Source organism: Nostoc sp. S13, assembly GCF_029379315.1.
GTDB lineage: Bacteria > Cyanobacteriota > Cyanobacteriia > Cyanobacteriales > Nostocaceae > Nostoc.
On record NZ_JAQYWQ010000006.1, the window covers coordinates 71482 to 129152 of the forward strand.

Annotated in this window: 54 protein-coding genes and 2 pseudogenes (2 of these 56 only partly in view); 29 read left to right on the top strand and 27 right to left on the bottom strand. The window is 41.7% G+C overall.

The genetic code is table 11. The annotated features are described in order from the left end of the window. Positions 1-281: the start of a tetratricopeptide repeat protein gene (locus tag PUQ00_RS03540; RefSeq protein ID WP_300413239.1), read on the bottom strand. 400 nt of this gene lie to the left of the window's left edge; only the first 281 of its 681 coding nucleotides appear in the window; it begins with the start codon at positions 279-281; its stop codon lies beyond the left edge, outside the window. Positions 282-871: 590 nt separating this feature from the next. Here PUQ00_RS03540 and PUQ00_RS03545 point away from each other — a divergent pair. Together PUQ00_RS03545 and PUQ00_RS03550 are read left to right on the top strand one after the other, a co-directional pair. Beyond that, positions 872-1198 carry a YbjQ family protein gene (locus tag PUQ00_RS03545; protein WP_300413241.1) on the top strand — a complete coding sequence of 109 codons (327 nt, stop codon included), beginning with the start codon at positions 872-874 and terminating at the stop codon, positions 1196-1198. A 324-nt stretch (positions 1199-1522) separates the two neighbouring features. Further along, a complete protein-coding gene (locus PUQ00_RS03550) occupies positions 1523-2152 on the top strand; it encodes a hypothetical protein (protein ID WP_300413243.1) in 630 nt (209 codons plus the stop codon). 713 nt (positions 2153-2865) lie between these two features. On the opposite strand, the gene PUQ00_RS03555 is transcribed toward PUQ00_RS03550, so the two are convergent. Together PUQ00_RS03555 and sufR are read right to left on the bottom strand one after the other, a co-directional pair. Next, positions 2866-3126: a hypothetical protein gene (locus PUQ00_RS03555; protein ID WP_300413245.1), complete on the bottom strand. Its 261-nt coding sequence runs from the start codon at positions 3124-3126 to the stop codon at positions 2866-2868. A gap of 88 nt (positions 3127-3214) precedes the next feature. Beyond that, positions 3215-3910 carry an iron-sulfur cluster biosynthesis transcriptional regulator SufR gene (gene sufR / locus PUQ00_RS03560; RefSeq protein WP_300413247.1) on the bottom strand — a complete coding sequence of 232 codons (696 nt, stop codon included), beginning with the start codon at positions 3908-3910 and terminating at the stop codon, positions 3215-3217. A gap of 246 nt (positions 3911-4156) precedes the next feature. On the opposite strand from sufR, the gene sufB reads away from it, so the two are divergent. The 7 genes from sufB (at position 4157) to PUQ00_RS03595 (ending at position 11205) form a co-directional block, all read left to right on the top strand. Then, positions 4157-5596 carry a Fe-S cluster assembly protein SufB gene (sufB, locus tag PUQ00_RS03565; protein WP_300413249.1) on the top strand — a complete coding sequence of 480 codons (1440 nt, stop codon included), beginning with the start codon at positions 4157-4159 and terminating at the stop codon, positions 5594-5596. Between the two features lie 131 nt (positions 5597-5727). Then, positions 5728-6519, top strand: a complete 792-nt coding sequence (gene sufC / locus PUQ00_RS03570) for a Fe-S cluster assembly ATPase SufC (protein WP_300413251.1) — start codon at positions 5728-5730, stop codon at positions 6517-6519. Beyond that, positions 6519-7886, top strand: coding sequence for a Fe-S cluster assembly protein SufD (gene sufD / locus PUQ00_RS03575; RefSeq protein WP_300413253.1), 1368 nt, complete (start codon positions 6519-6521; stop codon positions 7884-7886). Before sufC ends, sufD begins: the two co-directional genes overlap by 1 nt. 15 nt (positions 7887-7901) lie before the next feature. Next, positions 7902-9164, top strand: coding sequence for a SufS family cysteine desulfurase (locus PUQ00_RS03580; protein WP_300413255.1), 1263 nt, complete (start codon positions 7902-7904; stop codon positions 9162-9164). 103 nt (positions 9165-9267) lie between these two features. Next, positions 9268-9876, top strand: coding sequence for a hypothetical protein (locus tag PUQ00_RS03585; RefSeq protein WP_300413257.1), 609 nt, complete (start codon positions 9268-9270; stop codon positions 9874-9876). A gap of 1 nt (position 9877) precedes the next feature. Further along, the gene (locus tag PUQ00_RS03590) at positions 9878-10510 is read left to right on the top strand and encodes a Uma2 family endonuclease (RefSeq protein ID WP_300413258.1); all 633 of its coding nucleotides are present in this window, start codon (positions 9878-9880) and stop codon (positions 10508-10510) included. A 62-nt stretch (positions 10511-10572) separates the two neighbouring features. Next, positions 10573-11205 carry a Uma2 family endonuclease gene (locus PUQ00_RS03595; protein WP_300413260.1) on the top strand — a complete coding sequence of 211 codons (633 nt, stop codon included), beginning with the start codon at positions 10573-10575 and terminating at the stop codon, positions 11203-11205. A gap of 112 nt (positions 11206-11317) precedes the next feature. Here the strand turns inward: PUQ00_RS03595 and PUQ00_RS03600 are convergent, their stop codons facing one another. Then, complete coding sequence (locus tag PUQ00_RS03600; RefSeq protein WP_300413262.1) at positions 11318-11926, bottom strand: hypothetical protein; 609 nt, start codon at positions 11924-11926, stop codon at positions 11318-11320. A 158-nt stretch (positions 11927-12084) separates the two neighbouring features. Next, positions 12085-12762: a Uma2 family endonuclease gene (locus PUQ00_RS03605; protein WP_300413351.1), complete on the bottom strand. Its 678-nt coding sequence runs from the start codon at positions 12760-12762 to the stop codon at positions 12085-12087. Positions 12763-12907: 145 nt separating this feature from the next. Between PUQ00_RS03605 and PUQ00_RS03610 the strand changes: the two genes are divergently transcribed. The 5 genes from PUQ00_RS03610 to PUQ00_RS03630 all read left to right on the top strand — a co-directional run bounded on the left by PUQ00_RS03610 (position 12908) and on the right by PUQ00_RS03630 (position 19610). Beyond that, the gene (locus PUQ00_RS03610) at positions 12908-14485 is read left to right on the top strand and encodes a type II CAAX endopeptidase family protein (protein ID WP_300413264.1); all 1578 of its coding nucleotides are present in this window, start codon (positions 12908-12910) and stop codon (positions 14483-14485) included. Positions 14486-15165: 680 nt separating this feature from the next. After that, positions 15166-15441, top strand: a complete 276-nt coding sequence (locus tag PUQ00_RS03615) for an NINE protein (RefSeq protein WP_300413266.1) — start codon at positions 15166-15168, stop codon at positions 15439-15441. A 572-nt stretch (positions 15442-16013) separates the two neighbouring features. Next, on the top strand, positions 16014-16208 hold the full coding sequence (locus PUQ00_RS03620; RefSeq protein WP_300413268.1) for a hypothetical protein: 195 nt from the start codon (positions 16014-16016) through the stop codon (positions 16206-16208). A gap of 135 nt (positions 16209-16343) precedes the next feature. Next, on the top strand, positions 16344-18887 hold the full coding sequence (locus PUQ00_RS03625; protein WP_300413270.1) for a heavy metal translocating P-type ATPase: 2544 nt from the start codon (positions 16344-16346) through the stop codon (positions 18885-18887). Between the two features lie 225 nt (positions 18888-19112). Continuing rightward, positions 19113-19610, top strand: a complete 498-nt coding sequence (locus tag PUQ00_RS03630) for an FHA domain-containing protein (protein WP_300413272.1) — start codon at positions 19113-19115, stop codon at positions 19608-19610. 75 nt (positions 19611-19685) lie between these two features. On the opposite strand, the gene PUQ00_RS03635 is transcribed toward PUQ00_RS03630, so the two are convergent. Further along, on the bottom strand, positions 19686-20033 hold the full coding sequence (locus PUQ00_RS03635; protein ID WP_300413274.1) for a hypothetical protein: 348 nt from the start codon (positions 20031-20033) through the stop codon (positions 19686-19688). Between the two features lie 204 nt (positions 20034-20237). Here PUQ00_RS03635 and PUQ00_RS03640 point away from each other — a divergent pair, with 204 nt between their 5' ends. Continuing rightward, entirely contained in the window at positions 20238-21158 is a 921-nt protein-coding gene (locus PUQ00_RS03640) for a TIGR01777 family oxidoreductase (protein ID WP_300413276.1), read from the top strand. Between the two features lie 125 nt (positions 21159-21283). Here the strand turns inward: PUQ00_RS03640 and PUQ00_RS03645 are convergent, their stop codons facing one another. From PUQ00_RS03645 to PUQ00_RS03655, 3 genes are all read right to left on the bottom strand, one after another. Further along, positions 21284-21529 (bottom strand): hypothetical protein, encoded by a 246-nt coding sequence (locus PUQ00_RS03645; protein WP_300413278.1) that lies wholly within the window; start codon positions 21527-21529, stop codon positions 21284-21286. Positions 21530-21657: 128 nt separating this feature from the next. Further along, positions 21658-22080 carry a hypothetical protein gene (locus PUQ00_RS03650; protein WP_300413280.1) on the bottom strand — a complete coding sequence of 141 codons (423 nt, stop codon included), beginning with the start codon at positions 22078-22080 and terminating at the stop codon, positions 21658-21660. Positions 22081-22210: 130 nt separating this feature from the next. Next, on the bottom strand, positions 22211-22567 hold the full coding sequence (locus PUQ00_RS03655) for an iron-sulfur cluster assembly accessory protein (RefSeq protein ID WP_300413282.1): 357 nt from the start codon (positions 22565-22567) through the stop codon (positions 22211-22213). 329 nt (positions 22568-22896) lie between these two features. Between PUQ00_RS03655 and PUQ00_RS03660 the strand changes: the two genes are divergently transcribed. The 5 genes from PUQ00_RS03660 (at position 22897) to cbiE (ending at position 29717) form a co-directional block, all read left to right on the top strand. After that, positions 22897-24525, top strand: coding sequence for a hypothetical protein (locus PUQ00_RS03660; protein WP_300413284.1), 1629 nt, complete (start codon positions 22897-22899; stop codon positions 24523-24525). Positions 24526-26024: 1499 nt separating this feature from the next. Continuing rightward, positions 26025-26201, top strand: a complete 177-nt coding sequence (locus PUQ00_RS03665) for a CopG family transcriptional regulator (RefSeq protein WP_300413286.1) — start codon at positions 26025-26027, stop codon at positions 26199-26201. 276 nt (positions 26202-26477) lie between these two features. After that, on the top strand, positions 26478-27917 hold the full coding sequence (zds, locus tag PUQ00_RS03670) for a 9,9'-di-cis-zeta-carotene desaturase (RefSeq protein WP_300413288.1): 1440 nt from the start codon (positions 26478-26480) through the stop codon (positions 27915-27917). A 68-nt stretch (positions 27918-27985) separates the two neighbouring features. Then, a complete protein-coding gene (locus PUQ00_RS03675) occupies positions 27986-28429 on the top strand; it encodes an SRPBCC family protein (protein ID WP_300413290.1) in 444 nt (147 codons plus the stop codon). 58 nt (positions 28430-28487) lie between these two features. Then, positions 28488-29717 carry a precorrin-6y C5,15-methyltransferase (decarboxylating) subunit CbiE gene (gene cbiE / locus PUQ00_RS03680; RefSeq protein ID WP_300413292.1) on the top strand — a complete coding sequence of 410 codons (1230 nt, stop codon included), beginning with the start codon at positions 28488-28490 and terminating at the stop codon, positions 29715-29717. Between the two features lie 140 nt (positions 29718-29857). Here cbiE and PUQ00_RS03685 read toward each other — a convergent pair whose 3' ends face one another. Further along, the gene (locus tag PUQ00_RS03685; protein WP_300413294.1) at positions 29858-31507 is read right to left on the bottom strand and encodes a DUF4091 domain-containing protein; all 1650 of its coding nucleotides are present in this window, start codon (positions 31505-31507) and stop codon (positions 29858-29860) included. Positions 31508-32079: 572 nt separating this feature from the next. On the opposite strand from PUQ00_RS03685, the gene PUQ00_RS03690 reads away from it, so the two are divergent. Continuing rightward, a complete protein-coding gene (locus PUQ00_RS03690) occupies positions 32080-32892 on the top strand; it encodes an SDR family oxidoreductase (RefSeq protein ID WP_300413296.1) in 813 nt (270 codons plus the stop codon). Positions 32893-32980: 88 nt separating this feature from the next. On the opposite strand, the pseudogene PUQ00_RS03695 reads toward PUQ00_RS03690, so the two are convergent. The 7 genes and pseudogenes from PUQ00_RS03695 to PUQ00_RS03725 form a co-directional block, all read right to left on the bottom strand. After that, positions 32981-33114 (bottom strand): annotated as a pseudogene (locus PUQ00_RS03695) (pyridoxal-5'-phosphate-dependent protein); the annotation flags it as partial. A 52-nt stretch (positions 33115-33166) separates the two neighbouring features. After that, positions 33167-33502: a GNAT family N-acetyltransferase gene (locus tag PUQ00_RS03700; protein ID WP_335029689.1), complete on the bottom strand. Its 336-nt coding sequence runs from the start codon at positions 33500-33502 to the stop codon at positions 33167-33169. A 75-nt stretch (positions 33503-33577) separates the two neighbouring features. After that, positions 33578-34780, bottom strand: coding sequence for an AAA family ATPase (locus PUQ00_RS03705; RefSeq protein WP_300413298.1), 1203 nt, complete (start codon positions 34778-34780; stop codon positions 33578-33580). A 685-nt stretch (positions 34781-35465) separates the two neighbouring features. Then, positions 35466-36629: a bifunctional glutamate N-acetyltransferase/amino-acid acetyltransferase ArgJ gene (gene argJ, locus PUQ00_RS03710; protein WP_300413300.1), complete on the bottom strand. Its 1164-nt coding sequence runs from the start codon at positions 36627-36629 to the stop codon at positions 35466-35468. Positions 36630-36656: 27 nt separating this feature from the next. Beyond that, positions 36657-36834 (bottom strand): annotated as a pseudogene (locus PUQ00_RS03715) (ABC transporter); the annotation flags it as partial. A gap of 104 nt (positions 36835-36938) precedes the next feature. Beyond that, entirely contained in the window at positions 36939-37664 is a 726-nt protein-coding gene (gene cysH, locus PUQ00_RS03720) for a phosphoadenosine phosphosulfate reductase (RefSeq protein ID WP_300413302.1), read from the bottom strand. A gap of 603 nt (positions 37665-38267) precedes the next feature. Continuing rightward, positions 38268-39857 carry a DHA2 family efflux MFS transporter permease subunit gene (locus PUQ00_RS03725; protein ID WP_300413304.1) on the bottom strand — a complete coding sequence of 530 codons (1590 nt, stop codon included), beginning with the start codon at positions 39855-39857 and terminating at the stop codon, positions 38268-38270. 299 nt (positions 39858-40156) lie between these two features. Here PUQ00_RS03725 and PUQ00_RS03730 point away from each other — a divergent pair, with 299 nt between their 5' ends. Next, positions 40157-40753: a TetR/AcrR family transcriptional regulator gene (locus PUQ00_RS03730; protein WP_300413305.1), complete on the top strand. Its 597-nt coding sequence runs from the start codon at positions 40157-40159 to the stop codon at positions 40751-40753. Positions 40754-40963: 210 nt separating this feature from the next. On the opposite strand, the gene patD is transcribed toward PUQ00_RS03730, so the two are convergent. Together patD and PUQ00_RS03740 are read right to left on the bottom strand one after the other, a co-directional pair. After that, on the bottom strand, positions 40964-41317 hold the full coding sequence (gene patD, locus PUQ00_RS03735; protein ID WP_300413306.1) for a heterocyst frequency control protein PatD: 354 nt from the start codon (positions 41315-41317) through the stop codon (positions 40964-40966). Between the two features lie 148 nt (positions 41318-41465). Beyond that, positions 41466-41618, bottom strand: coding sequence for a hypothetical protein (locus tag PUQ00_RS03740; RefSeq protein ID WP_300413307.1), 153 nt, complete (start codon positions 41616-41618; stop codon positions 41466-41468). 35 nt (positions 41619-41653) lie between these two features. Here PUQ00_RS03740 and PUQ00_RS03745 point away from each other — a divergent pair, with 35 nt between their 5' ends. Then, a complete protein-coding gene (locus PUQ00_RS03745) occupies positions 41654-43924 on the top strand; it encodes a bifunctional (p)ppGpp synthetase/guanosine-3',5'-bis(diphosphate) 3'-pyrophosphohydrolase (RefSeq protein WP_300413309.1) in 2271 nt (756 codons plus the stop codon). Positions 43925-44061: 137 nt separating this feature from the next. Here the strand turns inward: PUQ00_RS03745 and PUQ00_RS03750 are convergent, their stop codons facing one another. After that, on the bottom strand, positions 44062-44292 hold the full coding sequence (locus PUQ00_RS03750; RefSeq protein WP_300413311.1) for a hypothetical protein: 231 nt from the start codon (positions 44290-44292) through the stop codon (positions 44062-44064). An 841-nt stretch (positions 44293-45133) separates the two neighbouring features. Next, a complete protein-coding gene (locus PUQ00_RS03755) occupies positions 45134-45268 on the bottom strand; it encodes a hypothetical protein (protein ID WP_300413313.1) in 135 nt (44 codons plus the stop codon). A 79-nt stretch (positions 45269-45347) separates the two neighbouring features. Between PUQ00_RS03755 and PUQ00_RS03760 the strand changes: the two genes are divergently transcribed. The 4 genes from PUQ00_RS03760 (at position 45348) to PUQ00_RS03775 (ending at position 49645) form a co-directional block, all read left to right on the top strand. Then, on the top strand, positions 45348-45593 hold the full coding sequence (locus PUQ00_RS03760) for a hypothetical protein (RefSeq protein WP_300413315.1): 246 nt from the start codon (positions 45348-45350) through the stop codon (positions 45591-45593). 124 nt (positions 45594-45717) lie between these two features. Then, a complete protein-coding gene (locus tag PUQ00_RS03765) occupies positions 45718-46047 on the top strand; it encodes a hypothetical protein (protein ID WP_300413317.1) in 330 nt (109 codons plus the stop codon). Positions 46048-46258: 211 nt separating this feature from the next. After that, positions 46259-46807: a GIY-YIG nuclease family protein gene (locus PUQ00_RS03770; protein ID WP_300413319.1), complete on the top strand. Its 549-nt coding sequence runs from the start codon at positions 46259-46261 to the stop codon at positions 46805-46807. Between the two features lie 1209 nt (positions 46808-48016). Continuing rightward, positions 48017-49645, top strand: a complete 1629-nt coding sequence (locus PUQ00_RS03775) for a PQQ-binding-like beta-propeller repeat protein (protein ID WP_300413321.1) — start codon at positions 48017-48019, stop codon at positions 49643-49645. 346 nt (positions 49646-49991) lie between these two features. Here PUQ00_RS03775 and PUQ00_RS03780 read toward each other — a convergent pair whose 3' ends face one another. The 4 genes from PUQ00_RS03780 to PUQ00_RS03795 all read right to left on the bottom strand — a co-directional run bounded on the left by PUQ00_RS03780 (position 49992) and on the right by PUQ00_RS03795 (position 54722). Then, complete coding sequence (locus PUQ00_RS03780) at positions 49992-50288, bottom strand: hypothetical protein (protein ID WP_300413323.1); 297 nt, start codon at positions 50286-50288, stop codon at positions 49992-49994. A gap of 394 nt (positions 50289-50682) precedes the next feature. Then, on the bottom strand, positions 50683-50937 hold the full coding sequence (locus PUQ00_RS03785) for a TIGR03643 family protein (protein ID WP_300413325.1): 255 nt from the start codon (positions 50935-50937) through the stop codon (positions 50683-50685). A 39-nt stretch (positions 50938-50976) separates the two neighbouring features. Continuing rightward, entirely contained in the window at positions 50977-52779 is a 1803-nt protein-coding gene (locus PUQ00_RS03790) for an ABC transporter ATP-binding protein (RefSeq protein ID WP_300413327.1), read from the bottom strand. A gap of 149 nt (positions 52780-52928) precedes the next feature. Next, the gene (locus PUQ00_RS03795) at positions 52929-54722 is read right to left on the bottom strand and encodes an ABC transporter ATP-binding protein (protein ID WP_300413329.1); all 1794 of its coding nucleotides are present in this window, start codon (positions 54720-54722) and stop codon (positions 52929-52931) included. A 315-nt stretch (positions 54723-55037) separates the two neighbouring features. Between PUQ00_RS03795 and PUQ00_RS03800 the strand changes: the two genes are divergently transcribed. Continuing rightward, positions 55038-56099: an L-histidine N(alpha)-methyltransferase gene (locus PUQ00_RS03800; RefSeq protein ID WP_300413331.1), complete on the top strand. Its 1062-nt coding sequence runs from the start codon at positions 55038-55040 to the stop codon at positions 56097-56099. Positions 56100-56527: 428 nt separating this feature from the next. On the opposite strand, the gene PUQ00_RS03805 is transcribed toward PUQ00_RS03800, so the two are convergent. Beyond that, the gene (locus PUQ00_RS03805) at positions 56528-56740 is read right to left on the bottom strand and encodes a type II toxin-antitoxin system HicB family antitoxin (protein ID WP_300413333.1); all 213 of its coding nucleotides are present in this window, start codon (positions 56738-56740) and stop codon (positions 56528-56530) included. Next, positions 56724-56990, bottom strand: coding sequence for a type II toxin-antitoxin system HicA family toxin (locus PUQ00_RS03810; RefSeq protein ID WP_300413335.1), 267 nt, complete (start codon positions 56988-56990; stop codon positions 56724-56726). Before PUQ00_RS03810 ends, PUQ00_RS03805 begins: the two co-directional genes overlap by 17 nt. Before the next feature lie 535 nt (positions 56991-57525). On the opposite strand from PUQ00_RS03810, the gene PUQ00_RS03815 reads away from it, so the two are divergent. Then, positions 57526-57671 carry the start of a pentapeptide repeat-containing protein gene (locus PUQ00_RS03815; RefSeq protein ID WP_300413337.1) on the top strand. Its footprint extends 625 nt past the window's final position, so only the first 146 of its 771 coding nucleotides appear in the window; the start codon lies at positions 57526-57528; the stop codon falls past the right edge of the window.

The following is a 57671-nucleotide window of genomic DNA, read 5'->3' on the forward strand; positions in this document are numbered from 1 at the left end:
GTTAATGCCGCTCGGTAATTTCCCTGTTGAGCGTATAAGTAGCCAATACCTGAATGAATTTTAGCATTTTTGGGATCTAGGCTAGCTGCTTGCTGATAAACTGCGATCGCACCACCATAATTACCGGTATCAACTAACCTCCGTCCTTCTTCTAGCAGTTGCTTTAACTGTGGGTTTTTAGTTTGTGCCACTAGTACCTGAGCCTGAGCCACTGAAGGTATGCTGAAGGCAAAACATCCTAATAACACTACACTAAACACAAATGATGTTGGCTTGTACACAGTAAATTTCCTGAAATTTTAGACGACTTTTTTCTTGTACATTAAAACAAAAATATGGACTTTTGAAAACTGTATTTCTTCGTATTCATTAAATGTTAATTGTTTATCTACTCTTTCCTTTACAATCAGTGGCATATCACAGAGTCTTTACTGAAAGATCAAGTGCCAGGTATAAATGATCAAATGAGCTTACTCTACATATAAATTCGGAGAATACCAAAATTACACTCTTTTTTTACAGTAGTTATACTTATAATTCCCCAAGAACCAAACCAATAGATGTCTCACTTAATTCTGGGAGCATCTCAATGAAAGCAAATATACCAGATGAGAAACAAGATTCTTGCTTCCTTTCGGAACCCACGGAGAGAATTAGGGTGAGATTTTACAAGCTTCCCTTAATTCTAAATAGGCGATCCGACAATGGCACTTCACGGCCCATGTGTGCGATCGCAATCTAAAATTGTGTCAGAATATGTTTATCAAACTTATCTCAACCCAGGCTAATTATAAATGTGTAAATAAATTTACATTTGTTAGAGTATTTTAATAATAAATATCAAGCTAGATGTTATTTGGGAGGCTAATTTATGATTATAAGTACTACTGATGTGATTCAAGGAGCGGTTATTGAGTCATATTTAGGTGTTGTGACAGCAGAAGTAGTCTACGGCAGCAATTTCTTACGAGACTTTTTGGCTGGTATTCGAGATATTATCGGTGGACGCACTGGTAGTTATGAGCGTCTATTTGAGCAGGGTCAACGCAAGGCACTAGAAGAATTAGAGCAACGAGCACAACGTTTAGGAGCAAATGCTGTGATCGGCATTGAAATTGATACTGGTACAATCAATCTTGACCAATCAGGAGTTCTTTTGCTGATTACTGCCACAGGCACTGCTGTAAAGATGCGTTAATTTTTTATTGTTTGTCTAATTACTTTGTGAAGATTTTTTAATAAAGGTTACAAAGTTTTGTATTAAGTCTAATTTTTTGCGGATGTATTATATATAGCAGTTAATAACTGTATTTTAACTTCTAAAGAATCATTAAATAAAAAAAATACTAAATTTGATTAAAAATTGTTAAAGGTGTTAGTTTTTTTATCACTGAAGATATATTCATTAAATATTTCTATTGATAGATATGAAAATAGATGATTTAGTTATTTAATCTTAAGTATAAAGATTTGAATATACCTGAAATATAGTTTGTTGAAACAGCACTGGAGAACATAAGCAATGTCATACGTAAATCGAACAGGTGATGACGTTATTTCTAATGAACCTGTGGTAGCAGGCCGAGTAACTGAATATCATGATCTTGTTCGCTGGGGGCCGATTATTTCTGGTTTGTTGGTTTCTTTAGCTACCCAATTAATTTTGAGCGCTATAATTGGCGCTTTTGCCGCAGGTGCAGTTGAAGGTTCAGGTGCACCCAGATCAATTGCCCCAAACGCTGCGGGTAATGCGGGGCTTTGGTCAACCATAGCTTTGTTGATTTCTCTATTTACGGGTGGTTGGGTTACAGCCCGTGCTTGTGGGCCAATGAAGCGCAATACAGCTCTTCTTAACGGCGCAATTCTTTGGGCTACGACTTTGGCAGTTAGCTCATGGCTTTTAGCAAGTGGAGTATCTGGTGCTTTTGGTGTTGCTGCTTCCAACGCTGGGGCAGTCATAAACCAGGTACAACAGCAAGGTGGTGTTAATGTACCACAAGCAAACATAAGTGCCGAACAAGCTCGTGAAGCGGCAGGTAATTTACGTTCGGGATTGTGGTGGTTTGTGTTTGGTTCTTTGTTGGGTTTAATAGCTTCAATGATTGGAGCCGTAACTGGAGCTCGTAGTCCCCGCACTAACTACAATCCTTGAAGAATTGTTTGACAAACAAAATGTTATCAACTTTAAAAGCACCTTTTTTGAAGGTGTTTTTTTTATGAAACAGAATAAAGGTGCCAGTCGCCAGAATTCACTTGGGTATTTTGTGCGACTGGTGGATGAATAAACGGCGTTTTTGCACCCCCGCCAAATTTTCTTGTTTTGTGGTCAACTTTCGTAGTGGGGGGTCTGAATCCCACACTGATTGCATTCTGACGAATGTATTCTGACTTCTGAATTCTTCTTCAATATTTAAAACTGGCGTTTGTAGCGATCAATTAATTCTGGCGTAGTCAAAATATGACTATCGATAGCTGTTAAAATTTGGCTTTTGTTAGCACCTGCAATCTAACTTTTTAGGTTCTTCAGTTCATTTTATGGAACAGAATAATAAATAAAACCTAAAAATACGCTAGATTTATTGCTGTGAGTGGGTTTTAAGTTTTTGAGCCTTTCTATAAAACTGCGATTTTAATGCTCTCCCATAAAACCAACGCAACAACCGGATTTATTTTGTTGTCTCTAATACTAGCTTAGTACGATCGCAAAAATATTTAAAATCTTTACTCCCATTTTCTAAATATTATTAATTTTTCGGATATCTATTAATATCACGCTTCTAAAAAATAGAAATGTTTTTTAGAAGCGCAATATTTTGGATGGTTATTTTTTCTAAATAAATTAAACGAAAACTTTACTACCGCAGATCACCATTTCAAATATGAAACTTCAATGCCCTGCTCACGCCGAATTTTGCCATCTTTTTCAAACCAACCAATTACTTGTTGCGCTGTCAAATCTTCAATCGCAACGCCGTAATCTTGGGCGATATGCTTCAAAAGTTTAAGTGATGAAATTGTCAATCTTGTTAAAAACTTTTCTGGGGAAGACAACAAAGCCGCGTCTACTTTTGCGGACTCTTCCAGAGTTAAAAATTGTGCTGATGGTTGCTGTGGTAGTACGTCCATAACGCTATCTCAAACTTAGTTGATTATTGATAATGGGTAGTTGCTATTCAGCTATTATCGATTACCGAAGCTAGATGTAAAACCGAGTTTATTTATGAGAATTTTGCTGGCAAGCTTGTACCAAATAGCCACAACGATGTTCGCCATCAATAATCCAGTGGGTGCGTTCTACGGTACAATCTGGTAAGACGGCTGCAAACATTTCTAATTCGTGACCACAAATGCTGGGGAAAGACTCGGCAACGTTGGAAATGGCGCAGTTATGCTCCATTAAGATAAAGCGATCGCTCTCAAAGCAGTCATTCGCATCAACAGGGTGATACTCCGCCATGAAGCCTTCCGCTTTTCTGAACTCTACTAAGTTGGCTACACGTTGCCGCAGTGAACCACTACCCACGCGATCGCGATATTCTAGTGCTTTGCGCTCCCACTGTTTCTGTAAAATCCATTTAAATTGGTCATCTCCCATCGTTTCGGCTAAGGTGTCTAGCAGCGAAACCGCAAAATTGCCGTGGCCATCACCGAAGCGATCGCTCATTGTTCGATGCAAGCGATCGCGTCCCTGACGACTCAATTGATAAAGATGCTGCGGACGCCCCATCCCCGCCTGCACTGATGTCGAATACAAAACTAGCTCCTCTGCCTCCAAATCTTTGAGATGGCGACGAATCGCTTGGGGGGTAACGTCTAAAACTTCAGCTAGCTCCAAAGCCGTTGCTTTTTCGTGTTTGTGCAGATACTCTAGGATATCTTGCTTGGTTGAGGACTGGTGGATAGTCGTCATCTTCGGGTGCGAGACGTTCAGCAAACGTCCCAAAAATTTCTTTGAAAATTTGACTTTGACAACATTGTTGTTGTTAATTTAGCGTAAAATGAAGATACATTAAACAACATAGCTGTTGTTTTACTCTCCACCACTATTCTAGCAGCCGTGTAACCATTCCGTAATGCGAGATGGGAATCGGCTAAACAAAAGCCCGTCTTCCATCCTTATAGAGATTCCAGTTCCGAACACGAGAGATTATTACTGATGAGTGCCACTGTCAAAACCTTAGTCAACCAACCCTACAAGTACGGCTTTGTCACAGACATTGAGTCCGACACGATTCCGCGTGGACTAGACGAGGACGTTATCCGCTTGATCTCCTCTAAGAAGAACGAGCCGCAGTTCATGCTGGATTTTCGCCTCAGAGCTTATCGCCAGTGGCAAAAAATGACGGAACCAACTTGGCCTAATGTCAAGTATCCGCCAATTAATTATCAGGATATCATTTACTACTCAGCGCCGAAGCGCAAGAAAGAAAAACTAAACAGCTTGGACGAAGTTGATCCAACCCTTTTAGAAACCTTCGAGAAGTTAGGCATTTCTTTATCTGAACAGAAGCGACTAGCAAATGTTGCTGTGGATGCGATTTTCGATAGCGTCTCTGTCGCCACTACATTTAAAGAAAAGCTAGCGGAAGATGGCGTTATTTTCTGTTCGTTTTCCGAAGCGTTGCAAGAACACCCAGAACTGATTAAAAAATATCTGGGTAGCGTTGTTCCCATTGCTGATAACTATTTTGCCGCCTTGAACGCCGCCGTATTTAGCGATGGTTCCTTTGTCTACATTCCTAAAGGCGTGAAATGCCCAATGGAACTTTCTACTTACTTCCGGATCAACTCTGGTGACACGGGACAATTTGAGCGGACTTTGATTGTCGCCGAAGAAGGTAGTTATGTTTCTTACCTCGAAGGTTGCACCGCACCGATGTATGACAGCAACCAGCTGCACGCCGCCGTTGTGGAACTTGTCGCCCTTGACAACGCCGAAATCAAATACTCCACTGTACAAAACTGGTACGCTGGAGATGCTAACGGTAAAGGTGGTATTTACAACTTTGTCACCAAGCGCGGTTTGTGTCAGGGTGTAAATTCCAAGATTTCGTGGACTCAAGTAGAAACAGGTTCGGCAATTACTTGGAAATATCCCAGCTGTGTGTTGGTGGGCGATAATTCTGTAGGTGAATTCTACTCGGTGGCGCTGACAAATCATATGCAGCAAGCCGATACTGGCAGTAAGATGATTCACGTAGGTAAGAATACCCGCAGTACAATTATTTCTAAAGGAATCTCCGCAGGTAAATCCAGCAATAGCTACCGGGGTTTGGTGAAAGTCAACCCGACAGCGAAAGGGGCGAGAAATTATTCTCAGTGTGACTCAATGCTAATTGGGGATAATGCCCATGCCAATACTTTCCCCTACATCCAGGTGCAAAATAATGCTGCGAAGGTGGAGCATGAAGCTTCTACTTCCAAGATTGGGGAAGATCAACTATTCTACTTCGCTCAACGGGGTATTTCTTCAGAAGATGCCATTTCGATGATGATTAGCGGCTTCTGTAAGGATGTTTTCAATCAGTTACCGATGGAGTTTGCTGTAGAAGCTGATAAGTTGTTGAGTTTGAAGTTGGAAGGCAGTGTTGGATAAATGGAACCAAAGATAAACACAGATACATCGGCGCTCTGTGTTTATCTTTGGAAGAATAACGTAGACGCTTCGGCTTGCCGCAGGCTACCGCAAAGGGCGCAAAGGGCGCAAAGAAAGAGAAGGGAGAGAAGATGATTATTGAAAATAGTGAAGTTGTGCTGTCAGTAAGGAATCTGACGGCTAATGTTGATGGGACACCGATTTTAAAGGGTGTAAATCTTGAGGTGCGATCGGGTGAAATTCATGCGATTATGGGGCCGAATGGTTCTGGTAAGAGTACCTTTTCTAAGGTGTTGGCTGGGCATCCAGCGTATGAGGTGACTGGCGGTGAGGTGATTTTTCAGGGGCAAAATCTGCTGGAATTGGAGCCAGAAGAACGGGCCAGAAGTGGTGTGTTTTTGGCGTTTCAGTATCCGCTAGAAATTCCGGGTGTGAGCAATTTGGATTTCTTGCGGGTGGCGTACAATTCTCGTCGGAAAGCACAGGGTTTAGAGGAAATAGACGCTTTTGATTTTGACGATTTGATTGAGGAAAAGCTGGATGTGGTGAAGATGAATCCCAGTTTTCTCAGTCGGAGTTTGAATGAAGGATTTTCTGGTGGTGAGAAAAAGCGGAATGAAATTCTGCAAATGGCGCTGCTGGAACCAAAGTTGGGAATTTTGGATGAGACAGATTCGGGTTTGGATATTGACGCGCTCCGTATTGTGGCTAATGGGGTAAATCAACTGGCAAGTCCAGAAAATGCCACAATTCTGATTACTCACTACCAACGGTTACTCGATTATATTGTGCCTGATTTTGTGCATGTGATGGCACAAGGGCAGATTATTACCAGTGATGGTAAGGAACTAGCGTTAGAATTAGAGTCTCGCGGTTATGACTGGGTGCTGGAAGAGTTTGCAGCTGCTGAGGTAGGTGTGTAATGAGTATTCAAGTATCTCCCAGTCCAATTCCTAACTCAAATGTAGTCAGTTTGACATCGATGTTAGATAGAGATGATTATCTAACTGGGTTATTAAATCAAGTAACTGCAACGAAAACAGAAGGTTGGTTGCAGGATTTACGTGAAGGTGCTGCTAGTTGGGTACGCCACTCGACTATTCCCACAACCCGCGAGGAAGAATGGCGATTTACTGATTTGTCGTCTCTGCGAAAGGTGCAATTTAATGTAGAGACGGGAAATTACGCATCTTTACAATTTGATATTTTGCCAGAAGCGGCTAATAGTCGTTTGGTATTTGTTAATGGCGTTTATGCGCCGGAGTTATCAGCAGTTAGAGATTTGCCATCTGGAATTGTGGTGAGTAATTTGGCTGGCTTACCTGTGGTTGAACAGGAGAATGTACAGCAGTATTTAGCTCAAGCTGAGGGAGCGCAGGAGGTTTTTACCGCTCTCAATACGGCTGGAATAACTGATGCAGCTGTGGTTTGGGTGAAGAAAAATGTGGTAGTTGACACACCAATTCATTTGGTGTTTATTGCCGTTGCTGGGGAGATGGCGACGATTTCGCAGCCGCGTTGTTTGGTGGTGGCGGAAAGTGGTTCGCAGGTGAGTTTGGTTGAAGAGTATGTGGCAGGCAAGATGCCTACCCCAGAAGATACTTACCTTACCAACGCGGTTACGGAAGTTTGGATTGCTGACAATGCCCAGGTGAGTCACACTAGGGTTGAGCGGGAAGGTACAGAGGCTTTTCATATTGGCAAGACTGCGATCGCACAGGCTCGTGATAGTCGATATACTTGTCATGCCATAACTTTAGGTGGGAAGCTGTCACGGCACAATTTAGAAATTTTGCAAACTGGTGAGCAGACTGAAACTACTCTCAATGGTTTGACGATGATTTCTGGTAAACAGTTGGCTGATACTCATAGTGCGATCGCACTCAATTATCCTCACAGTACGAGTAAGCAATTGCATAAGTGTATTGTAGGCGATCGCGCTCATGCAGTGTTCAATGGTAAAGTTTTGGTTCCCAAACGGGCGCAGTTGACAGATGCAGCCCAGTTGAATCGGAATTTGCTGCTATCATCTAAAGCCAGGGTTGATACTAAACCCCAATTGGAAATTACTGCCGATAATGTCAAATGCGCTCACGGTGCTACCGTTAGCCAATTGGAAGATGATGAAATATTCTATCTGCAAAGTCGGGGAATCGATGAAAACGATGCTCGGAAGTTGTTAATTAACGCCTTCGCTGCTGAAATCATCAACCAAATATCAGTTACTTCTCTGCGAGAAATCCTTTTAAACACAGTCAATAATCTTAAGTCCATATCGCTTGACTCTTAACTATTGAATCTACCAATGACTTTCACCTCTACCAAAACCCTTGCTGATAAAGTTCGCGCTGACTTCCCGATATTACATCAGGAAGTCAACGATAAACCCCTGGTTTATCTTGATAATGCTGCGACATCGCAAAAGCCTTTGTTTGTATTAAATACCCTACGGGATTATTACGAGCAATATAATGCCAATGTGCATCGCGGTGCTCATACTCTAAGTGCTAAAGCTACCGATGCTTATGAAGGTGCACGAGATAAAGTTGCCAAATTCATTAATGCTGCATCGCGTCAGGAAATCATCTACACCCGCAACGCAAGTGAGGCAATTAACCTAGTAGCTTACAGTTGGGGTATCAACAATTTGCAGCCTGGGGATGAGATTATTCTGTCGGTGATGGAACACCACAGTAATATTGTACCTTGGCAATTCGTGGCGCAAAAAACGGGTGCAGTACTGAAATTTGTGGAACTGACAGCAGAAGAAACTTTTGATTTGTCACAGTTTAAAAAGCTGATTTCTGACAAAACTAAGTTGGTATCAGTGGTGCATATTTCTAATGCTTTGGGTTGTATTAATCCAGTGGAAGAAATTGGTGCGATCGCACACAAATACGGTGCTAAATTTTTAGTTGATGCTTGCCAAAGTGTTCCTCACTACCCCATTGATGTACAAAAGATAGATTGTGATTGGTTGGTAGCATCTGGTCATAAAATGTGCGCTCCAACTGGGATAGGATTTTTGTATGGCAAATTAGAATTGTTAGAATCAATGCCACCATTTTTTGGCGGCGGTGAGATGATTGCAGAGGTGTATTTATACCATTCCACCTATGCAGAATTACCACATAAATTTGAAGCTGGTACACCTGCAATTGGAGAAGCGATCGCACTTGGTGCTGCGATCGATTATCTTAGCAGTATCGGCATGGATCAAATCCACGCCTACGAAGCGGAATTAACGGCTTATTTGTTCCAACAATTAGAGCAAATTCCCCAAATTAGAATTTACGGCCCTAAACCAAATGCTAAAGGGGAAGGTAGAGCCGCTCTAGCGTCATTCACCGCCGGGGAAGTCCACGCTAACGACTTATCTACATTATTAGATCAAGAAGGCATTGCCATTCGTTCTGGACACCACTGTACTCAACCATTACACCGTTACTTAGGTCTTGCTGCAACCGCACGAGCAAGTCTATCTTTCTACAACACCCGTGAGGAAATTGATATTTTCATCAAAGCACTCAAAGAAACTCTGGACTTTTTTGCGGGTTTCCTTGCTTAAAGTTACAAAATATTCAGACACTAATTGTGCCAAATATCAGCAACATATCTTGCTAATAGTTGGCACAATTTAATTATCTGGATTTTTTACAGGAGTAACTAAAGTGTCATACAGTGACTTTACTTTAGACAGAGTTAGAAAAACCTTTGGCTTAACTATTTCTGATAAAATTGATATCTTTGCATCTGTAGATCAAGTAGAGTGTCCACCATTACTTGCAGAAGTATTGCGGGAAAATGTACCTTTAGCTCTTGCCAGTAATACAGAAAAATCTCGTTCAGAGATGATTATTGCGCCTATTTTAATTGCAGTAAGGAAATATTTAAATAATCAAATAAGCTTATTTTCTGGTATCGATTTTACTGTAGATTCAGCACAAGGTTTAAATGGGAATTGCGATTTTATTATTAGCCGTTCACCAGAGTTACTAATTCTTAACGCACCAGTTGTCACAATTGTAGAAGCTAAAAAAGAGAATATCAATGCAGGATTAGGTCAGTGTGTAGCAGAGATGTTAGCAGCTAAATTGTTTAATGAACGTGAGGGCAATAACATTCAGACAATTTATGGAACTGTCACCACTGGAACTAGCTGGAAGTTTTTGAAACTTATTGAGCAAGTGATTGAAATTGACTTGAACGAGTATTATATTAATGACATAGGTAAAATTATCGGGATTTTATCTAACATCCTGACGGAAAAAGTATTGTAATATGCTTGTCAAGCCAACCCTTGCAGAACAAAGAACAGTCCTACATAACGTTAGCTGGCAAACCTTTGAAGCCTTGCTAAAAGATACAGGTGAGGATAGAGGTTGTCGGTTTGCTTATGACTGCGGTGTTTTAGAAATCATGACTCCACTTTTTGAACATGAAAACCCTAAAATTCAGTTTGACCGATTGATATTCGCTTTAGCAGTAGAATTAAAAATTAAAATTAGAAGTGCTGATTCTACAACATTAAAACGTCATCCAATAACAAAGGGAATAGAACCTGATACTTGCTATTATATTCAAAATGAGCCAGCAATTAGAGGTAAACAAGAATTAGATTTAAGAATAGACCTAGCACCAGATTTAGCAGTTGAAATTGATATTACTAGTAGTTCTGTTAATAAATTTAATATTTATGCGGCTTTAGGTGTAAGAGAATTATGGAGATATAATGGTGAAGTTTTAAAATTTTATCAACTAGTAGAAAGCGAGTATATTGAGATTAAGTTTAGTATAGCTTTTCCTCTAATTTATGTTAGTGATATGAATAGATTTATCCAGCAAAGTAAAACTATGGATGAAATTGATTTGGTGCAATCCTTCAGCGCTTGGGTGCAGGGGAAGATAGGGTAAAGTCTACCTCATTGATAAATTAAGAATTTTATCTACTATTGTGACGAAAGAAGTATTTTAATATGCTTATCAAGTCAACGCCTGCTGAACAAAGAACAGTGCTACATAACGTTAGCTGGGAAACCTTTGAAGCCTTGCTAAGAGATACAGGTGAGGATAGAGGTTCTCGCTTTGCTTATGACTGCGGTGTTTTAGAAATCATGAGTCCACTTTTTGAACACGAAAATCCTAAAATTCAGTTTGACCGATTTATTCTAGTCTTGGCTGAAGAGTTGGGAATTGAAATTATAAGTGCTGGTTCAACAACATTGAAACGAAGAATTACAAAGCGAGGAATAGAACCAGATACTTGTTATTATATCCAAAACGAACCCGCTATTAGAGGTAAGGTAAAGCTAAATTTAGAAACAGATCCGCCGCCTGACTTAGCAATTGAGATTGACATTACCAGTAGTTCAGTTAACAAATTGGGGATTTATTCAGCGTTGGGTATAACTGAACTTTGGAGATATGATGGGCAAAATTTGAAATTTTATCAGTTGATAGACGGGCAATATGCAGAGTGTAAGTTTAGTATTGCCTTTCCTCTAGTATTAGTGAGGGAGATAAGCAAATTTATTGAGCAGAGTAAAAGTATTGGTGAAATTGCTTTGCTGAAATCCTTTCGCGCTTGGGTTAGGGGAAAGATAGGTTAGCTTGGTTGGCGATCATTATTTAAAATTAATGCCTCTATATGTTTGACTTATATTTATTGCATAAGTGAGTAACTCTTGAAAATAGTTGCCTAAATATTTCATCCTCAGCACACTATATTTGCTCCGTTGCTCTTAACTGGCTCACGGTACTGGTACTGGCTAGTGTAGAGAGTTCATTACTAGAAAAACCTGCTTCTTTATTTAGTATTTCAACCATTTTTATAGCATCATTCAAAAACCTTTCCGCAGTTTGCATATTAATGATTTTTTCCCAATCAAGCTTGGGTAATTGTGTATATGTATGTTCTTCAGATGCTTTTTGAATTTGATTGACATTAATTATTTCACTTTTACCATGAACAAGTTTGTTTCGGAATTTAAAAATCTCTTTAAATGTTTGAAATGGTCTGCGTCCATAGTCTATTTTGAAACATATCATCTCACTCCATTTTTCTAGTTTTTCATCGGGGTTAAGTTTTTCAAAAGCTTTCCAGTAGCTATTATTTTCTTTTTCTCTAATTTCATAAAATTTAAATCCTGAATGATTCAGATAAGCTTCCAAATAAAAAGCTGATGTCAGCATACTAGTCATATAGTTGTAAAAAGAGCCTTCTTCATTTGCTTTTGCTTGATTCAGAAGAACACGGCTTGCCTGTTTAAGATACATAAACGTATTAACATTTCTTTGACCTACGACATACTCCTTAGCATTCCTATTCATATTGTTCTTCGCTTGACTTAAAGAGATTAGTGTTTTATCGTAATTAAATTTACATAAAATCTAAGTAAAAAACTGTTGGATATATCTATAGCCGACAAAGGTAGACTTCATTCTTATAGCCGCACTCTTCTAGGGTGTTTGATATTATAATCACAAAATCAACTCAAAGAATCTGGATCTATCCCCAACCTTCGCAATTCTTGTGCAAACCTGTCAGCCCGTTGTTCGGCAGCGATCGCCCGTTCTTCTGGTGTTAAATATCTGACTCCTTGTTTGTCATACCAATACAACCAATCCCGCGTAATTCCCTGATAGGTTCCCCGTTCATAACCAATTGCTAAACCTATCTCTGATAACCAAACTAGATTTCCTGGCTGCAATACATATTCACCATTTACAAACCGATAAACTTCTAAAGGTGGTTTTCTCCGGCGTTGGGGATTATAAACAACATAATACAAAATCTCCATCTCAGCATAAAGTTTCTTTTTGTTGGTATATTCCCCACGTCGTCTATGAGAAACCACCTCAAGCGCCATAATGGGCATTACCTTTTCTTCCCACAACACATAACTTAAACGCAAGTTCTCATCAAAAACTCGCTCGACTCCTAAACTTAAAAACCCATCAGGCACAATCGGCGGTAATTCAGGATCGTAATATATCCCCATATCAACGCCAAAAAACCAATCCATCCGGCTTGTCCACAGCCAAGCTAAGATGGCTTCTAGCAAGCCCGGAATCAAATGTTGTAGTTGATTATCCACAGGTTCATCGTCAGAATCGGGCAGATCCTCGGCGGAGGGTAAGCAGTGCAATGGGTTGTAATTTAACATGGTGGGTGCGTAGGCGTAGCCCGTCGCAGGCATCGCGGATTCATAGCAAACTCATAATATTAATGATATCTATCCACCTCTGACTTTTTCTTGCGATAATTCGCAAGGGAGACGCGCTCTCCACTGGTTAGTAAAAGAGGGATAGATGACACTCAAGCGGTTGATTTTAATTTTTATACTGACGCCTACAGCAGTTCTGTTGGCAGTTTCGGCTTTATTCAATAGTTGGCAAGAACCTCAGTTTCAAAGTCGCCTGGAACTATACCAAACCAATATTGCTCTACAAGCCCAAGCTTGGCAATCAAAAAATAGCAACGATGACAATCTTCAGGCGATTCGGGAAGCTATACTTGGTCAGCAACCCCTGGAAAGCGCCACAAAGCAGTATCAGGAGGCGCGTGAATCAGTTCAAGCTAATTTGGATAAAGTTAACAACAAACTTGCACAATTACGCTCTCAACCTGAAATAACTCCCATACCTCCGAAACCTCTACCGAACGTTCCTCCCACTACTAAAACCTCTCAACGAGGACAGCAGCAACAGTTACAGCAGTCTTTTAAGCAACTCCAAAAATTACTGGCGGAATTAAACTTGCGGCTAGGAATTTTACAAGCGCAGCAAGGACAGACGGATACAGCCCTCAAGACTTGGAGCGAATTAGAACAACGCTCAGATATAAATCCAGAATTTGGGAAAACTGCTGCTGTATTGAGTGGACTGTGGAGCAATCCTCCCCGTCTCCTCCCAAATCCTCAAGAACGAATTCAAAAAAATTTAGAAGGTTGGTTTCGCTCTACTGCTTTGGTTCAGCTATACCAACTCCAGCAACGGCAAGAAGCTCTATCAGCAGTTAAAGCTGCACAACAAGAATCTGCTGCTCAAGCGGTAATCAAATTAGCAGTTATTGGCACTATTCCCACGTTAGCAGCGTTAATTGGTCTAATACTGCTGATTTTGTTATTTGCTCAACGCTTGTTGAAAGGAAAAGCCTCGTTACTAGCTCAAAATGCTGATATTCCTTGGTCAACGCCTTGGGATGGTGAAACGGTTTTGCAAGTTTTTATCATAGGCTTTTTCTTCATGGGGCAAATTTTTGTGCCCTTGGTAATATCGGTGCTACCCATCCCGCGTCCCATTGTGGATGTGCGACTTCAGGCGTTTTCTGTCTTGGTTAGTTACTTACTGGTAGCATCGGGTGCGCTGTTAGTGCTGTATTTCTCTCTCAAGCGCTTTTTTCCACTACCAGAATTTTGGTTTCGCTTCCGTTTTCAAGATAACTGGTTTTTGTGGGGACTGGGAGGTTATTGCGCGGCTTTACCTATAGTTGTGGTGGTATCTTTGATTAATCAACAGCTATGGCAAGGACAGGGTGGTAGTAATCCCCTGTTGCAACTAGCCCTAGAAAGCCAAGATGGTGTAGCACTTGGCATCTTTTTCTCCACAGCAGCGATCGCAGCTCCATTTTTTGAAGAAATTCTATTTCGCGGCTTTTTGTTACCCTCTCTGACTCGCTACTTACCCGTGTGGGGATCGATTCTAATCAGTAGTTTGTTGTTTGCGATCGCTCACCTCAGCTTGTCAGAAATTCTGCCACTGACCGCATTGGGGATTGTCTTGGGGGTAGTTTACACGCGATCGCGTAACCTCCTCGCCCCTATGCTCGTCCACAGTCTCTGGAATAGTGGTACATTATTAAGTTTGTTTACATTGGGTAGTAACTAATACTAATAAGCTACTGTTGCCTAAAATAAAAATCTCTGCTTTTATCTCCATAAGTAGGAACAATTTACTAGTTAGAATTGGTTGTAAGCATAAATACTCGCTGAAAACCCAAATAAGAAAATGGCAAAAGCAAATCAAAGAATGCTGTTAACATAGACAACAAACTATCTAGTTAAGCATTTATTCTCATTCGGATGATTTTAGCCATTTTCGAGATGTTAGAAGCTGCTTCTTGGGCTTCTACATTCCCACTAACCACACTAGTGGTCTCGTAATTGGTGCGATGGCGTTTCACGCCCGTTGGAAGCGATCATAAAAAAATCCGGAAATAATACTGATTGACTTGTAAAAAGTGGTGTAGATAGCAGTTTTTGCTGATTATTGAGGTTCATTCTTCTCAAGAAAAATGTCTTGCCTAAAAATCTCCAAAACTGCCCCACCAGGATTTGCAATCATCAAATCCACCAAAAGTCATTAAGGAGCGCCAGATTTTCAGGCTATGCCGTAAAACATCTTAGCGTCCCCTCTGGAAAAGAAGCACGCTAATTTTGATTATTGGTCTTTGGGCTTACTTATACTGAAAAAATTAAAAATCTATTTATTAACAAAATACATTTACTTGCTTTCATTACAATAAAGACTTTATTTTTATACCTCACTTATCAAGGAGCAGCACTTATATGGCAAATCTCAACCCCAGTCATCCTACCAAACAACTTCTAGCTGGCTACTGTGGCATTATCCTGGGAGGATTTGGGGTTCATAAGTTTATTCTAGGATATGCTTCAGAAGGCTTTATCATGTTGGTGATTTCTGTAGTTGGAGGTTCTTTCACCTACGGGATTGCCTTGTTAATTATGCAACTTGTAGGTTTAATTGAAGGCATGATTTACTTAAATAAGTCCCCTGAAGAATTCGTAAATACCTACTTTGTGAATAAGCAAGGCTGGTTTTAGAAACTTATATTTCACACTTGGATTACTGTGTGAAGTTATATCTCTTGAGTGTATCTTTGAAACAAATTTGTCAATGCTTACATTTACCAGAGAATAAATTTCTTGCTAAGAGGATGTTTGAAAAGTATTTTTGGTAACATCAAAGCCTCCCAAACTTAACACACTGGAACCCCCTTCCCTACAAGGAAATGGGGGTTTCAAAGCCTCTCGACCTTTCTCTTAGAGGAATGGAAGCGGGGTTTTTAGTATACTTTGTGACTTTTCAAACAACCCTAAGAGCAATTTTTATTTGCTAGTTTTGTGATTGTGGCAGTTCATATTACTGTGGAACTACTCACCAAACGTCGAATCACAGCATTTTCCTGTCATCCAGTCAAACAAATAAAATTACAGATTATAGGGCTATTTGCCGTTTTTACCTACTATATTATCCGTTTGTATAAGCTATCACAGACTGGAGAAATATATCTTTCTTTTATTAACTTCCCCTTGGATAAACTTGTTTTTTGAGTAACTATTAATTGAAGTTATTGTGTACAGCATTTCTAAGTATAAAATTTTTGCTAAAAATTATGAATCCTACTGCTATGCTAACCATCAAACGTAAACAGATAATCTGGATCATTTTCTTGTTGTTGGGCTTTGGCTATTTCAGCGCCATGTCTAATTTAGAAATTCACAATTTTTGGAAAAGCCTAATTGTCCTCATGCCAATGCAGGTGGTAGCTATTATTTATGTGACTTACCTACGCTGGAACCGAGGTTGACACTCAAGGAAGTACGATAAATTAAGAAATTTAATATGGTTGACATACAGTCGTAGTTCCATATTTCGCCTACGCTCAAATTAGAGACGCTTTTAGTCAGGCGTTGAATTTCTGTAGCGAATCTAAACACTTGCCATGCAACTTGTCCCAAAAACTAAGCTAGCCCCAGAACTTGCCCCAATCCTAGAGAAAATTATTCTCGATGTTGGGGGCATGAAGTGTGCTGGGTGTGTGAACGCAGTAGAGCGACAGCTAACCCAACATCCAGGAGTCAAGAGTGCCTGTGTGAACCTGGCCACAGAGGTAGCAGTTGTAGAGTCAGAAACTGGTGCGGTAGATGGAAATGCACTAGCACAGCGATTAACAGCCGTTGGATTCCCGACTCAACAGAGAAAAGCTAGTGGCACACTAGCAGGCGAGATATCTACCTTACCAGACCCAGTAGAACGACAACGCCGAGAAATGAACTCTTCTATTAGGCAGTTGGCGATCGCTGCGGTGTTGCTGGTATTGTCGGGAAGTGGACATTTTGGTAATCTTGGTAGCTCAATACTGCCAGTGCTAAATAACATCTGGTTTCACTGTGGACTAGCAACAGTGGCGCTATTAATTCCCGGTCGCCCGATTTTAATAGATGGCTGGCTGGGCTGGCGGCGAAATGCGCCGAACATGAATACCCTGATCGGATTAGGAACACTGACAGCTTACATTGCTAGTTTAGTCGCGCTGCTCTTTCCCCAAATGGGTTGGGAGTGCTTCTTTGACGAACCAGTAATGATGCTGGGTTTTATTCTTTTGGGAAGAACATTAGAGCAACAAGCTAGAGGTCGCGCCGCCGCCGCATTTAGGAAATTGCTAGCACTCCAGCCACTCTTAGCGCGATTGATTGCCAACCCGGAGAAAGTCGGAGTGGGATCTTCTAGTGTAGAGATTCCTGCTGAACAGGTGCGTGTTGGTGAATGGTTACAAGTGCTACCAGGTGATAAAATCCCTGTTGATGGTGAAGTAGTGGTTGGTCAAACAACGGTCGATGAGTCAATGCTGACTGGGGAAGCAGTACCAGTAATCAAGCAACCGGGAGATATAGTGACAGGGGGGACGCTAAATCAGTCAGGAGCGATCGCTATTCAGGCAACCCGTACTGGAAGTGATACAACTTTAGCTCAAATTGTCGCTTTAGTAGAAGCCGCCCAAACTCGGAAAGCCCCGGTACAGAAATTAGCAGATACAGTCGCTGGTTACTTTACCTACGGTGTGCTGACAGCATCTGTATTGACATTTGTCTTTTGGTACTTTTTCGGCACTCACATCTGGACTGATATCACCATGTCTGGTGGTATGGAAATGATCAGCCACGCTGACCACTCCGTACAGACGCGATTAATCGCGTCTCCCCACTCCCCCCTATTAATCAGCTTAAAACTAGCGATCGCAGTTATGGTAGTCGCCTGTCCTTGTGCTTTAGGACTTGCTACACCAACAGCCATTCTTGTCGGGACTGCTATGGGCGCAGAACGGGGTCTGTTAATCAAAGGCGGCGACGTTTTAGAAAAAGTACACCAGTTAGACACCGTAGTATTTGATAAAACTGGTACTTTGACCACAGGTAATCCCACCGTCACAGATTGTCTGTTAATTTCACAAATGGGGAGTGGAGAGTTGGGAGTGAGCAGTGGGAATCCCTACTCTCTAATACAACTAGCAGCAGCCGTAGAAAGCGGTACTCACCACCCCCTAGCAAAAGCGATTCAGCAAGAAGCACAACAGCAGCAGTTATCTATTCCAGAGGCTGTGGACTTTCACACGGAACCAGGATTAGGGGTGTCTGCTGTGGTAGAGGGCACAGTTGTATTGTTGGGTAACTGGGACTGGTTGAATTGGCACAGCATTGCTATTAGTGAAACTGCACAACAGGTAGCAGAGGATTTGGCAACAAATGGTAAAACAGTGGTTTGCGTAGCAATTGGGGGAACTTTAGCTGGGCTAATTGCTGTTTCTGATACCTTAAGACCAGATGCCCGCTCCACCGTAGACAAATTGCGTCAGATGGGCTTACGGGTAATGTTGCTCAGTGGCGATCGCCCAGAAGCAGCTAGCGCGATCGCCAAACAACTAGGATTAGATAGCGCTGATGTAATAGCAGGTGTCCCCCCAGCGAAAAAAGCAGCTGCAATACAATCTCTCCAGTTAGGAGGAACAAGAGGACAAAAAGACAAGGCGACAAAGAAAACTCCTAACTCCTCACTCCTAACTCCCCACTCCCCATTACCCCTTATCCCCAAAGGGAACCCCACCTTCCCTACTTCCCACTCAGTAGTCGCAATGGTGGGAGATGGAATCAACGATGCTCCAGCTTTATCCCAAGCAGATGTCGGAATTGCTTTACACTCCGGGACAGATGTGGCGATGGAAACTGCTGAAATTATCCTAATGCGCGATCGCTTAAACGATGTCGTCGAATCTATTCAGCTTAGTCGCGCCACTTTCAACAAAATCCGCCAAAATTTATTCTGGGCTTTTGCATATAATACAGTTGGCATTCCTTTAGCAGCTGGTGTTTTGTTCCCTAGCCTGGGTTTTGTCCTTAATCCATCTGGTGCTGCTGCATTAATGGCTTTTAGCTCTGTTAGCGTCGTCACAAACTCAATATTATTACGGCGATTAGCTCATCACGCGTAAAACACTCTTTTACACCTCAAATTTCCCAGCACAAATCTTGCTTATTCCGATCTCAAGTTAAACTGAATCCCCCCGTCAGATTTTACGCAGCTTAAAAAGCCTCTTGAGAGACTTACCAAAGCTATCATAGCTACTGGAGTAGAACGGCCATGTTCTACTCTTTCAAGGTATTATGCAATTTTAAAGCTTATTTAGATCAGCACCACAGATTTATGGTGCGTGAGAATGGCAGGATACGATAGTAAACAAATCTTGATCAATCACAGTTCCACCGATTTGTCAATGGCAGCCGAAACCAATGAAAACCATCTATTGATTATTGAAGACGATCAAGGTCGCAAAGAATTTTCTCTGGAGCACCCCGTCTACTCTATCGGTAGAGATCGTGAGTGTAATATCCGTTTGATGTCGCAGTTTGTCTCGCGCCGCCATGCCACATTAGTGAGATTGCCGCGAGAGCATAATAGTCATAGCTACTATTACCGGATTGTAGATGGCGATGCTAAAGGTAAGCCTAGTTCCAACGGTTTGATGATTAATGGACGTAAGATACCAGCTCACGATCTAAAAAATGAAGACGAAATCGTTTTTGGGCCTCAAGTACGTGCTATTTATTACCTTTTAAGAAACAATCAGCGTTTGGGACAAACGGATTCGAGTGAGTACGACATTACACTAATAAACCCCGGTATGGCCGAGGATTTAGAGGATGTGGGAGAGTGAATTATAACTACCAATCACAATATGAGAATCCCACAGCTTCAAGTCGTGGGAATGTCAATACAATCACTAAAGCTATTATCCCGCCAGACTTTCAATCAAATGCCAATGGCGGCTACTTTCAATAGCCTGCTTGATAAATTCAAACATTTGTCGGCAATAATTATCTAGTTTGAGTGGTAGTTCTTCATTTTTAATCACAATACTCATTCGGGTTTCTGTTTCAGTAGATTTTGATTTATCAATCAGTACTTCTACAGTGACTAATTTAGGAAAAGGAACATTGCCGGGAACCTCACGAGCGATAATGTACTCGGCCGTATGGTATTGAATATCCAACTGAGAGTCCTGTAGAAGTTCTACAAGTAACGGCTGGAGATTGTCACTAGGAACAGAAACAATAAATAAACAGGTATAGCGAGCCATAATAGCCCCACGCCTTGCAACACTCTGTCCATCCTATAATAGCGAAGCATCTGAACGGAAAGTCATTAAAAAAGCAAAGTTTTTCAGTTTTGAGATCAGGCATTAGCAAGATATACAGTCACATCTGTTCTATCGACAACGAAAGTGCCGTAAGCTAAAAGTTTGATCAAAAACTTTACAATAAAGGTTTGGCTGAGGTAGAAAATGAAAGTCGCAATTACTGGAGCAACAGGATTTGTTGGTAGTCGTTTAATACAACGACTCCACGGGGAAGGTAATAAAATAGTAGTATTAACTCGGAACACCGCCTTTGCTCAAAAGGTTTTTCCATCTGAGGCTTTCCCGAATCTAGAAATTGTTGCCTATACACCAAATGTCTCTGGTTCTTGGCAAAATGTCATCGCTACTTGTGATGGCGTAGTTAATTTGGCAGGAGAACCCATTGGTGAAGGACGCTGGACACCAGAACGCAAACAAGAAATCCTCAATAGCCGAAAGTTAGGTACACAAAAAATAGTTGAAGCAATAGCCAACGCTAACCCCAAACCAATTGTGTTAATTAACGCTTCGGCTATTGGCTACTACGGCACTAGTGAAACGGCAGCCTTTGATGAAACAAGTCTATCTGGTAACGATTTTCTCGCCCAAGTCTGCCAAGCTTGGGAAGCAGAAGCGAAAAAGGTAAAAGATGCTGGTGTACGGTTGGTAATTCTGCGTTTTGGGATTGTTCTGGGCAATGGTGGTGCTTTAGGTAAAATGATTTCGCCTTTCAAACTCTTCGCTGGTGGCCCGATTGGCAGTGGCCGCCAGTGGTTCTCATGGATTCATGTAGACGACTTAGTTAACCTGATTGTGCAAGCTTTAACTAAACCGGAAATAGAAGGCGTATATAATGCCACTGCCCCTAACCCAGTCCGCATGGCAGATTTAAGCCAAACTTTAGGACGAGTAATGAATCGCCCTTCTTGGTTGCCCGTTCCGGCTTTTGCGATCGAAGCTCTTTTAGGAGACGGGGCTATAGTAGTTTTAGAAGGTCAACAAGTCATCCCCAAACGCACCGTGGAAACAGGCTTTGAGTACAAATATCCTAATTTGCAATCAGCGTTAACGCAAATTCTTAATTAAAAGGGAGTGGGGAGTGGGGAGTGGGGAGTGGGGAGTGGGGAGTGGGGAGTGGGGAGTGGGGAGATGAGGGAGAAATCAGCAATGCCCAATGCCCCATGCCCAATGCCCAATGCCCAATCCTTTGATTATTGACTAGAGGGAAATTTCCTGGAAACCCAACTGATAATACCGCTCAGAATGGCACCGCCCATGAGGATGCCGATCGCTGGATTAAACACGGGTTGCCACAGTTTATGCCACAAATCCAAACCCAAGTTTACTCCCACCCCATCTCCGATCGCAGCTATCATTAACCAGCCAAAGCCAAACAAAACTAAAAAAACATCTGCGACTAAAACCATGTTTAGCCAATTTAACAATTTATCTTTCATCTATCGTTTGATCTAATCGCACAAAATTTTAGGAATAGTAACTAAGTGATGGATAAGTCAGAAGTGAGGATTGCAGGCTTGAATTTAACTCCTCACTCCTGTACAGACGCGATTAATCGCGTCTGTACTCATTCTTCAAACAGCCAATTTCTGACTTTTGTCAAACTCTGCCAATCTGGTTTTCTAGTTAAACCGTCTTCAATACTATTTTTTATTTCATCACTCCATTCTTCATTGACAAACATTAACTGCTGTGCTATGTCAATGTGTTCGCGCAAACCTTTTTGACCTGTTTCTAGCATTGCTAAGGCAAGATTGACTCTAGCCTGGGGATCTTGTGGATTTAACTTGACTGCCTTCTGTGCAGCTTTGTAAGCCAAGTTGGGTTTGTTATCGAGTAGATATAACCACGCCAAACAAATCCAAGCAGCACTAGTTTTAGGAGCGCGATCGCATACTTCTTTAAACACAGGGATTAAAGAATCTACTGCTTCTCCTGCTTTATAGCGTTCTAAACCTGTATCAAACAGGGATTCAACTGTATTAGTCATTGGTCATTGGTCGTTAGTCATTGGTCATTGGTCATTGGTCACTTGTACTAAGCCTTGCCGTTGGCGCAGCCTCTCGTAGAGAAGTATTGGTCGTTTGCAAAGGACAAAGGACAAATGACAAATGACAATATTACACCCCAAATGACTTACCGCAACCGCAAGTTTGGTTGGCATTGGGGTTTGTAAATTGGAAGCCACCGCCAATCATGGCATCGCTATAATCGAGCATTAAACCGTAGAGATATAATAAGCTCTTGCGATCGCTAACAATTTTGAAGCCATCATAGTCAAAAACTTCATCTTCAGGGCTGATTTTGCTGGTGTCTTCAAAATCCATCATGTAAGACATCCCAGAACAGCCACCCTGACGGACTCCTACCCGTAAGCAAAAGTCTGTACCTTGCCTGTCCCGGAGGGATTTTACCTGGTGCAATGCGGCTTCGCTCAACAGAATTCCGCGTTGTTGAGCCTGAATTGCTTGTGTCATCTGCTTTTTAAACTCCTTAATTAGTCTAAGCGTTAACCTGTATTGGCTTGTTAATGCCTGTGGGTTGCTCGTTGAGTGTTTTTGTATTCATTCTAGCGGCTTAGATGTCGCTAGATGCCAAATTGTAAACACTCCGTTAAAAGCGGCCAAAAATTTTTATTCTAGAATTGAGAGACTTAGTGTGTTTATAGATTCGCTATTTTTGAAGTTCAAGTCTTGCGGCAGCCTGAGAAGCAACCATCCTTCAGGTGCAGCCATCAAAACTTAATCTGAGGCTAGCTATCCCCCAAAGTTTACTTCCAAATTGCTTCTTTTGATTAACTTACTCTATGACAAGTTTTAATCGCTCTACCAGTCGTCGGTTGAAGAAATTAACTCAAATTCCTTCTGTATGGGAGGGCGATCGCCGTCCGTTGTCATCACCAAACCAGCACTCAGACTCAGAGGCAAAAGGAGAATGCATTCTTTGGGTAGATTACTCCCAAGGTATTGTCCGAGGAATGGACGTGGTAGCTTCAGATATCGGCCCAGAAGCAATAGTTCGCACCTTAATGCAAGCAATGGAGCATCCCCAGAGTCCGGCAAGACCTGCCAGACCCCAAAGAATTATAGTCAGAGACCGGGAGATCCAATTTTACCTGCGGGGGGTGCTGCAAGATTTGGATATCGCCATCGACTACGCACCGGAACTACCTTTAATTGACGAACTGTTTCGCGGGTTCACCGACATCCTCGATAGTCAAACCCCCGACTTACCCCCACAGTATGCACAAATCTTGCGAGAGAAGGCATTTGCAATTTGGCAAGCGGCACCTTGGGAATTTTTGAAAGAACAGCAAATTTTGTCAATCGAAATTAATAAGTGGGATGTTGGTACACTCTACGCCTCAGTCATGGGAATGCTGGGAATGGAGTATGGGATTTTGTTTTATCGCTCAGAAGAGTCTTTAAAACAGTTTCGCGCCGCAGTTTTAACAGATGAAGAATCAACGGAGCATCTAGAAGAAGCATTCCTCAAGCAAGATTGCCTGTTTCTCACTTTTGAGAGTGCTGATGAAACCGATGAAGATGAGGATGAAGAAGGAGATTTGGCGGATCTGCCATTATCAGAAATTGACCCGACTTTCGGTAATATCCACCCATTAGAAGGACTACGGTCTGTTTTGTATGACGAAGAAGCACTGGTAATGTTCGTTGCGCTCGAAAGCCTGAGCCGCTTTATTCGCGATCACCGACGCCAGCTTCATGAGGACATCTTCTCTACCCTCAGCCGTCGCTATCGCATATCTTTGCCGCAGTCGGAATCAACTAAATCTGTGGCTGTGACAGTCTCTACCATGTCCCAGTTAGCAGCAGAATTAGAGGAAATGGCAGGCCTTGATGTCGATGATCAAGAGATTGAGAATCTTGATTTCCAATCATTGCAAGATGACTTGATACCAGAAGATTCCTTCCTCAGCTTAGGTGTGGTTTCCTGGGAAATGTTGGAATACCTGCGGAAGGGAATCAGCTACCATCCGGCTGGTGAAATCAAACAAGTGGGTGATGGTTTGCCGGTGATTTTAATTCAAACTTCCCGGCCCAAGGCTAAAATTGTAATTGAAAAAATTGAAGCAGCAGGCGGACTGAGAGCAATTTGCTTTAATCCAGGTGCCGACCCCTTCGATGGCGATCGCTATGACCTGGGTTTATTACAAACTCAAAATGGCGAATTGTTCCTATTCGGTGAATTTTTAGATGAAGATCCTATTCATGTAGAAGCCCGAAAAAAATGGAATCAGCGCTGTAAAAATACTAAGGGCTACTGTGGCTTAATTATTGCCAAAGGACTAACAGGAGCTTCCCGTGGTAATCCTCAGTTACGAGATATGATGGCTTTGTTTGAAGGGCGATCGCTCTCACCTAAAGATTTAGGTATTGGCACTCTTCAACTGATGCCCCAACTTAAATTTGAATAGTTGCACGAATTTCTCTAATCCTCAATCTCAACTTGTGGCTATAAGAAGTTAAGTAGATGTGTATTTGATTTGCATATTAACCGCACTCAGTGCTGTTAGGGGATAGCTAAGGTTTAGTCCGTCCTAAATGAAGTAAAAAGTACTCAGGATTTTTGTGGTCTTTTAACCGGAGGCGGAGTGTCTCCGGCTTTTTTCAGCACTCTTCATCCGCGTACCTCTGACGGCGCGGCACTTTGTAATCCATATTCATGTATATGTAAATACTAATAGGCGACGAATGATTAGAAGTTAACTTTACCTCAATTTCATGAAGTACCTGTATTTTCATAGTTTCTCAGTCATTTTATTGGATATTTTTCAGTATAAATAACTACATGTTAATAAAATTTTATTTACAAAGTTCAGTTTAATCAAATTTAGCTGAATGCATTTAGATATCGGAATCTTTTTTTTACCAGTTTTTGAGTTGAGTATCTTGTTATATATCAATATCATTAAGCAAAAGTTCAGATATATATCTTTTTCTTTATAATTTTTTTATGAAGAAGGAAAATTAGCTAATTTAGTGTTTAAATGAAGATTATTTAAAGTGTAAAAATAATAGCTATAATGGACAAACTACCGAACAATTTGAAATATACAATTATTTTTATGGGCATGTTTAAAAAATAATAAATAGTTTAAAATCCCCAGTTTTTTGTCAGTAACTTATCTCTTAGAACAAGTCTTAAAAGAAGTTTGCTGTCTATTTTTTAGCATCATAATTGGCTAAATATGATTTACATAACCTCCACAGAGATGAATACAAACAATCAAAAAATCGCTGATTTGAAAGCAAACTCTATCGCTAGAGAGAGGATAAAAAAAATGCAAACTTTGATCGTATCTTTACAGGAAGTTAGTGTAAAAGCATGAAAGCAAATTAAAAGATTCTGATCGGTAACAGTCAACTAACATCATATATGCAATGGATGCAGATGGGTGTTTGTTCTAGAGCGATCGCTTATTTGCCTACTTTCTAAGTAATTATTCAGGAGCTATATACACCACTCTAACCCGCCTGTAAAGCAGCATTTCAGCATGATAATGATTCTGAAGCTTTATTCTCTGGTGTTGTACCAGATGTACTCTGCAAGCGGGTTTGACGAACTTGCTTAAGATAGAAGGTCAAATGCTTTCAATGGAGAATAATTTTGGGAATCTTGATTGAGTCAACAGTAGGTGTCTCAAATTGATTTATAAAATTTCATTACCAGGCTTTACTCATGCTGTTAGTAGGGTTATTATTTTCCAAAGCAAGTATGTGCTATTGTTGCTGTCACAATAGCAACAAATAAAGTGTAATTTTTTGATTTATTTAGAAAATGATGAATCCTTGGACAAAATAAACATTTTTAATATTAATGGTATTACTTGTCTCCTGAGACAAACTCTGATAATGTTATCGGTCTCCTCTTTAGTTAGATTCTTTCAATGATCTAAAATATACAGCAAATAGCATGATAATGACAAATAAAAAATGGGCAGTTAAACGCATAACAGTAAATCTCGCAACACAGGAAGCGGAAAAACTAGAAAAATATTGTCAAGAAACAGGTAGACCTGCAACCGACGTGATTCGTGAACTGATTAGAAGTTTGCCTGTCTCCGACGACAGCAAAGATGTAAACAAGTAAGAAGTTACTTTCATGACTTATCCGGATAACTGCTTTACCACCAAAAAAATAGCTATGATACTTTTTTGAGTCCGCCGTAATCGACAAGAGTTTGTCTAGCTGATACAGACGCGTTTTTCTCGCGTCTGGTCATTTTTCGGGACTAAAAGGAGTGATCAAAGAGGTTTTAGTATTGACATTGCCTGGCCTTAATATGCTGGTGGAGTCGATATTAAGTAGCAAATTCCGACACCAACCCAGTTACAATCTGTAAAGAAACTGAAAAGGAACAACGGAATGCGCGTTGCAATCGTAGGTGCGGGACTGGCTGGACTAGCAACCGCAGTAGATTTAGCTGATGCTGGTTGTGAAGTAGAGATTTTTGAATCTCGTCCGTTTGTGGGTGGTAAAGTTGGCAGCTGGGTTGATGGAGATGGCAACCATCTAGAAATGGGGTTGCATGTATTTTTCGGCTGCTACTATCAACTATTTGACTTAATGAAGAAAGTGGGGGTGTTAGAAAACTTACGCCTCAAAGAACATACCCACACTTTCATTAATAAAGGGGGGCGCACTGGTGCTTTAGATTTTCGCTTCCTTACAGGTGCGCCTTTCAATGGCTTAAAGGCATTTTTCACTACTTCTCAACTATCGTTGCAAGATAAATTGCAAAATGCGATCGCTTTGGGTACTAGTCCGATAGTTCGCGGATTGGTAGACTTTAACGGGGCGATGAAAACCATCCGCAAATTAGATAAAGTTAGCTTTGCCGACTGGTTCCGCAGTCACGGTGGGAGTAATGGCAGCATTAAGCGTTTATGGAATCCCATCGCCTACGCATTGGGATTTATTGATTGCGAAAATATGTCTGCCCGTTGTATGTTAACGATATTCCAGTTATTTGCAGTGAGAACTGAAGCTTCAGTTTTGCGAATGCTGCAAGGTTCTCCCGATGAGTATTTGCACAAGCCCATTCTGGAATATCTGGAAGTTAGAGGCACCAAAATTTACACGCGTCGGCAAGTGCGGGAAATTAAGTTTACAGAGTTAGACAAACAAACCCACGTCACTGGTATAGTAGTTGCCCAAGGTGATACCGTAGAAACTATCACTGCTGATGCTTACGTTTTTGCCTGTGATGTTCCAGGAATTCAACGCATCTTACCCCACGAGTGGCGTAAATGGTCAGAATTTGACAATATTTACAAACTGAATGCAGTGCCAGTGGCTACAGTGCAGTTACGCTTCGATGGTTGGGTAACGGAATTGGATGATAAAGAGGAACGTAAACAGCTAACTCATGCGGCTGGAATCGATAATTTACTTTACACAGCCGATGCTGACTTTTCTTGTTTTGCCGATTTGGCCTTGACTAGCCCTGCTGATTATTATCGCCCAGGACAGGGGTCTTTGTTGCAGCTAGTGCTGACACCGGGAGATCCGTTTATTGCCCAAAGTAATGAAGCGATCGCCCAACATGTTCTTAAGCAAGTTCATGAACTGTTTCCCTCGTCGCGGGAGCTAAATATGACTTGGTATAGTGTGGTAAAACTTGCTCAGTCTCTCTACCGAGAAGCGCCAGGCATGGATGCGTACCGTCCTAACCAAAAAACACCAGTAGATAATTTCTTCCTTGCAGGGAGTTATACTCAGCAAGACTACATCGACAGCATGGAAGGAGCAACTATTTCTGGACGGCGGGCGGCTAAAGTGATTTTGGAGAGTTTGAAGAGATAACGTAGACACGCAGTGGCTTGCCGCAGGCTACCGCGAAGGGCGCGAAGAACGCGAAGGAAGAAGAGAGAATGTCAGACTGGTTAGAGCATACTGTACAGGTAGAAGTAGAGGCTCCCATAGATTTAGTATGGAGCCTCTGGTCTGATTTGGAGCAAATGCCCCGTTGGATGAAGTGGATTGATTCGGTGAAAATTCCGCCAGATAATCCAGATATATCTCTTTGGAAATTAAAGACGGGTAGTTTAGAATTTACTTGGAAATCTCGAATTCTCAAAGTTATTCCCAACCAAATTATCCAATGGGAATCGATTGATGGTTTGCCGAATCAGGGAGCGATTCGCTTTTACGATCGTAACGGTAGTAGCATTGTCAAAATGACCATTTCCTACGCCATCCCCGGCATTCTTGGGAAAATTATGGATAACTTATTTTTGGGACGAATAGTTGAATCGACGATTCAAGCTGATTTGGAAAGGTTTAAAGAATACGCACTGAATGTTAAAGCTAATTGATCTAAATAGGAAAAACAGGCAGTAGAAAGCTTTTGCATTTTATGAATCATGAATTAGCATGACAGAGAAATGGCTTTCTATCGTTGGTATTGGGGAAGATGGATTACAGGGGTTAAGTGCGATCGCTCGTTCTCTAATCGATCAAGCGACAGTAATTGTGGGAGGCGATCGCCATTTGGCAATGCTTCCTACAGATGACCAACGTGAGAAACTAGTCTGGACATCCCCCATTAGTGCCTCAGTTGAGGAAATCATCCAGCGTCGCGGTCAGTGGATTTGCGTACTCGCAAGCGGCGATCCGATGTGTTACGGCATTGGTGTTACCTTGATGCGGCGAATTCCTATCTCTGAAATGACGATTATCCCTGCACCTTCAGCTTTCAGCCTCGCTTGCGCCAGACTTGGATGGTCTTTAACTGAGGTGGAAACCTTGAGTTTGAATGGTCGTTCATCCTCCCTACTCCAGTCTTACATCTATCCGGGAGCGCGGCTGTTGATTTTGAGCGAGGGGAAGGACACACCCGCCATTGTTGCCGAAATTTTGACAAATCGCGGCTATGGTGGCAGTAAAATTACCGTACTGGAGCGCATGGGCGGCACTCATGAAAGAATTGTGGAAGGTACGGCTGCCTCGTGGAGTCAAACTGAAGTTGCTGCTTTGAATGCGATCGCAGTTGATTGTATTGCTGATGTTGGGGTTGTGCCTTTACCAAAGTTACCAGGGCTACCAGATAACGCCTACCACCACGATGGACAATTAACTAAGCAAGAAGTTAGGGCAATCACTCTAGCAGCTTTAGCTCCGACACCGGGAGAATTATTGTGGGATGTTGGCGCAGGTTGCGGTTCAATTTCTATCGAATGGATGAGGAGTAATGCTCGGTGTCGGGCGATCGTGATCGAACAAAACTCATCTAGACTACTTTATATTGCCGATAATGCCGCTAGTCTCGGTACTCCAAATCTGCAAATCATTGCAGGTAAAGCGCCCCATGCCCTGAAAGACTTGCCAGCACCAAATGCGATCTTTATTGGTGGTGGAGTCACAGCAACAGGACTTTTTGATGTTTGCTGGGAAGCACTGCGGCCGGGTGGGCGTTTGGTAGCAAATGTTGTGACGGTAGAGGGTGAGCAAACTTTATTTCAATGGCATGAACAAGTCGGTGGTGATTTAATTCGTATTGCTATCCAACGGGCGGAACCGATTGGTAAATTTTTGGGCTGGCGAGCAATGGCACCTGTGACGCAATGGATAGTTGTAAAATCTCAGGACTTACGCAAACAATAGCCGAAATCCTGATTTTCTTTTTAGGAGCAATTCATGAATTGCCCCTACAAGAGCAAGTGAGTGCCATGTATTGTCTGGTGGAATTTTATAAGTTCCTTAATGGTTAATGCGTAAAAACGGATGCCAGCCAGCATCAACAATTAGTTGATACTGTTAAACAAGGATAGTCTGTCGATTTCTGCTCCTAATCGCGATCGCACAGCAGTCAGCACATTTGTATCCCGTGTCCAATTTCTCCAATCTTTACCAACAGTTCGGCCAATATTTAATGCCCAATTTCCACGACCAAGTTTTTTGAGAATCTCGATATATTCGTAATCCTCAACTCCATCCCGCAACCATTTGAGTCTCATAGATGGGACAACTCCTTCAATCCCTACCTGAACGCCCGGATAAACTAGCATTCCTTCTCCAGGAAAATACTCACCATTCTCTTGATAGGTTTGAACATCATGCCAGGGATCTTTTGTCCATAGATCAACTTGCCAATACAGGATTCCAGTTAATCCCAGACTCTGGCTAATGAAACCTGGCTGAATCCTAAAGTTTATTGGCTCAAAATCTATCTCCCACTTAGGAGAGTATTCTTCTTGTACTAATGCGTTATAAGACCAAACTTTGTCTCCCTTTTTCAGTACTTTGGCTACTCTATGAGTAGCTTGCTCATACATATTAGGGAGGAGTACCCAAATGTCAACAGCAGAACGCCCAGTCCCAGAACCATCATCATAAAGCTTACTGTTGGGTATCATTGTCACAAGGTTAAGAACCCCCGATTCATGCAGATTTCTAGACCATCGCTTTATCTGTTCAGAAAGGGCTGGACAATCATCGATTTCATCAGCCGTGTAGTTATATAAAAATAGACTCGACTGATAAGATGCAGCAGTTTTTCGGAATTCCTCCTTTGAAGGGAGTGGACTCATCTTACACGTATTGATATTGGCTCCGCTCCAATAACCGAGATCAGCAGAAGCAAGCCCTTGCTTAATCAAAGCCTGCTGATCCTCTGGGTTGACATCTTTAGGCATGAGTTTATGCTTGAGAAGTTCTGAGTTAGCAATATAGGTTTTGTTGTCCCAGAATTGAAAAGAAGACTTCAGTGAGGGCTTCAAAGGTAACTCGAAATTCCAAACTTTTAGAACTACCTTGCCTTCAGTTTTACCTTGATCGCTTGTGACAATAAACTTACCCGTATATTCACCAGATTGAACGTCGCGAGGTACAAATACATCTACCCAAATAGGTTGGTTATATTTGGGCTTTAAACTAAACGGAACTGCTTTTAACTCACGAGTAAGCGGAGGCTGTTGGGTTACTGGATCTACAAATGGTATAAGTCCATCAGGATACCATCCAACACCCAGAGGAGGGTTCATATTACCTCTAGGGTTTGGGCTAGAATGACTAACATAAACATAATGTTCTCGATAGAGAGTGATGTTATTTTTACCAATTGTCTGATTGTTGGAGCCGAATAAATCTGATACTGAAACATTTACATTAGTCAATTCACTTGCAGGAGCCTGGATTACTAATTGGAACGATTCATATTCACCTTTAGCAGCAAAAATTTTGACTGATGATGTGCTTACCCTAGTGTCAGTTTGTCCTATCCTTTTCAAACTTGGAGCCATATATAAAACTGGACCAATTGCCGAGGAAGCACAAATATTAGGAATTTGCCAAATATTTAAACAAACCAATACAATAAATATGACCCTAAACCATCGAATGAATTTCATCGTAAAAATTCCATAACTACCAGAACTACCCCTGTTTTCTAGCATAAAGATGACTTTTGCTCATTGACAAAAACAATTTTATTCTTCTGCCCATTCTTACGAATAAAAACTACTTCGATTTTTATTGGTTCGCCACTGAATTCCCTTTGACCACAGCAACTACATACTTGCGGTCGTAATATCTCAAACCTGTCTACTCTCCCAAAACCCTTTCTTATTTTTCCCGGATGCCCTGGTTGCCGGGAGCATCTCACTTTCGTAAAAGCCTTATAAAACTTCACCTCAACCCTCTCCTTACCAAGGAGAGGGAGCAAGAATCTTGTTTCTCATCTGGTATATTTGCTTTCACTGAGATGCTCCCCTGGTTGCCCTGCTGATTTCCGTTTTGGAGCCTCAGCCTCTTCTGGTTTATCTTCTTGTTTCTTTATATTTTTCCTCTTGTTTATATAGATACAGATTTTTAGATTTGCGCCTAATATGCTGGGAAGCATACTCATTTCAGGTGGATAGCATCATTTATTGTCCCCATAAAAATAGCTATAGCAAATATGAGAATATTGCTGTAGCTAAATTTATAAAAGTTAAATTAATTAACTCAAATTGGACATTTTTGTAACATGAATAAAACATCCAAAAGTCTGCAAAAAAAAACTGCTTTAATTACAGGAGCGGCTAGTGGGATAGGCTATCAATTAACCCAAATTTTTGCCCGTCATAGTTATAATCTGGTGTTAGTAGATAAGAATGAACAAAAACTTACTGAAATCATAGATGAATTTCCGCAAAAGTTTGGCATTTTTGTGAAAATTTTTGTGAAGGATTTATCTATCCCAACATCCCCAGAAGAAATTTTCACTGAACTACAACAAGCATCCATCAAGATTGATGTGCTGGTTAATAATGCTGGCTTTGGTACTTATGGAGTATTTAACGAAACAGACCTTACCCTTGAACTGAAAATGCTACAGGTAAATATGGTCAGCCTGACTCATTTAACTAAGTTATTCCTCAAGGATATGGTCGAGCAAAACTATGGAAAAATATTAAATGTGGCCTCAGCGGCTGCTTTTCAACCAGGGCCTCTAATGGCAGTTTATTTTGCTACTCAAGCCTATGTCTTATCATTTTCAGAAGCGATCGCTAATGAATTAGAGGGCACAGGTATCAGCGTGACTGTTCTTTGTCCAGGGCCAACAGCATCGGAATTTCAACAAACTGCTGCAATGGGAGATTCAAAGATTGCTAACGTTAAGAGAATGATGGATACGAAAACCGTTGCTAGGATTGGTTATCAGGGCTTAATGACAAACAAAATCGTTGTTGTTCCTGGGATGAGAAATAAAATATTGACTGAAAGTGTCAGATTTACACCCAGAAATTTAGTCACAAAGATCGTGAGAACTATGCACGAACTCAAAAAAAATAGGTAGCCCGATATCTGAGTTTTCACTCTGATCTAAAAACCTGACTTCTATTCTTCTACAAGGGGAGAGGCTTTAAATTTTCCCCCCTTCCCTATTTAAACGATCCTGTGCGTTGGAAATTTTCGCACTTAAAAAATACCTGGCTATTGGTGCGATCGTTAACAATTCTATGCGGTGGGCAATCTCCAAAATCCGCGCTTGTGCTGCCTGGACATCAGTTATAGTAATGGAGTGATGCTAAGGCATCGACGGCAGTATTAAAGATTCTTACTCTTAATTCTCAGACGAATGAGTAATTATCCCAATCGCCTACTGGCTGGTAGCCAATTTCCTGGTATATATGATTGGATGTTGGGTTTGCCAAGTCGGTAAATAAAAAGCAGTATCGATTTCCCTGGTTCAATAAAGTTTGACTTAACGCTGCCACGCAAGCACAGGCGTAGCCCTTCCGCCGATACTCTGGCGGTGTGTAAACTATACTAATCCGCGCACCATTAAGCGTGATTCCAACATGACAAGCTATTGAAACCGGTACTTCATCCTCCCAAAGGTAAGCAGTACCTTGCTGCAAAACTCGTTTAACCCAGCGTTCTGTATCGGACTCAATACTGCCCAAAGCGTCTAGCGAAAAGGCTTCATACCAATTTTTAAGAAGTTCTTGATCATCCTCCGTAGCTAGTACAAATTGATATTACACAAACAGTTGCGTAAACTCATACATTAAATCCACTCTGCCCTTACGTAACATGGCTGGATCTAATCTTTCGGTAGTGTTGCAAGTCATCAAAACAACTAACCGTTGCTGCATCTGAATACCAGAGTCATCAATTACACTCTGATACAAAGTCCCATCCAGCAAACTCAGAATGTGTTCGGTTTTGTTATTGTATTGCGCTACCTCGGAAGCACGATTTTGCGCTAGATTATCAGCTTCGTTAATCACGATACAAATACGCTCTATGTAAGTCGGTGGGACAAAATTAGCGATCGCATCATGATCTAAAATAAAAATTACATACCCTAAAGGTACAAGAATTTCTTTTGCTACCGCTTGTGTCCAGACTGTTTTACCTGTACCTGGTTCCCCATGTACAACAACCGCTAACTGGTTTTGATTCAGAATCGCTTGCTGTACAGAATCAGTAAAGTTTTGGATATCTGCGGGAAATGTCCGAATGGGAAATTGACTGTGAACTTTGCCTACACGACTTTGATATCCACTCAGCATAACTGCTAAGTCGTAAGTCGCTTTGTTAATTAGTGGCGCGAGATTTTTTGCCATTAAACTATATTGTCGTCGCCCGCGATCGTAGGGGTCAATTTGCAACCAAACGTCAGACTTCGACCAGTAAGCATAAACAGTATTGAGAACGTCTAAGCGTTCCCAGCTAACAAATTTATCTATAGGAAAATAAAAATCTCTTTCTGAATAATACTGGGTAATAATGTCGGGACTACCCAACACATCTAAAACTCGGAGTACAGTAATTTCTTGTAGTCGGTTAAGAACATAATCAATGGGAATGCTACTACGACTGACAAATTGGACAATGGGTGTTTCCGTACTCAAAACATCTTTGTAGCGATGATCTGGTGATAGAGGATCTGGCGTGATGTAATTCCAAAACTTTTCAACTTCGTAGCGGGTATTATCAGATACAACATTTAATAAATTAGCCCACCAGGCATAATTATTTCGTCCCAAAATATCAGCAACATTACTCGCTAAATTCAAACTTTTTTGACTTAATTCGCGAGAGTCATTAGACAACAGTTGCCACAAAAAACCCCAGTCTAATTCTCGGTTAAACGGTCGCCAACCGCTAGCAAGCAAGCTTTGCCGACTATTATTTGTAGGAGTGCTTTCATTGCTTCTAAAATAGTCAAAATCCATATTTGTTAGTTATGCAGCGTTAGTCGAGTTATTTTGTGTGAAATAAGAGACTTTGAAAAAGTTTTCTCGTAATATAAACTAACTGCGTACAAATCGTAATTTTATTTCCACGGTGCTGTACTCACTAGGAAGTCTTTTTAATCTAACTCATTCCCTATGTAATATACTATATTACATATTTACTACCTGCGTCAACTTTCTTGACAAAGCAATTGCTAAGTGGGGGTTCAAACCTCGTTTCCAGCCAGAGGCTGGAAATGCTCTTCAATTGCGGCAGAGCCGCAAGTCTTGAGGCGGAGCCTCTAATAGGCATTCCCAGTCGGAGACTCTTAACGAGACAATAATGATACAAATAGGTTGGTAGGGGCACAGCATTGCTCATTAGTGTCAACTTAAGCTCAAACTCCTTTAAAACCTCGTTTCCAGCCAGAGGCTGGAAATGCAGCTCCTGGTGGCTCTGCCGCCAGTTACGGAGGCGGAGCCTCAATGAGGGGCATTCCCAGTCGGAGACTCTTAACGAGATAACGAGATAATCTGCTAAAAGCTGGTTCTAGACTGGTTTTCACCTTAAGTTGACACCAATGAGCATTGCTGTGCCCCTACGAGAAATCCAAATATATCAGGGTTTGTCTGAAATGGTGTGAAGCCCTGACTAGGCGTAATTATCAATTACAAATTACGTTAATCAAGTTGAGTATTTGCCATTAATTTCTATATAACCCTCTGAAAGATCACAACCCCATACAGTTGCAGAAGCTTTGCCAATGTTGAGGCTAACATGGATATCTACTTGATCTTTGGACATAATTTGGCGCAACTGTTGCAGATTTTCATCAGTTAAAGTATTAGGATAAACTTTCACATTATCAAAACTGATAACAACTCGTTCTGGATTTATCTGCTGTTCATTTTCACATTTGCCTATAGCCATAGCAACTCGTCCCCAATTCGGATCTGCTCCATAGACGGCAGTTTTTACTAATGGTGAATTCACAATTGCTTTAGCTACTGTTTTAGCTTGTGCATAATTAATCGCTGAATCTACAGTTACTTCAATAATCTTGGTAGCACCTTCTGCATCTCTGGCAATTTTCAGCACCAATTCTTGTGCAACTTCTTGCAATGCACTAGCAAAATCTAACTCGGAAACTTCACCTGCTAAACCATTAGCTAGAATCACGGCGGAGTCACTAGTAGAAGTGTCAGTGTCTACACTCAAGCAGTTAAAGGTCTTATCTATAGTAGAGCGAAAAATAGAACGAAGGCTATTTGCAGAAATTGCAGCGTCAGTAAAAAAGAAAGTTAGGAGAGTAGCCATATTAGGCTCAATCATGCCAACGCCTTTGGCAATTCCTACCAGCTTGGCATTTCCGATTTGCCGTGTAGCTAGTTTCGCTACTGTATCGGTAGTCATAATACCACGGGCTGCGGCATGAAAATCAGCAGCAGTCAATTTTTTGCCCAATCCTAATAAACCTGCTCGGATTTTTTCAATCGGGTAACGTCTGCCAATTACACCTGTAGAAGCGAGCGCAATATTATGTGCAGCAATTCCAGTTTCAGTTGCAACTAATTGCAGAACCTCTTGGGCATCAGCGATGCCAACAGAACCATTAGCTACATTTGCATTTTTAGATATAACGACAATTCCTTGTGCTTGTGAATCTTTTAAGTTACTGCGGCTAATAATAACACTTGGCCCAGCAAAAAGACTTTGAGTGAAGACTCCATCAGCAACACAAGGAACTGATGATTTAATAAATACAAAATCATCAGTTGTATCTCGTATTCCTAAATTAGTAATAAATGCACTAAAACCCTGAGGTGAGGAAGATATAGTTAATGACATTTTTCTGGATTTAATAATTCGCCCTTACTGGATGACTAATACCTTGTCTGCGTTGGTAACACTTGCCAAACGGTGAGCGATAATAAAGCTGGTACGACCCATAAAGTAAGTTAGCGATCGCTTGTTAAACTAAATTCTCTGTTTAGCTGTCAATATTAGTGGTTGCTGCGTCCAAAATCAAGATTCGCGGCTTCAGCAAAACCGCACCGTGTAACAGTGTTGTCTAACCGCAGAGGCGCAGAGTCGCGAGAGAATGGGAGAGTTGGGGGAAATTCTTCTTTTCTTCTATTACCTACTCCCCACTCCCCCTTAAATATGAATTCCACATTCTGTTTTATCACTTCCCCGCCAGCGTCCGGCGCGTTCGTCTTCGCCTTCGCCGACTTTGGTGGTGATGGGTTCGTCGCCTATGCTGGGATAACCTTTGTCGTGTAGAGGGTTGTAGATGACTCCGTGTTCAGCCACGTAAACCCAGCTGTCTTGGCGTGTCCAGGTAGCTATAGGATTTACTTTCAGCCGATTTTTACCATCTAATTCAAATATGGGCATATTCCCACGGGTTACTGCTTGGTCACGGCGGCGTCCAGTTATCCAAGCGACGCTGTTGAGTTCGTCCAGACCCCGTAGCAGTGGTTCAATTTTTGTAATTTGGTGGAATTGGGCAATATCGTTGTCCCAAAGTTTTTCGCCGTATTTAGCTTCAAAGGCTTTGCGACTGTCTAGGTCTGGAGTTTTGTAAGTTTGCAAATCCAGATTGTAGATTTGTTTGGCTTTGGCAACTAATTCTAGGCTTTCAGGGAAGTGGTGCAAGGTGTCGAGAAAGATCACAGGAACTGGATGCTTCAGTTCACTGTAAAGAATATGGGTAATTATCATGTCATCCACATTAAAGGCGCTGGTTTGCACCAGTCCCGTTGGGATATTTTCTATAGACCATGCCAGTACCTCTTTGGGAGTGGCAGTTTCAAATTGCTCATTTAATTTGTCTAAGTCAAAAGCGATCGTTTGGTTTCTAGATGCCGTGGAGACTGTCATGATAATCTTCTATTCAAATATTTTTACCTTCATTAGCATTAATCTTACCTCATAAAGACGCCTATTCCGCTCGGAGATAAGGTAATTATTCTGTTCGGGAATTACTACAGTGTGGAAATGGGGAATGGGGAATAGGAGAGTAACCCATTAAAAGTAAAAATTAACACCTCAGTATAAAATTAAGTATTTACTAAGAAACTTTACGCGATTTTAAGTTTTACAATGGTTATATAGATATTTATACTGATTTTGATATGATTAAGGAACTATTAACAAAAAGGATTTTTACTTAAATGAACAATTCAAAATCCCGCAATCCATTAGGCGAATCTATAATTATGGGCGCTTTAATGATGTTGACCAGCGTTAGCATTATTACAATAATGAACTTTTTCTAAGATAAAGATTTCTAATTTTAGCAATAAGAATTTACATAGCCCCGCTCAGTTTTGAGCGGGGCTTTTACTTTTCTGCTCCACATATATCAGTATATGTTCAGTTTATTGTATTAATACCGGTAAAGAATAACTTTTAGACCGTGTTTTTACGGAGTTTTGCTATCAGAGAATTTAAAATAGGGATGCGATCGCTATTTACTTTACCCTAGTGACCGACTGGCGCTTTCGCTCCTGCACCGCCTTTACCCAGGAATAATAACAAAGGTAATGAGCAAAGGAACCCTACCCCTACGACTTGAAAGCAATCTGCGTAAGATAAAACGGCAGCTTGGGTATCTACTGTTTGACTTAATAAAGCTAGTGCTTGTTGTTGCGCTGTTGCCGCATCTATACCTTGACCTTGGAGTGCCCCATTGAGCAAGTCGAGGCGCTGATTGGTTTCTGGGTCATAAGGACTAAGTTTTGCTAACAGGATAGCTCGATGAAAAGCTTCTCGTCGGTCAAGCAGAGTAGTAAGTAGGGCAATGCCGATACTGCCACCTAGTTGTCGAGTCAGGTTGTAGAAACCAGAACCAGCAGAAACATCTTGTTTAGGTAGCGGGCCTAAAACTGCCAAACTCAAAGGGAGAAACATTAACACAGTAAAACCCCCACGCCACACCAATGGCCAAAATAAATCATCTGTGCCGGTTTGTGGGGTAATTGCTGCTAGCTGAAACATGACTCCAGATGATCCGACAGCGCCGATTGCAATTAAAAATCGGGCATCAATTTTACTAGAGAGTTTGCCTAATAAAACCATAATGATCGCAGACGCTAAAGCCCCAGGTGCTAACAATAGTCCTGTCTGCGTTGCCGTAAAGTGCAGCACACTCTGAGCAAATATCGGCACAGCAAAGAGTGTGCCATAAAGCCCCATACCCACGACTGCTGAAAGAACGCTTCCCGCAGCTAAAGAACGGTGACGCAAAACTCTCAAATCCACAGCAGGGTGATTTGTTTTCAGTTCTCGCCAAATAAACAACCCAAAGCCGATAATACTAGCGATCGCCAACGTGGTGATGAAACTGGAGGAAAACCAGTCGTCTGTCTCTCCTTCCTCTAACAAAGTTTGCATACAGCCAATAGCAATCACCAAAAACCCAATCCCGAACCAATCGACGGCTTGGCTTTGTGTCTCTCTCTTATCTTTATCTTTGGGTAAAAATGCCAAGGACATCGCCACTGCAATGATCCCGAAGGGAATATTAACAAAGAAAATCCAGCGCCAGCCCAAACCATCTACCAAGAATCCTCCTAAAGTTGGGCCAATTGCTGGGCCAGAAATTACACCTACTCCAAAAACTGCCTGGGCGAATCCTTGTTCAGCAGGTGGAAAAGTCTCGAACAAAATCGCTTGTGCTTTAGCTAGCAACCCGCCACCACATAAACCTTGAATAATTCGAGAAATAATCAGCATCGGTAGATTAAATGCCAACCCACATAAAACCGAGGCAATAGTAAAGCCAATTAATGAGAAGATAAAGTAGGTTTTGCGCCCAAAGTAATCTCCCAGCCATGCAGATAAGGGAATTAAGACGACATTTGCGATCCCATATCCAGTCACCACCCAACCTACTTCACTAACAGTTGCACCCAGGCTGGCTTGGATATCAGTCAGGGCAACGTTAACAATACTAGTATCAATTACTTCTAAGATTGCACCGAGGGAAGCCGTGAAAGCGATCGCCCACTTCAATGGCCCCTGCACATAACCAAATTGGTCAAAAGTCGAACGTTTAATATTGGTAGCCATTGTTAGCACAAGTAATATTTGGAGGTTGTCAAAGCAATGCCTGGGTTGGGCTACGCCTACGCCAAAGCTAAAATTAAGTATTGTATATATACGATACGGTAGCGTATCATATAAAAACGGTCAAGAGAGTCTTGAATAAAAAGTGGCAGAAATACTTATGCTAAAGATGGATGGTCACTGTTGCTGTTTTCGTGCATCAGAACTGGGTTATAGGGCTTATTTGTTTTCCATAGGCGATGTTCTATGCCCAAAGGTAGAAGCAAATTGTCAAGAAGATATTGCTTGGGGATGATATTTTTATGAGTAAGCAAATCAACAGCCTCTCTGGACGCCCACGCAGCATCCACGCCGACCAAGCTATTCTGCAAGCGACTTTAGACCTGCTTGCAGAGGTAGGATATGAAAGTATGAGTATAGAAGCGATCGCTTCCCGTGCTGGAGTTGGTAAAACGACGATTTATCGGCGTTACACTTCCAAAGAAGAACTAGTTGCAGACGCTATAGAAAGTCTCAGAGATGATTTAGCGATCCCCGATACTGGCAGCTTTTGGGGAGATATGGATATCCTAATTAATAATGCCGCCAAAAAAATAGATAGTCCCCTTGGTCGTCAGACACTCGCCCTGATCATCAGTACAGCGTCTAGCAATCCTCAGTTTGCCGAGGTCTATTGGACAAAATATACAAAACTCCGACGTGAAGCCTTTTCTAAAATACTTGAACGTGCCAAGTCTAGAGGCGAAATTCACAAGGATGCAGACGTAGACTTAATTATCGATCTTGTGAGTGGGTCACTATATTATGCACTGATCTTCAAACCCACAACCGAGCCAGTAGAAGCCTACATGCGCCGCACTATGAATCTTCTCCTCAAAGGTATTGGGAATAGGGCATAGGGCATGGGGCATGGGGCATGGGGAAGAGTTCTTCTAATTCCAAACTGCAAACTCCAAACTTCTAACTCCAAACTTCTAACTCCTAACTCCTAATTGCCAATGCCCAATGCCCAATGCCCAATGCCCATTTGAAACTTGTTACCAAAATAACTTTTCATGAACGGTTGAAAATGAGATGATGGAGTAATTAGAGAAAAAGGTGAACAATTGTTATTTTTCTCCTTCCGCTTCTGGTTTCAGAATCGCATCACAGTATTGAATGAGGATTGTCAAGCGATCGCTAATCGTTTGAAGTCTCGTTTGTGCAGTAGATGCTTGCCGCGCTCCTTGCAAAAACATCACATCTATTTCCAACAGGCGCAATTGTTTGCTCATCTCTGTTTGATAAGACTGTACTCGCCAGTTTTCATTAGCCAAAGGCACAATCTGTTGTCCGAAAAATTGCTGCAACGAGACTACACGCTGTCGCAGTTCGGGTGCAACAATTTGGGTAGTTGTGGCATCGGAGCGTAATTGCTCTAGCAAGGTTACGAGTGCCAGATATTTCTCACGGTTTAAAGACATCCAGTGCTAGTTAAGATAGTATTAATGTCAAGTAATTTTTCTTCTACAATAAACTTTACTTAAGCGCTTATCAGCACTAAAAGCTTCAAATTATGGTTTGAGGCTTTGTTTGCCATCAATGGATTTTTAAATTTATGATCCTTGAAACTCAAACTGGATGACTACCAGACGCTCCGACTTTTCGCTGCGTCGCTAACGCTTCGCTATCGGCAATTGAAGAATCATCCTGACACTGTTTTTTCCACCCGTCTCTAGGAAACAGCATCTTCATTAGAGCGATGCTGCTAGTTTTATTCATCATTCACTTATCTACCGATCCTCTCTAAACCCAATTGTATGAGCACCATAGTAATAAATTCATCAGTTGATCTTGCGATTCCCGAATGGTTAAAAAAATCTTTGAAGGAGTCATCGACAAGTAGCGGCGCAGCGGAAGATGACCGAAGGCATAATGATACAGTCTTAATTGGTCGCGCATTTGAATTTGCTTACCAACTGCATCAAGGTCAATACCGCAAATCGGGAGAACCATATATTGCTCATCCCATTGCTGTGGCTGACTTGCTGCGTGACTTGGGAGGTAGTGCTGCTATGATAGCAGCTGGATTTCTCCATGATGTCGTTGAAGATACAGAAGTTACAAGTGAAGACATAGAACAGCGCTTTGGCCCAGAAGTACGGCAATTGGTCGAAGGTGTCACCAAGCTTTCTAAAATCAATTTCACCAGCAAAACCGAAAGCCAAGCCGAAAATTTCCGGCGGATGTTTTTGGCAATGGCGCAAGATATTCGGGTAATTGTGGTGAAATTGGCAGACCGTTTGCATAATATGCGAACTTTACAATACATGTCAGAGGCCAGCCGCCGCCGCAGTGCTCAAGAAACGCGAGATATCTTTGCACCCTTAGCCAATCGCTTGGGAATCTGGCGGATTAAATGGGAACTGGAAGATTTGGCTTTTAAGTATTTGGAACCGGAAGCTTTCCGCCAAATGCAGGAACATGTTTCCGAAAAACGGACGGCGCGAGAAGAGAAATTAGCCAAAGCTACAGACATTTTGCGAAAACGTTTGCAGCAAGCCGGAATCGACTGCCAGGATCTTAGTGGTCGTCCCAAGCACCTTTATAGCATTTACCAAAAAATGCACCTACAGCAAAAGGAATTTCATGAAATTTACGATTTGGCAGCGCTGCGGATTATTGTTCAAACCAATGAGGAATGCTATCGGGCGTTGGCGGTGGTTCATGATGCTTTTCGCCCAATTCCTGGGAGATTTAAGGACTATATTGGACTGCCAAAGCCTAACCGTTACCAGTCGTTGCATACTGGGGTGATTGGCCTAACTGGTCGTCCTTTAGAGGTGCAAATTCGGACAATCGAAATGCATCATATCGCCGAGTATGGGATTGCTGCCCATTGGAAGTACAAAGAAACAGGAGGTTCTAACATTAGCCATCTGACAGCGACAGATGACAAGTTTACTTGGCTGCGGCAGCTGCTAGAATGGCAAACTGATCTCAAGGATGCCCAAGAATATCTTGATAGCGTCAAAGATAATTTATTTGAAGATGATGTCTATGTCTTCACCCCTAAGGGGGATGTTGTTCCTTTAAGTCCCGGTGCTACCACTGTAGATTTTGCTTATCGCATTCATACGGAAGTGGGGAACCACTGTTCAGGGGCGCGGGTGAATGGGCGAATGGTGCCACTGTCAACACGGCTGCACAACGGCGATATTGTAGAGGTTCTGACCCAAAAGAACTGCCATCCGAGTTTGGATTGGTTGAACTTTGTCAGGACTTCGGCGGCGAAATATCGGATAAAACAATGGTACAAGCGATCGCGCCGGGAAGAAAATGTCGCCCGTGGACGGGAATTGTTAGAAAAGGAACTTGGTAAAACTGGTTTTGATAGTTTGCTGAAGTCGGATGCGATGGAGACTGTCGCCGAAAAGTGTAACTACCATAGCGTGGAAGATTTACTTGCTGGTTTGGGTTATGGTGAAGTTACGCTGAACCTAGTGCTAAATCGTTGGCGAGAAGTGGCGAAGGGACAACAACCAGTTTCCACTGTGCCGCTATTTATTCCCAAAGAACCAAGTACATCAAAAGCTTTGCGAGATGCACCTGTAACTACTTCTCGCTCCACAGATTCGCCAATTGTTGGGGTGGAAGGTTTAGTATATTATTTAGCTGGGTGTTGTACCCCGATTCCTGGCGAACCGATTATTGGTGTGGTAACGCGAGGTAGGGGGATTTCAATTCATCGCCAAGGCTGCCATAATCTGGAGACTGTGGAGTATGAGCGCTTAGTACCAGTTAGGTGGAACCCAACCGCCGAAAATAGTGGTCGTCCGCACACGTATCCAGTGGATGTTCAAATTGAAGCCCTTGACCGCGTAGGGGTGCTAAAGGATATTTTGTCACGGTTGAGTGACCAAGGGATCAATGTCCGCCATGCCCAGGTGAAAACCTCTATTGGTCAACCGGCATTAATGGACTTAGGAATAGATATACGCGATCGCTTTCAACTAGAGCAAGTCTTCGTTCAAATTAAGAAAATGAGCGACATTTTGAATATCCGCCGCGTTGGTCAAATTAACGAGTAGGTGTGCCTATTGGTAGGGTGCGTTAACGCAGTGTAACGCACCAATTTCGGATTATGGTTAGTTTCGGTAAGTATTTTGAAGCAGTGAAGTAACTGAAGGTTTACTGTTAATACAAATCATTAATCGCTAATTACGAACTATTCAACTTGTTGCCTAAGCGATGGTGTTAGAATCATTAGTCCTCTAACAACTTCTTCAGGAGTAGCCGTGCCATTGATTACCTTTGGTACAATCGCCATAACTTCTAGAGCCAGGTTTGTGGGAATTCCCTTTGCTTCTAATCGCTTCAATTCTAAAATATCAATACCTGCTGCCAATCCATCCAAATACTCTTCTACACTTACTCCCAAGTTTTCAATCTCCAACATGAGTATAATCTCCTATTTTTTGTTCCACCTCTTAGCGATCAAAGCCGATCAGGAACGTTTACCAATTCGCTGCACAAGTGATGAGCGTAAAAGTTGACAACCATTTTATAAGAAAAATGCCCACAAGAAAGCAAATCGACAATATCTAACTTCGGCAGTTCAAGATTTTGAGGTTTTATTCTAGATCAGTTCTGATTATCGAGTCGCTCATCTGCTTTTGGAAACACTGGCGGTTAGGGACTGACAACAAATAAATTATCCAATCTTGTGGGGTGGACAGCGTTCGACTGACTTGTACTGAGCTTTGTCGTTGGCGCAGCCTAAAAAGAGAAGTAGGGCTCACGCCGAAGTCTTGTCCCCCTTAGCTACGGGCCCTCGTGTCGCCATTGGTGTCAACTTAAGGTGAAAGTTAGTCTAGAAGCAGCATTTAGAGATTAATCTCGTTAATAGTCTCTGACTCTTAATGCATTCTGAGAGGCTCCGCCTTAAAACTTGCGTCAGAGCCGCGATGAGGTGCATTTCCAGCCAGAGACTGGAAACGAGATTTTAAAAGAGTTTTGGCTTAAGTTGACACTAATGGCGAGACAGCCCACCCCACAAGAAGTAATTGAGTATTTTTTTATTTGGAAGTCCCTTATCATCCAATACAGTTCAGTTAAGCATTTCTTGCTTCTCTTCCTTCTCTTCCTTTGCGACGGCAGTCGCTACAACTCTTGGAACCCCCCTTCGGGTTCACCAGTCGCCTACGGCGGGAAACCCCCCTACAGCGCTGGATTCACCGCAACGCGCTGCCTCTTTTTTGCGACGGCAGTCGCTCATGGGGGAGACCACGCCAGATGCTTCAAGTCGGCGGAGCCGCCGCCAGGTGCTTCAAGTCGGCGGAGCCGCCCAACGCACTGGCTCCCCAACGCACTGGCTCCCCCTGTTCCCGCGCTGCCTCTCCTTTGCGGTTCGTTAAAAAAATTGACTTTGACAAAGAGTTTTAGCCTTAACCCAAGCGTATTGCCTTATCATCATATTTAAAATATTTAAAATAAATATTCAGGGCTTGTGCAATGCGAATTTTGTTGATTGAAGACGACAAAGTTTTGCAAGGGGTGTTGCTGGCAGAATTGGCATCTCGGACTCCGCCCATATCTGCATTGGTACCGGTAATTAGTAAATTTGCAAATCGTTGGGGACGTAACCGAATACTTCCGATTGGCTTTACTGTTGCCGCGATCGCTCCAGTGGTGTTAATTTTTAATGTCCATCGCGTGACAGAAGTCACACAATCCAATAGGCTGATCTTAAAGTGGTGATTTTTGCCAATGCTCATCTGCACAAAAAGGTAAGCTTCGTTGACTAGCATTTTTTGAGCACTATGTACAACATGTTACCTATCCTCTATCATCACTTAGTCGTTAATAACTACCTCTATAGAAAATGCCCCTTAAAATTGTTCAGAACTTTGATGGCAGTTTTACTCTGGAAGCACAAGCTCAAGAAACTCTATTCAATTTATTGACAAGCGTTGCTTTCTTAAACCAAATTTGTCAACAGTTGCGGTGTGAACAAGTTAAATTTACAGAATTACTTTTCCAACCAGTTCCTTACAGCTTAACTACCACTAAAGGAATGTCAGCAGAATTTGAAAAGTATCATGAATCTGATGAATATGCCATCGTAAACGTCCCACCAAATTTCATGTTTAGTGCTAAGATTTTTAAACCAAGTCGCCTTTGTGCAATTTACCAAAAATTGGGTAATGGATAATTTACAAAATAAGTTTTTCCTAAAAATAGCGTTTATCGTTTGTATGCAATACAGTCTGGACTATCTCCTAAAAAAGAGAGAGGCTTTGAATCTTACTCCCCAACGTTACAAGGGTTGGGGCTGTTCTTGTTAGGTCTGTATTGGACTCAACTAATAAGCGCTATAGCAATTCTCAATTCTGAAGGCAAATAAGAAGTTTAATATTTGATGTATGGCTTTTGAAACAAATCTTTCTTCTTTGGCATCCCTGGAATACATTCCTTACATCGACGATCGCGGTCAATTACCCGAACAATTTCAGGGTAAAATCGGGGTATATGCTATCTTTGACCAAAAAAAAGTACTTCAATTTGTCGGATACTCCCGTGATGTTTATCTCAGCCTCAAGCAGCATTTAGTTCGTCAGCCACAGCAATGCTATTGGGTAAAAGTTGAAACTATTGAACGCCCTAGTCGCACAATTTTAGAAAATACTGAAAATGCTTGGATTGCTGAAAATGGCAGTGTGCCTTGGGGAAATGGGGAAAACAAAGAAAAATGGACTCATCCCATTGATGTCAAAGTGATAATGACACCTGAAGAACAGGCAAAATATCAAAATCCAGCTAATGATGAATTAGCACAAATAAAAATTATTAAAAATGTGGCACGGAGAGTAGAAGCAGAAATTTCAACACAATTGCTAGAAGGGCGTGGTTTGCAAATGCAAATTCGCTTCAATCCTAAATTGAAAGAAGAAGGTTTACTAGATTTGAAATGAAGCTAGTTATGGGGAAATTTGTTCAGAGTCTGCTTAAGCGATACCGTAATTCATAGACTTACAAATTTAGCAAACGGCGATCGTTTCGCTGGCGCGACTAATGCTCACACAGGGTTACATCAAGCCATACATGAACTACGGCATGGGTCAGTTAACGAACCAAAACAACTGCTGGCTTGATAGATTGCTGTATTGGTGAACGTGTTGATGGTGTTGTAAAGCTACAGGGATGCTTGCTCCCTTTGAGAGGGGCGTGAGTTCAACTGCCCTTAAAACGTGTTTATGAGGTCATGAGCGGATTTACCACAGGTAACAGGATTATATAAAGCTTGTATAAACTTGATTATTGCTTGACAATAAATCTCTTCAGCTTAAATATAAAATTAACTTATGTATTTTTCAGCACAATCATATATCACAAATTTATTTTTGCTAGAAAAAGAAATTGCATTTTTGCCAAGAACAAAACGAAATTTCATCAAGATATCGAATTTTAATAAGCGAACAAAATACATTTGTACAAAGGATAAAATTTCGCTTATAAAAGTTTAAAATGTATTAGATTTTACAGAAGTTTACATCTTAAAGATTGGGTAAAGAAGTTTACTTGGACTGGGAATAGTGATAAATATACAGGTATGTTGACTAAGCAAAATAAAGTACTCAAAAAAAGCATTCAAATAAGCTATTTTGCTCGAATTTTGGAAATTACGGCAGATTTCAAGGAAAGTGAAGTACACAATGATTCGTCCCAAAGCCATGTATAAACCCTGTTTTACTTCTGCATTCTGAATTCTGCTGTATTACTGAATAAAATTCATCGGTAGCTTTTGAAAAACTAATGAAACAGTTGCCTAAGTTTTTCAGCATGACTGCAAGTGAGCGCCTGCTTTTGGTTAATAATAGCTTCGCTTTCTTTATGAGTATTGCCTATTGCGCGTCATTGATAGCCCCTATTTACATAAAATATAGCGCAGACACTTCATTATTTTTGATGCTTTGCCGTTTATCGGAATGATAGTAGCGATCGCCTTCTTACCATTTAACCCTATAGTCATTAAATTTGTAAAAAGTGGATTAAAGCTCATGAGAGGCGTTAATTGAAAGCCTAATTACTTACTTTATCAAAACCTTCAGTAAGCTGAGATTTTTCACTAAAAGTGCGGTGAAGTTATAGCAAATTATTTTTAGTAGTAGCGGAGGACATTAGTGACTGTGATTAAAACTTATTCATCCTGTAAACAAGCGCTTGGAATTGTGACGGTGGCATTAGTCTTTATCATGCCAACAATTAGTAGTAGTGCTAAAGAAAGTCAGTGTAGATCGGATAATCAGTGGAGGTTGGGTGGTCAGAACCTAAACAATACTCGCTATCAAGCAGATGAGGAATACCTCAATCCAAAGAACGTAACACACTTGTCTCCCAAATGGGTTTTTAGTGCAAGTGGTGAACTCTCTGCTACACCAGCAGTTGTAGATAAAACTGTATATATACCTGACTGGGGCGGTAATTTTTTTAAGATTGATGCACAGACGGGTACACAGATTTGGGCAAATAGCATTGCCAGCTATATTAATGATCCAAGTATCCCCAAAGCTGTCTCGCGCACAAATCCAGCAGTTAAGGGGAATAAAGTGATTATTGGTAGCCAGGAAAATGCTTTCCTGATCGCAGTTAACAAAGATACTGGCAAGCTAATCTGGAAAACAAAACTTGACGAACACCCGTATGCTGTTATTACTCAATCACCGACCATTTATGGCAATCGTGTGTATGTTGGAGTTTCCTCTTTGGAGGAAACAGCGGCTAACAATCCGAAGTACCCATGCTGCACATTCCGTGGAAGCATGACGGCGGTAGATTTGAATACTGGAAAGCTTCTGTGGAAAACTTACACTGTACCGAAAAATTATGGTCAACCGGATGGCTATTCAGGTGGAGCAGTATGGGGTAGCACACCAGCAATCGATCCAAAGCGAAATTTGGTATATATAGGAACAGGTAATAACTACAATGTGCCTAAAACGGTAAAAAATTGTATTGCAAAACTCTCTTCACAGACAGCTCCTGATGAGTCGCAATGCCTTGATCGCAATAATTATATTGACGCGCTCATGGCACTTGATCTCGATACTGGCACGATTAAGTGGGCAAATAAACTAGAGGGATACGATACCTGGACTGTTGCCTGCTACTTTGGCGGTGTCTCCAATTGCCCTGACCCCAAAGGACCAGATTATGATTTCGCTCAGGCACCGATGCTTTTCACTGTGAAAGATGCGGGAAAATCGCGTGATTTACTTGGTGCTGGTCAGAAGAGTGGTGTCTTTTGGGCGCTTGACCCGGATACTGGAAAAGTTGTCTGGAGCCGAATTGTTGGTCCTGGTGGTCCTGCTGGTGGAATACAGTGGGGTTCGGCTACGGATGGTCAACAAATTTATGTCGCGATTTCAAACTACGGATTTGAGAAGTACACATTAGAGCCTTCAGGTAAAACTATTAACGGTGGGTCATGGAGTGCGCTTGATGCAGCAACGGGCAAAATTATCTGGCAGACAGCAGATCCGGCAGGTGAAAGGGATATGGCTCCAATGACAGTAGCGAATGGAGTGGTGTATGCTGGCTCGATGGCATCAGCAGCCGATAAGAATAACATGTATGCATTAGATGCAAAGACTGGTAAGATTCTGTGGAATTTTAACAGTGGAGGATCAGTAGTTGCAGGCGCAGCAGTGGTTGATGGTACAGTTTACTGGGGTTCTGGGTACACCCGCCTCCCAGGCGGGTTTAAGTCTAATAATAAGTTTTACGCATTCACAGTCTCGAAGCATCGGTAAGATGTCAATAAGTAATAATGTAGGACTTACGCACTGTACAAATTTATTATCTTGTGTGTTAACGTAAATACGTCGTTTCAGGCTTTTATTAATCATCCTTTGATAAATAGCGATCGCGTAAAAAGTAGCGAAAAATCAAGGTTTAATGCCTGAAATCTATACTACACATTTGGTATTTACTGTCAATGCGTAAGTCATATAATGTTTAAAATTCTCTCGAAAACGGGGGTGATCAACACAATTATTGGGCTTTTGGCGAAGGTCATTCGCTACTACACAAGTAAAGTTTACCTCCGTGGACTAATGCAAAATCAAGGGTTTTTCTAACCCCGACAGCTATGCGTTTTTACTCCCAAGTAGACACATCTCGTAGCAAATTAGGAATTTCCCCTTGAGATAAGGGAAACTCCAGCAAGGTTTCTCTATAACCCAAATACCCAGATTCAGCAAACGACAAAAGCATTCGCGAAAGTGCTAACCAAACTTCCAGTTCGTATTCCCAATCACGATAACGTGAAGCTTGGCCAGCAATTGAACGTAGCGCCCAAAAATATGAATTTCTCACCACAGAGCCACCTTTCTTAAACTCTGGCAAATCTTCGTGGTGGATCAAAAGCACTTTATTTTCTATTTTGGCTCTCATACCTAAGCATTATCAATGGCGTTAACGCAGTATAGCGTACCCTACAAGCTCAAGATTTACTTAATCCCTAACCTACTACCACAGTCAATTCACCCGATCAAACTGACGTTAATCTAGTGAGATACAGCTTAACCTCACGCCGATAAAGCTGTGCTTTAAGTAGCTACACAAAAATATTTATGTGATTGCGAAGGTCGTGAAGCAATCGCAAGACTTTGAGATTGCTTCTCTACGAGACGCTACGCGAACGTTCCGCTATGCTCCACTCGCAATGACAATGTATATTTAATTTTGCACAACTACTTATCTCCCCTTTCCTTTCCAAGGCTATGGTGTACACAGATTACAAAAGAGCGATGTCTACGACGGGCTACGCCTACGCTCACTCAATTAGTTACGTTTTTTGATTGTGCGATTTAAACCGACCTGCAATAAATTCTCGCTTAGATAAATGCTTTGTATCGCGTTTGGTGACTCGCTCTCGCCACATCTGGAAACTAGATTTCTTCATTTCGCGCCTCATTAGGGCAATTACGTGTTTCTCCAGCAGCCCAAACTGAGCCTCAATGGCATCAAAAGATGTTCTATCTTCCCATGCCATTTCAATGATGCGATCGATGGTTTGTGAATCAAGGTCAGGTAGCTTCATTCTTTTTCTGGCAATTGATAAATTCGATCTATATACATTTTACCTTTCGTTTTGAAGAACCATTGAGTCTGCTGCACCCAGTTGCAAGGCATAGAGGTTGGCATAGACACCCTGCTGATTGACGAGTTCGGCGTGAGTACCCTGCTCTACAATTTGTCCCTGCTGAATTACTAATACTTGATCTGCCTGAGTAACTGTACTGAGGCGGTGAGCAATTACGAAACTGGTACGACCTTGCAGCAAGCGGGCGATCGCACTTTGTACCAGCGCTTCTGTGCGGGTATCGATGCTGCTGGTTGCTTCATCGAGAATCAGAATTCGGGGGTTGATCAATACTGCACGAGCAATACTGATTAGTTGTCGCTGTCCTTGGCTCAAGGGTGCGCCCCGTTCACCCAATTGAGTCGTATAACCCTGTGGCAGTGAGGTAATGAACTCATGCACATTTGCCATCTGTGCAGCCGTTTCGATATCAGCTTGAGTAGTATGGGGAGAGCCAAAGGCAATATTTTCGGCGACGGTGCCGCTAAACAAAATATTGTCTTGTAGGACGATGCCAATTTGACGCCGCAGACTTGCTTGAGTCACGCTACGCACATCAATATGATCAATTTTCACCGCACCGCTAGATACATCGTAGAAGCGCAAAATCAAGTTAATAATTGTACTTTTTCCCGAACCGGTGGGCCCGACTAACGCAACCATCTGCCCTGGATAAGCGTGCAAATTCACCCCTTTGAGAACCAGTTGATCTGGGTTGTAGCCAAACTTGACATTCTCAAATGTCACTTCCCCCTGAATGGGCGGCATTTCTGTTGCATCGGGTGCGTCTTTGAGTTCTGACGGTTCATCTAGCAATAGAAAGATTCGCTCTAATCCGGCGAAGGCAGATTGAGCTTGGGTGTAAAACTGGCTGAGAATTTGGATCGGGCGGAAGAATTGCTGGACGTAAAGTAAAAAGGATGTCACTACACCTACTGTTGCAGCTCCGGTGACTGCGAGATAGCCACCATAGGCCAGCACGCCTGCGGTTGCTAGTGTGTTGAGAAAATCAATGGAGGGCAGAAAAGCTGAAGTAATTAGCACAGCCTCAACGTTGGCATCTCTATTGGCGGCGTTAAGAATGTCAAATTCTTTGATATTCATCTGTACACGATTAAATGCCTGTGCTTCTCGCACGCTGCCAATATCTTCTTCTAACTTGGCGGAAAGCTGCCCAATCGTTTGTCGGGTGACGCGGAATTTGGTTCTTGCCCAACGTGCAAATAAGCCTGTAGTAAAAATCATCAGTGGCACGACTAGGTTGCTCAACAAACCAAGTTGCAGGTTGATTGAGAGCATAGCAATAACAATGCCAACCAAACTAAAAGTGTTGCCCAGCATTTGGGCGATCGTCAGTCCAAATGCTTGATTCACGGTATTGACATCATTCAGCAAGCGGCTCATTAAATCGCCTGCTTCACTGCGATCGAAAAAGCTGAGTGGCAGACTTTGGATTTTAATAAAAATGTCTTGCCTGAGTTGAGCCAGCAATCGCTGCATAATCCAGCCGACTCGAATAATTTGACCCCGGATTGCCAAAACACTAAGTCCATAGTTCAGCGCTAGTAGCCCTAATAACAGCAGTAGTCCTTGCAAATTCCGTTGTGCAATTAGGTGATCAATCGACCAGCCGATAAAGAATGGCCCAATTGCCTGGGTTATGGCACCAATCAATACTAGTGTAAGGGCGATGGGAATTTCTTTGCGATATAGTAGCAGGTATTGCAAAAAACGTCGCAGGGTGGAAAGTTGCTGACTCGTTTTTTCCTCAGATGCAACAACAGGAACTGTGCCTCTCATAAAAATTTTGGATTTTAGATTTTGGACTTACGGCTTCTCTCCGAGACGCTATGCGTAGCTTGCTTCCCCGTAGGAGTACGCTCAGTCGAACGATTTGGGATTAAAAGTCTTTATTACAAGGCTGTGATCAAAATTTCCAGCCAGATTAATTATGCTAATTTGGAATGATTTTTCTCCTTTGGCTTTACCTGAGATTCCAAAATCACACCGTAGAGAGGGCTGGTTTGCATCAATTCCTCGTGAGTGCCTTGTGCTACCAGTCGGCCTTTATCCATGAGAAAAATGCGATCGGCATTTTTGACGGTGCTAATACGTTGAGCTACCACAAAGGTTGTACAAGCTTTTTGGCGCATTAAGTTATCTAGTTCGGCTTGAATTTGGGCAGCAGTTTTGGCATCCACAGCCGAGGTACTATCATCCAAAATCAGAATGCTGTAATCGGTCAGTAAGGTACGGGCGATCGCAATTCGTTGTTTTTGTCCACCAGACAAGCCCACGCCCCGTTCACCCACAATCGTCTCGTAGCCATCGGGGAGACTGCTAATAAAATCGTGCATTTGTGCGGTTTTTGCAACCTGAATCACCTGTTTTAGAGTTGCATTGGGTTTTGCATAGGCAATATTTTCGCGGATTGTGCCGGAGAAGAGGGTGGTTTCCTGAAATACAATGCCAATACGCGATCTGAGGCTTTTGAGTGTGAAACTTCTTACATCTCGTCCATCAATGCGAACCGCTCCCCCGGTAACATCGTAAAAGCGGGGAATTAAGTTCATAATTGTGCTTTTTCCCGAACCAGTCATCCCGAGAACGGCAATCAGTTCGTTGGGCTTGGTTTCAAAAGAAACTTCTTTGAGAGTTTCAGTTGTCGCTCCTGGATAGCGAAAGGAAACATTTTCAAAGGTAATTCTACCACCGCAGGTGTCAAATGGGACAGCACCGGGGCGATCGCGAATTTCTACCTCCGCATCTACAACTTCGTAGACTCGTTCGGCGGAAGCAGCTGATTGAGCGATCGCCGGGGCTGCAAATCCAATCAACAAAATAGGTTGAAGAATCAACGCTAGGTAGGAATTAAACGCTACCAGTTCGCCAATGGAGAATTTACGCCCAATCACCTGCGCTCCCCCGTAGGCGAAAACTGCCAATGTTACCAAATTACTCAGCAAAAAGATCAACGGGAAGGTATTACGGATGGCGCTAATGGTCTTCATGTTTGCCTTGACTAGGGCATCATTCATGGTCGTGTAACGCGACCTTTCGGTTGACTCCCGCACAAAGGCTTTCACCACCCGGATTCCTAGCAAGTTCTCTTGCAATACAGCATTGAGGTCGCTCAGTTGCTCTTGTACTTGCCGAAAAAGTTTATTATTTCGGGTAATAAATCGCGCCATCACCCATCCCGATAGGGGCACTACTGTCAGCGTAATCAGTGCTAATTGCCAGTTCATCACCAGCAAAATCACCGAAATACTCACCAATGTCACAACTGAACCAATGACCTGAATTAAGCTAGTGCCAACAAAGGTACGGATCTGCTCAATGTCGCTAGTGACACGAGTTAGTAGTTGGGAAGTCTGCGCCTGGTCATGATAGCTGAAACTGAGATTTTGAATCTTGCTGAAGATTTTGTTCCGCAGGTCATAGGCTACACCTTGAGACGCTGCTTCTGCCAAATAGCTTTGTCCAAAGTTAAATAAACCACGAGCGATCGCGGCAACTACCATCCAAGCGGCGCTATATAGCACAATTTGGAGGTTTTGTTTCATGATCCCCTGATCAATTCCCCAGCGAAATAGTTGGGGAGTAAGTGCGTTGGCGATCGTCAACAGCAACAAGCTGGCTAAGGCTCCCAGCGAAGTCCATCGGTAAGTACTCAAACTTTTAAGCACGCGCTGGGTTGACTCGATCAACGAAGTTTCCTGGAGTTCTGGTTGCTGAACCAATGGTATTTACCCCTGTATCTTTGGAAAATTATCTCCTATTTTTTATGGTATAAGCGATCGCGCTTGATAATGGTCTAACTCAGGTCGCAAAATTGACTAAAGTCGTTAAAATTGGCATTATAAGTAGTAATTGATTCAGAAATTACGGTATAAATGCTGAGGAGTGTTGAGAAGGTATGCTGCTGGGAAGAAGGATTTTGCCGGGATTGAATTGCGTAATACTCCGTTTTGAGACAGTGGCATGGGAGAATACCTCTTTGACAAGCATTGTGGCTAATAGATTTCAAGACCTAAGAAAACCAAAGAACAAGTATAATGCCTCAAAATTTTCATCGCAATTCCCAACTTCCCTCGCATATGCCAACTACTATCAGTCGTACAGCAAAGCCAAGTTCTGAATTCTACTCTCTTTTTTCTGAAGAAGAAGTTTTAGGAATAATTCATGCATTAGAAGTCAGACGAGAAATACCTCTAAAGTATTCTTATAAAGGTAGAGGTGCAAAAATATGGGATGATTTTTATCTAAAATACATTATTCCTAAATGGTATAGAACATCGAGTGTAGAAATTGACCTTTTAAAGAATAACTTTCAATACCTTAATGGCAATATTCAGAGTGGCAAAAGAGTCAATATTATAGACGTTGGTGCAGGGAATTCATATCCCGTTAAAAATTTTATCCATCAATTGAATAAATTGGGTAAGGTTAATAAGTATATTGCTTTAGATATTAGCGATGAATTACTTAATTTATCCAGAAATAATTTTACAAAATGGTTTCCTCGCATCGATTTTCTCAGTTCCACAATTGACATAGAAAATAGTTGTGTACCCCAAAATTTATTTCAAAATCAAGCTAATCTTAAAATTGACGACACAGCAAAAATATTTTTCCACTTAGGAGTTACCATTGGCAATCATCAAAATAGAGATGAGGTACTAAAAAACTTTAGAGATAGCATGGGAACAAATGATTTTCTGGTATTCACTAACGAAACTGGTTCTAACTCTAAATGGGATGGAAAAGTTAGGGGTGGCTGCAAGTATCATGTAGAAGAAGTATATGGATGGGTTAAAAATAAGATTGGGATTAAATCCGAAGATTGTGAATTGCTGAGAAAGTATGATTTAAAAACAGATAGTATAGTTGCTAATCTGAAACTCCGTCATAATTACACTATAAATTTTAGTCGGATGGGCATAGATAAAAAGATTGAAATCTCTGAAGGTGAAGAGATTACTATCTGGCGACATCATAAATATGAAATGCCTAAACTTTTGCAAGAAATAGAACGTTCTGGACTACAACTTATTCACTATAATACTAACAAATACAAATCACATATTATGGTGATTTGTAAGGTTGCAACTAATTAACCTTTTCAATTAAACTTGCTCTGTCATCTCCAAAACAGTGAACCTAATGGTAGTCGGTAGAATTTTCTAGAACACCAATTCAGTAATCCTGAAAGAACCTCTCCCCCCAAACTCTCTTTGCTTGGTATCAGCCTACCGTTAGCCAAGCAAAGATGGGAATTTGGCTCCCCTTTCCTGCTAGCAACGGTGTACACACAAGTCGAAAAAAGCTCGATTTCTCATTTTCATTGTTCTCTCGTTTACCTCGTATCTCGTTCCCATGCAGAGCATGGGAATGGCTGATTAGAGGCTCTGCCTCCAGTCGGACATTGAGTCAGAGACTCAATGAATGCATTCCCAGTCGGAGACCGGGAACGAGCAACGGTGTACACACAAGTCATCAAATTAGCCAAAACAAAAACCTCTCCTTGACTTGGCTTGTGTATCAATTAAATATACATCAAACGCGGTCTAGGCTCAGGAACTGGATGCCCTAAATCCTTAGCTGTTTCTATCCATTCCTGCATAACTAACTCTACATTATGCAGGGCTTCTTGATAAGTATCGCCGTCAGCAGCACAGCCTGATAACTCTGGTACTTCAGCAATAAAGGCTTGATCTAATTCACTCCAGTAGAGAATAATTTCATAGCGAAATATCATTTTTACTTCCTAGCTTATACTTGAGAATGACTGCACGAACTTGTTTGATTTGATAGCTTTTGGCTTTTCCTTTCTTATGTTGCAGATTCAATATTTCCTCAACATCGGCTTTGAAAAAAATCCGATGATCGCCACGAATCCGCTCATCAAAGCCTAGTCTATATAAAAGTTGCCACAGTTGGGCAAAAGGGATGTCTGTATCAGAAGTCCCAGAGAGAATTTTTTCTAAGAGTTTGTCTTGCTGACTCACGTTTTTTGACTGTCTTAATGTTTGTTTTGACATCGTAGAGGCGTAAAATCGTGGCGAATTGAGAGTTGAAATTTAAACGTATAAGCACACAGAAAATTCGCTACAAATTAATGAATTTTTGTACTTAGGCTTTAAAGGCAACAGTACGCCTATCAAGGATTAACCTCAGTATAAATAATTAGCAGTTTGACAGCAGTTATTTTAACATTCACCCTGAGCTTATTTGCAAAATTGAGTTTATCTTCTCGAAGCCAGAAGACTAGAGAAGTGAATTTGCACAACGAGGAAGTGTTTATAGCGATTCTTAGATGAATAAAATACACCTGACTTCAATAAGCCAAGATTTACAATATAGACTTATCTTGACTAGCCAACGAGCAGGGATATTGAACCCAACTCAGAACCGCTATACCCAAATTTACAAGTGATATAGGCAACTAAAGAGGGTAAATTGTTAAGATTGCTCGTATCATAGGCTGAGGTATAAATCCGTCTCAGTTAATGTTTAGTATTGAGTAATAAATATTACGCGAATATGAAAAATCAAATTCTAGGTGCAGCCGCATTTTTAACCACGATTATTTTGACAACAACCGTACAAGCAGCAAATTCTGAACATGTTAAACAGTTATTGGCAACCAAACAATGTCAAAACTGTGATTTGACTAATGCAGGGTTAGT

What these genes read in the sequence shown, in the direction of transcription:
- PUQ00_RS03545 (WP_300413241.1), top strand. Translation starts at nt 872, where the DNA reads ATGATTATAAGTACTACTGATGTGATTCAAGGAGCGGTTATTGAGTCA.
- PUQ00_RS03550 (WP_300413243.1), top strand. Translation starts at nt 1,523, where the DNA reads ATGTCATACGTAAATCGAACAGGTGATGACGTTATTTCTAATGAACCT.
- PUQ00_RS03555 (WP_300413245.1), bottom strand. Translation starts at nt 3,126, where the DNA reads ATGGACGTACTACCACAGCAACCATCAGCACAATTTTTAACTCTGGAA.
- sufR (WP_300413247.1), bottom strand. Translation starts at nt 3,910, where the DNA reads ATGACGACTATCCACCAGTCCTCAACCAAGCAAGATATCCTAGAGTAT.
- sufB (WP_300413249.1), top strand. Translation starts at nt 4,157, where the DNA reads ATGAGTGCCACTGTCAAAACCTTAGTCAACCAACCCTACAAGTACGGC.
- sufC (WP_300413251.1), top strand. Translation starts at nt 5,728, where the DNA reads ATGATTATTGAAAATAGTGAAGTTGTGCTGTCAGTAAGGAATCTGACG.
- sufD (WP_300413253.1), top strand. Translation starts at nt 6,519, where the DNA reads ATGAGTATTCAAGTATCTCCCAGTCCAATTCCTAACTCAAATGTAGTC.
- PUQ00_RS03580 (WP_300413255.1), top strand. Translation starts at nt 7,902, where the DNA reads ATGACTTTCACCTCTACCAAAACCCTTGCTGATAAAGTTCGCGCTGAC.
- PUQ00_RS03590 (WP_300413258.1), top strand. Translation starts at nt 9,878, where the DNA reads ATGCTTGTCAAGCCAACCCTTGCAGAACAAAGAACAGTCCTACATAAC.
- PUQ00_RS03595 (WP_300413260.1), top strand. Translation starts at nt 10,573, where the DNA reads ATGCTTATCAAGTCAACGCCTGCTGAACAAAGAACAGTGCTACATAAC.
- PUQ00_RS03600 (WP_300413262.1), bottom strand. Translation starts at nt 11,926, where the DNA reads ATGAATAGGAATGCTAAGGAGTATGTCGTAGGTCAAAGAAATGTTAAT.
- PUQ00_RS03605 (WP_300413351.1), bottom strand. Translation starts at nt 12,762, where the DNA reads ATGTTAAATTACAACCCATTGCACTGCTTACCCTCCGCCGAGGATCTG.
- PUQ00_RS03610 (WP_300413264.1), top strand. Translation starts at nt 12,908, where the DNA reads ATGACACTCAAGCGGTTGATTTTAATTTTTATACTGACGCCTACAGCA.
- PUQ00_RS03615 (WP_300413266.1), top strand. Translation starts at nt 15,166, where the DNA reads ATGGCAAATCTCAACCCCAGTCATCCTACCAAACAACTTCTAGCTGGC.
- PUQ00_RS03620 (WP_300413268.1), top strand. Translation starts at nt 16,014, where the DNA reads ATGAATCCTACTGCTATGCTAACCATCAAACGTAAACAGATAATCTGG.
- PUQ00_RS03625 (WP_300413270.1), top strand. Translation starts at nt 16,344, where the DNA reads ATGCAACTTGTCCCAAAAACTAAGCTAGCCCCAGAACTTGCCCCAATC.
- PUQ00_RS03630 (WP_300413272.1), top strand. Translation starts at nt 19,113, where the DNA reads ATGGCAGGATACGATAGTAAACAAATCTTGATCAATCACAGTTCCACC.
- PUQ00_RS03635 (WP_300413274.1), bottom strand. Translation starts at nt 20,033, where the DNA reads ATGGCTCGCTATACCTGTTTATTTATTGTTTCTGTTCCTAGTGACAAT.
- PUQ00_RS03640 (WP_300413276.1), top strand. Translation starts at nt 20,238, where the DNA reads ATGAAAGTCGCAATTACTGGAGCAACAGGATTTGTTGGTAGTCGTTTA.
- PUQ00_RS03645 (WP_300413278.1), bottom strand. Translation starts at nt 21,529, where the DNA reads ATGAAAGATAAATTGTTAAATTGGCTAAACATGGTTTTAGTCGCAGAT.
- PUQ00_RS03650 (WP_300413280.1), bottom strand. Translation starts at nt 22,080, where the DNA reads ATGACTAATACAGTTGAATCCCTGTTTGATACAGGTTTAGAACGCTAT.
- PUQ00_RS03655 (WP_300413282.1), bottom strand. Translation starts at nt 22,567, where the DNA reads ATGACACAAGCAATTCAGGCTCAACAACGCGGAATTCTGTTGAGCGAA.
- PUQ00_RS03660 (WP_300413284.1), top strand. Translation starts at nt 22,897, where the DNA reads ATGACAAGTTTTAATCGCTCTACCAGTCGTCGGTTGAAGAAATTAACT.
- PUQ00_RS03665 (WP_300413286.1), top strand. Translation starts at nt 26,025, where the DNA reads ATGATAATGACAAATAAAAAATGGGCAGTTAAACGCATAACAGTAAAT.
- zds (WP_300413288.1), top strand. Translation starts at nt 26,478, where the DNA reads ATGCGCGTTGCAATCGTAGGTGCGGGACTGGCTGGACTAGCAACCGCA.
- PUQ00_RS03675 (WP_300413290.1), top strand. Translation starts at nt 27,986, where the DNA reads ATGTCAGACTGGTTAGAGCATACTGTACAGGTAGAAGTAGAGGCTCCC.
- cbiE (WP_300413292.1), top strand. Translation starts at nt 28,488, where the DNA reads ATGACAGAGAAATGGCTTTCTATCGTTGGTATTGGGGAAGATGGATTA.
- PUQ00_RS03685 (WP_300413294.1), bottom strand. Translation starts at nt 31,507, where the DNA reads ATGCTAGAAAACAGGGGTAGTTCTGGTAGTTATGGAATTTTTACGATG.
- PUQ00_RS03690 (WP_300413296.1), top strand. Translation starts at nt 32,080, where the DNA reads ATGAATAAAACATCCAAAAGTCTGCAAAAAAAAACTGCTTTAATTACA.
- PUQ00_RS03705 (WP_300413298.1), bottom strand. Translation starts at nt 34,780, where the DNA reads ATGGATTTTGACTATTTTAGAAGCAATGAAAGCACTCCTACAAATAAT.
- argJ (WP_300413300.1), bottom strand. Translation starts at nt 36,629, where the DNA reads ATGTCATTAACTATATCTTCCTCACCTCAGGGTTTTAGTGCATTTATT.
- cysH (WP_300413302.1), bottom strand. Translation starts at nt 37,664, where the DNA reads ATGACAGTCTCCACGGCATCTAGAAACCAAACGATCGCTTTTGACTTA.
- PUQ00_RS03725 (WP_300413304.1), bottom strand. Translation starts at nt 39,857, where the DNA reads ATGGCTACCAATATTAAACGTTCGACTTTTGACCAATTTGGTTATGTG.
- PUQ00_RS03730 (WP_300413305.1), top strand. Translation starts at nt 40,157, where the DNA reads ATGAGTAAGCAAATCAACAGCCTCTCTGGACGCCCACGCAGCATCCAC.
- patD (WP_300413306.1), bottom strand. Translation starts at nt 41,317, where the DNA reads ATGTCTTTAAACCGTGAGAAATATCTGGCACTCGTAACCTTGCTAGAG.
- PUQ00_RS03740 (WP_300413307.1), bottom strand. Translation starts at nt 41,618, where the DNA reads ATGATGAATAAAACTAGCAGCATCGCTCTAATGAAGATGCTGTTTCCT.
- PUQ00_RS03745 (WP_300413309.1), top strand. Translation starts at nt 41,654, where the DNA reads ATGAGCACCATAGTAATAAATTCATCAGTTGATCTTGCGATTCCCGAA.
- PUQ00_RS03750 (WP_300413311.1), bottom strand. Translation starts at nt 44,292, where the DNA reads ATGTTGGAGATTGAAAACTTGGGAGTAAGTGTAGAAGAGTATTTGGAT.
- PUQ00_RS03760 (WP_300413315.1), top strand. Translation starts at nt 45,348, where the DNA reads ATGCGAATTTTGTTGATTGAAGACGACAAAGTTTTGCAAGGGGTGTTG.
- PUQ00_RS03765 (WP_300413317.1), top strand. Translation starts at nt 45,718, where the DNA reads ATGCCCCTTAAAATTGTTCAGAACTTTGATGGCAGTTTTACTCTGGAA.
- PUQ00_RS03770 (WP_300413319.1), top strand. Translation starts at nt 46,259, where the DNA reads ATGGCTTTTGAAACAAATCTTTCTTCTTTGGCATCCCTGGAATACATT.
- PUQ00_RS03780 (WP_300413323.1), bottom strand. Translation starts at nt 50,288, where the DNA reads ATGAGAGCCAAAATAGAAAATAAAGTGCTTTTGATCCACCACGAAGAT.
- PUQ00_RS03785 (WP_300413325.1), bottom strand. Translation starts at nt 50,937, where the DNA reads ATGAAGCTACCTGACCTTGATTCACAAACCATCGATCGCATCATTGAA.
- PUQ00_RS03790 (WP_300413327.1), bottom strand. Translation starts at nt 52,779, where the DNA reads ATGAGAGGCACAGTTCCTGTTGTTGCATCTGAGGAAAAAACGAGTCAG.
- PUQ00_RS03800 (WP_300413331.1), top strand. Translation starts at nt 55,038, where the DNA reads ATGCCTCAAAATTTTCATCGCAATTCCCAACTTCCCTCGCATATGCCA.
- PUQ00_RS03805 (WP_300413333.1), bottom strand. Translation starts at nt 56,740, where the DNA reads ATGATATTTCGCTATGAAATTATTCTCTACTGGAGTGAATTAGATCAA.